Genomic DNA, 54,297 nt, shown 5'->3' with positions numbered 1-54,297 from the left:
ACGAAACAAACCAGACAATCCACGCCGCAAAACAATGCGGCACCGGCGCGGGATGGAGCAGCCCGGTAGCTCGTCAGGCTCATAACCTGAAGGTCGCAGGTTCAAATCCTGCTCCCGCAACCAGAATTAACAAACGCAATGACCCCGCCCAACCGGCGGGGTTTTGCGTTTGGGCCAAGCACGGGTGTGAACCGCCTCAGCCGCAAAGCGTTTCCAGCAGCGCGGCCAGCGTGGCCTGTTCGTCCTCCGTCAGCCGCACCAGCCGCGCGCCATAGCGGCGCAGCAGCGCGCCTCTGGCCTGGCCGAGCAGTTCGGCCCCGGCGGGCGTGAGGTCCAGACGGTGACGCCTCAGGTCGCGGGGGTCGATGCTCCGCCCCACCAACCCCCGCGCTTCCAGGTTCTTCAGATAGGCGGTCAGCGTCGGCTTCGGCATCGACAGATGCCGGGCCAGGTCCGCCGGGTGGGGGTGATCCTCGATCCCGTCGAGGACGAAGAAGGCCTTCGGCTCGAAGCCCAGGGCCTCGATCTCTGGTGCCGCCTCGGTCAGCGTCTCGGTCGAGAGTTTCAGGCTGAGCCGGAAGATCCGCTCGCCCTCCAGACCGGCCGATGTCGTTCCATTGTTTGACATGTTCTGTTTCGGAACTATAATGCTTCTGAACGATTATGGATCATGTCCAACGAAGGTTCAAACGCATGATGACAGGACGCACCATCTCGCGGCGAGGTCTTCTGATCCTCGCCGGTTCGGGCGCGCTGGCCGCAACCGCGCAGGAGTTGCCTGCCATCGACACCCCCGCCATCGACAGGAGCACAGGCATGAAGCGCGTCACCTTTCCCAGCCGGGCGGACGAGGTCGTCGGAAACCTGCATGTCCCGCCCGGTTTCGACGAGACCGGCCGCCATCCGGCCATTGTGATCGCGACGCCCGGCAGCAGCGTGAAGGAGCAGATCGGTGGGATCTATGCCTCGAAACTGGCCGAAGCCGGGTTCCTCGCGCTGACCTTCGATCCCTCGTATCAGGGCGAAAGCGGCGGAGAGCCGCGGGACCTGGAGGACCCGTCGGTCCGGGTCGAGGATATCCGATGTGCCGTCGACTTCCTGATGACCCTTCCCTTCGCGGACGAGGCGCGCGTCGGCCTGCTCGGCATCTGCGCCGGTGGCGGCTATGCGATCCATGCCGCGCTGACCGAACGCCGCTTCGGGGCCATCGGTACCGTGGTGGCGAATGACATGGGCAGCTACTTCCGGCAGGTCCAGCCCCGGGATGCGCTGATGGAGATGCTGGACGAGGTCGGCCGCCAGCGCACGCGCGCGGCGCGGGGCGCAGCGCCCCGCCGCGATCCCTGGATCCCGGACAGCATGGCCGAGGCCGTCGAAGCCGGCGTCTCCGATCCCGAACTGCTCGAGGCGGTGGCCTTCTACCGCGAGTCCGAATACCGCCACCCCAATTCCACCAACCGGCTGCTCTACACCAGCTACGGACCCATCCTCGCCTTCGACGCCTTCGGTCTGGTGCCCGAACTGCTGACGCAGCCCTTGCAGGTGATCGTCGGCGGCAAGCGCGGCACTACCGGCCAGTACGAGACCGGGCACCGCCTGTTCGAAATGTCGCCCGCCAGGGACAAGGACATCTTCGTCGTCGACGGCGCCGGGCATTACGACATGTACTACAAGCCCGAGGCCGTGACCCGGGCGATCCAGACGCTGGTGCCGTTCTTCCACCGGCATCTGGCCGCCTGAGGGGGAGCGCATCGGCGTCCCCCCGACCCTCGACGCTGCGGGGGCGCAGAACGTGAAGCGCCAGGACAGGAGTGGACGGGCGCCGGCAAGACTTCCCCGCCATCCCTCCGGTCATCGACCCGTTCAGCAGGCAGCCCGGTCCGCCGGCGCCCCGGCCGGCGGGCGACGCGGGGCGCGCCGGGTGATCCTGTAGACCGAGGCGGGCGGCAGGTTCATCACCGTCCCCCCGATCCGGCGCGCCTTCAGGCCCAGCCGGTCGAGGATCGGGCGCGGCACGGGGCAGCGCGGCCCATAGGTGAACTGGTAGAAACTCCCGCCCGCTCGCAGGCAGTCGATGGCATTGGCGAGGATGGCCATGACGGTGCGCGGCGGCATCGACAGCAGGCCGAGCCCGCTGACCACCGCGCCCGCATCCGCGGCGGGAAACAGCTCTTCCGGCCGTATCCGCGCCGCATCGCCGTGAACGATCCGCGCCTCGGGGAAGCGCTGTCGCAACAGCGCCGCGAATTCCGCGCCGAACTCGACGAGCGTCAGGTCCGCAGGGGCGACCCCGCGCGCGATCAGGGCGCGGGTGAAGACCCCGGTTCCGGGACCGAGCTCCAGCAGGGGGCCGCTGGTGCCGTCGATCTCGCTGGTGATGAGCCGCGCGAGCGACAGGCCGGACGGGGCGATGGCGGCCACCCGCAGGGGCTCGGCCGCCCAGCTTCGCAGGAACAGACGCAGGTCCGGTCGCCGCTGGTCGGCGCCGAGGATCGGGGCGGATGGGGGAGATTCGAGCATGGGCATGGCCTTTCAGGCATCCTCGGTGCGCAGGACCGATCGGGTGCGACGCTCTCCGACGGATTCGGTAATGGCCAGCGGCAGCGACCTGAGCCGGCGTCCGGTGGCAGCGAAGATGGCGTTGCCGAGCGCGGCGGCGACGGGGATCACGCCGGTTTCGCCCGCGCCTCCGGGCAGGGCATCGCTGGCGACGATCTCGACCGCGATCCGGGGCGCGTTGCGCAGGCGCTGGACCGGAAAGTCGTGGAAGTTCGTCTCGACGATGGCGCCGTTCTCGACGGTGTTCGCGCTCATCAGGGCGGTGGTCAGCCCCCAGAGGATGCTGCCCTCCATCTGGGCCACGACCTGGTTCGGGTTGACGACGGTGCCCACATCGACGGCGCAGAACACCCGGTCGACCGTGATCTCGCCGTCAGCAGCCACCGAGACCTCGACCACCTGCGCGACGACGCTGTAATAGGCCCCGCCGATGGCAATGCCGCGGCCCCGTCCGGGGGGCAGGGGGCGGTCCCATCCCGCCATCGCCGCGGCCCGGTCAAGCACCGCGCGCAGGCGCGGGCTGTCGGCCAGCAGCCTGCGCCGATAGTCCAGCGGGTCGGAGCCGGCGGCATGGGCGCATTCGTCGAAGAAGGATTCCGCGAAGAACACATTGTGCGAGAACCCGTTCGACCGCCACAGGCCGACGCGGATGTTGCTGGGCACATGGTAGGAGCCGACATACTGGCTGCGGATCGCGTAATGCGGGCTTTCCAACCCTTCCGAGGTAAGGAAATCGCCCTCGGGACTGCCGCCGCCGGTGATCGGCAGAAGCCGTCCCATCATCCCCTGCGCCACCGACTGCCCGGCCACCAGCGCCTCATAGGCCAGAGGCAGGCCGTCCTCTCCCAGTGCCGCGCGCAGGCGGGCGCGGGCATGGCTGCGATAGATGCCGCGGCCGATGTCCTCTTCCCGGGACCACAGCAGCTTGACAGGCCGGTCCGGGTGCCGCGCGGCGAGATAGGCGGCCTGCTGGACGACGTCGAGTTCCAGCCGGCGGCCGAAGGCGCCGCCATTCTGTGTCACGTTCACGATGACGTCGTCCGGACGGGTGCCGGCGGCTTCGGCGCCGCGAAACACGCCCCAGCGGGCGGAGGTCGGGGATTGGGTGGACACCCATGCCTCGGCGGTGCCGTCGCCGCGCACCAGGACCGTGGCGTTCATCGGCTCCATGCAGGCATGGGTGACGAGCGGCGCGGAATAGGCCGCCTCGACCAGCCGTCCGGGCGCGTCCGGGAACGGGTCGCCCTCGTCATGCACGACGTTGGGTTCGCCGCTGTCGAGCGCGGCCTCCATCCGGCGGGCCAGTTCGGCCCCCGACAGATCGTCCCATTCCGTCGGCGTCCAGGCGATGTCGGCCTGCCAGAGCGCCTGTTCCGCGGTCCACCAGCTGTCGGCGACCACCGCGACGCTGTGGCCGTCGACCACCACCACGTCGACGACGCCGGGCAGGTCGCGCAGTTCGGCCTCGTTCGCCACGCGGGCGACGGCGGCACCGGAAACGGGGGCCTGACGGATCGCGGCATGCAGCATCCGGGGCAGGACCACGTCCATGCCGAAGACCGGACGTCCGCGCACCTTGGCGGGAATGTCGACGCGCGGCTGCGGGCGGCCGATCAGGCGCCAGTCGGTGGCGGGTTTGAGCGCCGGGGCCGCGGGAGGCGGCACCGTCGCGGCAGCCAGCGCCAGAGAGCCATAGCTCAGACGGGTGCCGGTCGCCGCGTGGAACACGGTGCCGTCGCCGGGGGTCGTCAGTTCGGACACCGGCACCCCGAGCCGTTCGGCGGCGGCGCCCATCAGCATGTGCCGGGAAGCCGCCCCCGCCTGCCGCAGCTGGGTCCACAGCTCGTAGGTCGATGACGAGGCTCCGGTAGAGACGAGCGAGACCGCGCCAAGCGCGCGCCGCCCCAGCCAGTGCAGCGGGCCGCTGGCCTCTTCGGGGCGGATCCCGAGTTGCGAGGCCCATCCGCCATAGACCGGCAGGATCTCGGTCGGATGCTCGACCGAGATGTTGTCGTCGAAGGGGATGTCCAGTTCCTCGGCCACCAGCATGGCGATCCCGGTGTGGATGCCCTGGCCCATCTCGACCTTCGGAACCGAGACGGTGACGGTTCCGTCGGTGTAAATCGCGACGAAGGCATTCAGCACCCCGACTTCACCATCGACAAACCCGTCCGGCCCGTCGATGTCCACGGTGGCGAGGTAGCCGACCCCGGCCGTGGCGGCGACCGCGACCGTGCCGCTCAGCACGGCGCCCGTGATCAGGAAGCCGCGTCTGGAAAGCAGTCTTGGCATCTCGTCCTCCTCAGTTGCCGGCAAGCGTCGCGGCGGCCCGGTGGATCGCGCGACGGATGCGGGGATAGGTGCCGCAACGGCAGATGTTGGTGATGCTGTCGTCGATCTCGGCATCGGTGGGGGCGGGATTGGATTCCAGCAACGCGGTGGCCGCGATGATGAAGCCCGGCTGGCAGAACCCGCATTGCGGCACCTGCTCGTCGATCCAGGCCTGCTGCACGGCCGTCAGCGTGCCGTCGGGCGCGGCCAGCCCCTCGATCGTCACCACCTCGGCGCCTTCGACATCGGCGGCGAAGGTCATGCAGGAGGGAACGGATTCCCCGTTGAGCAAAACCCGGCAGGCCCCGCATTGGGCCACGCCGCAGCCGTATTTCGGCCCCAGCAGGCCGAGATCCTCGCGCAGGACCCACAGCAGCGGCTTGTCCTGGGGCACGTCCAGCGTGATCGGCGTGGTGTTGACGGTGAATCGGACCATGTCGGCTCCTGCGCTAGGGGGCGGCCCGGCGAGTGACGGTCTTCGTCGGGCGCTTCGGTGGCGTGGCGCGGCCGACAGACCTGCCGCCCAGCCCTTTCATGAGGCGACGCTACCCGGACCCTGTCGCCCGGCTGTGCCGGTTCGGTCGCGCTGTGTATCAATGTGTAACCGCGTCGGGGCGCAGGTCCCGCAAATGCCCGGCGGCGCTTACAAACGGATACAGTTCGACACGAGCCATGGCCCGGCGACGGCGCTATAAGAGGGGTGTTGTCCCGCTCCGGAAGGCTTGCCATGCCGCAGGTGCCCCATATCGCCGTCGTCGACGATCACCGCGAGATCCGCGATCTGGTGGCGAAGTATCTGCAACAGCAGGGCTATCGCGTCAGCACCGCCGAAAACGGCACCGGCCTGCGCCGGATCGTCGAAACCGGGGCGCCGGACCTCGTCGTGCTGGACATCATGATGCCGGGCGAGGACGGGTTGACGCTGTGCCGCGAGCTTCGGTCCCGGTCCGGCCCCGACATCCCGATCATCTTCGTCACCGCCCGCAGCGACGAGACCGACCGCGTGATCGGGCTCGAGCTCGGTGCCGACGACTATCTCGTGAAACCGTTCTCGTCGCGCGAACTTGTGGCCCGCATCAAGGCGGTGCTTCGGCGCGTCAACAGCCTGCCGCCGCAGCGGGCGGCCCGCCGGTCCGGCGTGGTGCGTTTCGACCGCTGGGTGCTGAACCTCTCGCGGCGCGAATTGCAGGGCGACGACGGGGTGGGGATCCCGTTGTCCACCGCCGAGTTCCGGCTGCTGAAGGTGCTGGTGGATCATCCCGGCATGGTGCTCAGCCGCGACCAGCTGCTGGACATGACCGTGGGACGGGAGGCCGACCCCTTCGACCGCTCCATCGACAACCAGATCAGCCGCCTGCGCCGCAAGGTGGAACGCGATCCGAAATCCCCGACGATCATCCAGACCCATCGCGGCGGCGGCTACAGCTTCATGCCGGAGGTCTTCGCGGATTGAACCGCATCGTGGGAATGTGGCAGAAAAGCCTGACGGTGCAGCTGCTGTCGTCGATGCTGGTCGCGCTCTTCGCGTCGCAGGCCATCGGCTTCGCGATCCTCTGGGACTATCTGCAAAGCGACCTGCGGGCGGCGGCGCGCGCGGAACTGGCCAGCCGGGCCGCGGCGGTGGCGCGTCTGACGCAGACGGTGCCGCCCGACCTGCTGGTCGAACTGCTCGCCATCTCCAGCACCGCCACCTCCCGGTTCTGGATCTCGGACAACCGGCAGGTGGCGCTGGACAGCTGGGTGCGGCAGGCCTTCGACCGTTTCGAGGTGCCGCTTCACGACATCCTCGGCGAAGAGGGTGGCCCCGAGGCCGGGTCCGGCCTGCCGGCCGGGGTCGATGTCGGCTACTTCCTGCAGGGCGCCGAATGGTCACTGTCGACGGCGGATCACGCCGAACTGCCGGTCCTGACCCGGTCCCTCGACTTCGCGCGGCAGTATGGTGCCGGCGTGATCGTTCCCTTGGGCGACGGCCGGGTCCTCAACGCGGCCTATCACAAGAACATCGCCCCTTCGCTGTGGCGGACGCATCTGCCCCTGTCGCTGACCCTGACGGCTATCCTCGTCTCGCTGGTCGGGGTGCTGACCGTCCGGCGCATCGCCAGCCCGCTCCGGCAGCTGACCCGCGCGGCCGAGTTGCTGGGCCGGGGCGAGCAGGTCTCGTCCCTGGACGTGCGCGGACCCGAGGACATCCGCCGCACGACCGTGGCCTTCAACAGCATGCAGGAACGGCTGCAGCGCTTCGTCGCCGACCGGACCCGCATGCTGGCCGCCATCGGCCACGACCTGCGCACCCCGCTGACAACCCTGCGCCTGCGCGCGGAACTGGTCGAGGACCCCGAACTGCAGGACCGGATGCTGGCGACCATCGACGAGATGCAGGCGATGACCGAGGCGACGCTGTCCCTTGTCGGCCAGGACAGCAGCGCCGAGCCGACCCGCACCATCGACCTGACGGCCCTCGTCGAAAGCGTCTGCGACGACCTGGCGGAGATCGGCTATCCCGTCCGCTTCGTGCCGGACGAGAGGCCCGAGGCAAGGCAGGACTACCGCTGCCGCCCCGAGGGGCTGAAGCGCGTCATCCGCAACCTGATCGAGAACGCGGTCCGCTATGCCGGCGGCGCCGATGTCCGGCTTGCATCCGACGACAGGGGGGTCACGGTCGTCGTCGAGGACGAGGGGCCGGGCATCCCGGCCGGCAATCTCGAAGACGTCTTCACCCCGTTCTTCCGGCTCGAGGAGTCGCGCTCTCCGGAAACGGGGGGGATCGGCCTCGGCCTGTCGATCGCCCGCGCGATCGCCCGCCAGCACGGCGGCGACATCGTCCTGTCTCGCCGCGACCCCGGCCTCAGGGCCACGCTCGTGCTGCCGCAGGCGGCCTGAGGCCGATCCTGCCGGACGTTGCCCTCACCCCCGCTCCGACAGCCCGCACAGATACACCTCGGGTTCGGGATGTTCGAGGATCCGGAACCCGGCAGAGCGCAGCATCGCCTCCATCCCCGCGCGGTTCGGGACGAACCAGTTGGTGGGGTCGCCGGCGAAGCGGTTCTCGATGAAATAGCACAGGGGCACGTCCTCGCCGGTGAAGGGGGCAGGGTCGTCGAAGGCGTGATCCTCGGCCAATGGCGCCACGCGGCGGGACCCGCGCTGCATCGACTGGAACAGCATCCGGTCGCCCGCCACATGTTCGCGGATCCGGTCCAGCGCCAGCAGCGGGTGGCGCAGGTGGTAGAAGACCCCCATGAAGATCACCAGATCGAACCGCTCGCCGACCTGCGCCACGTCATAGGCCGACAGCTCGCGGAACTCGATCCGCAGCCCCTCGGTCTCGGCGGCGAGCCGGGCCTGCGCCAGATAGCGCGGATCGCTGTCGATCCCCAGCACCCGGTCGGCGCCGCGGCGTGCCATCTCCATCGCGTAGAAGCCGGCGTTGCAGCCGATGTCGAGCACTGTCATCCCGCGCATGTCCTGAGGCAGGACATGGCGAAAGCCCTGCCACTTGAACTGCGGATAGTCGCCGAGGAAGTGGTCGGGCGCCGTCTCGATCCCGTTCAGGCGCAGGTTGTGGAACCACGGTCCCAGCTCGCGGATGCGCCGTTGCAGGTGGTCAGGCATCGGCACGGCTCCGGCCCTCGTCGGTCGTCCCGGTCGCCAGCCCCGCCGCGCCGCCGATTTCGGCGGTGAACCAGGCGACGGTCTGCGGCAGGCCTTCGGACAGGGTGACCGTGGGCTGCCAGCCCAGCAATTCCCGCGCCCGCGCGATGTCGGGGCGCCGGCGCTTGGGGTCGTCCTCGGGCAGCGGTCCGAAGACGAGGGGCGAGGTCGTGGGCACCATTGCCCGCACCATCTGCGCCAGTTCGCGGATTTCGAATTCTTCCGGATTGCCAAGGTTGACGGGCGTGGCGGGCGCGCGCCCTGCCTCCATCAGCGCGATCAGGCCGGCCACGAGATCCGAGACGAAGCAGAAGCTGCGGGTCTGGCTGCCATCGCCATAGACGGTCATCGGCTGTCCGCGCAGTGCCTGCACGATCATGTTCGACACGATCCGCCCGTCATCGGGCCGCATGCGGGGGCCATAGGTGTTGAAGATGCGCGCCACCCGCACATCCGCCCGTCCCGCGCGCACGAAATCGTAGCACAGCGCCTCGGCCGCGCGCTTGCCCTCGTCATAGCAGGCACGCGACCCGGTACAGTTGACATGGCCCACATAGTCTTCCTGCTGGGGATGGACCTCGGGGTCGCCATAGACCTCGCTGGTCGAGGTCTGCAGCATCCGCGCCCCGTCGCGCTCGGCCAGTTCCAGCATCCGCAGCGTGCCGTTGACATTGGTCATCATCGTGTGGATCGGGTCCGCCTGGTAATGCGGCGGCGAGGCAGGGCTGGCGAGGTTGTAGACCCGGTCCAGCCGTTCCGACAGCACCACCGGCTGCGCCACGTCATGCCGCAGCAGCCGGAAGTCGCGGAAGCCGCACAGCGGCAGGACATTCTCCTCGCGCCCGGTCAGGAAACTGTCGAGGCAGATCACCCGGTGCCCCTGCTGCAACAGGGTCTCGCACAGGTGCGAGCCGACGAAGCCGGCGCCACCGGCGACGAGGATGGTCATTGCGTCGTCTCTGTGCATCGCATGCTCCTTGCGTCATCTGCCATCTGCTGGGGAAAGGGGGGCCGGCGCCGCCTGCAGCGCCGCCGCCAGCTCGCGCGCCCGGGCACGGCCGGTATGGCCGGACAGCACCGTCTGCCGCGCGGCCTGCCCGATCCGGCGGGCATCGCCTGCGTCGGCGGCGGCAAGCCCGCGAACCACATCCTCGGTGTCGCGCGCGATCAGGATCGACCGGCCGTCCGCGAACAGCTCGTCCAGCCCCGGCCAGTCGTCGCTGATTACCGGAACCCCGCAGGCGCCTGCCTCGAACAGCCGCACGCTGGGCGACCAGCCCATCCGCCGCATGGCCTGCCGGGTGACGTTCAGCGTGAACCGTTGCGCGTTGTAGAAGCCTGCGTGCTCGTCGGGGGGCAGATGCTCGATCCGCTCCACATTCGCGGGCCAGTCGATGTCCGCGGGATATTGCGGCCCGGCCACGACGAAGCGCATCTCGGGCAGGCGGCGGGCGGGGTCCAGCAGCAGCGCCTGCAGCGTCGGCTGCCGGTCCGGCGAATAGGTGCCGAGATAGCCCAGATCCCACCGCTTCGGCACCTCGGGCAGGTGCGGATAGCGTGTCTCGTCTACCGAACAAAACAGCGCCTCGGCCCGCCGCGCGCCGCGCATGTCCTGCAGATGCGTCAGCACCGCACCGCCGGAAAAGCTGAAACAGATGTCGAAGCGCGGGATCTGCCGCGGCGCGAGATAGTCGCAGCGCCCCTCGTCCAGCGCCTGCAGCGTCACCGGCGTGTCGATGTCGTAGAAGCACAGCTGCCGCAGCCCCATGGCGTCCAGCCGGTCGATCAGCGCGATCCCCTCGGGCACATAGGACCCGACGATCACCGCATCGGCCTGCCGCAGCCGGTCGCCGAACCGGGCCAGCATCGGCTCGATCCCGTCATACAGGGCGAAGTCGCAGAAGTCGGGATCGGGCAGGTCGCGGTGCGGGGCGTACCAGGGCACGTCGCGTTCGAGGAACAGCACCCGGTGCCCTTCGGCGGCCAGCCCGCGGATCAGCGCACGGAAGGTGGTGGCATGGCCGTTGCCCCAGGCCGAGGACAGCGACAGGCCAAGGATGACGATGTCGAGCGGTCGCTGCGGGGCCCCGGCGTTCATGCGGCCGCCTCCCGCCGCGCGGCATGGGCGCGGAACAGCGCATCGGCCTGCGCGGCGCGATGGGCATAGGTATGTTCCTGCAGCACGCGGGCCAGGGCGGCGCTGCCGATGGCGGCCGCCCGGTCGGGGCCGACGGTGGCGAGGCACTCGGCCACGTCCCGCCCGTCGCGGGCGACGAGGATTTCCTCGCCCGGCTTCAGGAACAGCTCGATCCCCTCCCAGATGTCGGTGATCAGGCAGGCCCCGGCGCCCGCCGCCTCGAAGACGCGGGTGGCGGGGGAAAAGCCGTTGGCCGCCATGCTGTCGCGCGCCACGTTCAGCACCATCCGCGGCGTGCAGTTCAGCGCGTTGTGATCCGCCGTCCGCACATGGCCCAGCTTGCCGACATTTGCCGGCATCGCCACATCGCCCCAGCCCGAACCGCCGATCAGGAACCGGCTCTCGGGCAAGTCGCGGGCCGGGCGCAGGAAGAATTCGCCCACGCGGGCGTCGCGGTCCGGCAGGCGGTTGCCGAGAAAGGCAAGGTCGCCGGCGAAACGCGGGTCGGGGTCGACCGGGAAATGCGTCTCGGGATCGAGCGCGTTGTAGATGGGCACGCAGTCCCGCGCGCCAAGCGCCCGATAGGCCGCCACCACCGGATCGCCGCCGCCATAGGTCAGCACCATGTCGAGCGCGGGCAGCAGGTCGCGCAGCGGATGGTCCGCCGTCGCCCGCAGGTCCGCCAGCGTCGCCGGGGCGTCCACATCCCAGAACAGGCGCAGCGTGCCGGGCCGGGCGGCGGCCATCACCTCGACCAGAAGCCGGTCATCCTCGAACCCCACGCCCGAGGCCTTGACGACGATGTCATGGCGCACCGCCTCGGCCGCCGCCTGCTGCATGGCGGCACGGGTGCCCTCGTAGACGACCACGCGCGCCCAGTCGGGCGGATCGATGTCGCGGTTCGCCTGACGGTCATAGACGTCGGGTTCATAGAAGGTGATGTCATAGCCGAGCGGCGCCAGCGCCTTCAGCATGCCGCGATAATAGGTCGCCGCGCCGTTCCAGTAGGCCGACAGCAGGCTGGAGCCGTAGAAGCCGATCGTCTTCATGCCATGTTCCTTTCCGGGTTCGGTTCCGGGGCTGCCCGTCCGGGCGCCGCGCCGCGCCTGCCGCCGAGCCGGTCGAGAATCGACAGCAGTTCCTGCACCCGGTGCGCGCAGCTGTGGCGGGCGCGGATCGTCTGCAGCCCCCGCGCCGCCTGTTCGGCCCGGGCCGCCGGATCGTGCGTCAGCTCGTGCAGGTGCCGCCGCATGGCATCGCCATCCCCGGCCCAGCGGAAATCGCCGGGGCGGAACAGGTCCTCGCTGTCCGACCACGGGGCCGAGACGAGCGGGATGCCGCAGGCCAGCGCCTCGAAGGGTCGGATCGTCGGGATGCCCGGCAATTCGCGCACGTAGGGCCGGCGCGGCACATGCACCGTCACCCGGTGGCGGGCGAAGGCGGCCGGAACCTCGGCATTGGGGATCCAGCCCTCATGGCGGATGCCCGCCGCCCGCAGACGTTCCAGCGCCTCGTCCGGATAGCGCACCCCCCGCACCGTCGTCCGCAGCCCCAGGTCGCGGGCAGGCTCCATCAGGAATTCGGCCAGCTCCGCGCTGCGTTCGTCATCGCCCCAGTTGCCGATCCAGATCAGGTCGCCCTCGGCCTCGGCCTCGATCGGGCGGAACAGCGCGGTATCCGCCGCCTCGTGCCAGGTGAAGACCTGCCGCCCCCAGCCCGCCTTCAGATAGCGGTCGCGCAGCGTCTCGCCGAAGGCGAGGATGCCGTCATAGCCGGACAGGTCCAGCCCCGCGATCTCGCCTTCGCGGCTGACGGCGCGGTGGTGGGTATCGTGGAACAGCAGCGTGAAACGCCCCCCCGCCTGCCGCAGCGCGCCGATCCGCGCCACCAGCGCCGGGTCCGTCCATTCATGGACGATCACCACATCCGCCCCGTCCAGCGCGGCGGCATGGTCGAAGCCCTCGCCATAGACCTGCGACTCCAGCATCGGGAAATCGCGGTGAAAGGCGGCCACCGCCTGCGGCCCCTGATCGGCCAGCAGGTTCCGGCGGCTCCAGCTGTCTTCGGGTTCCAGCGCCGTGGCCCGATGGCCGAGCGCCAGCAATTCCCGCATCACGCCGCGCAGGAAATGCGCGTTGCCGTGGTTCCAGTCCGAGATCAGCGAATGGGTGTAGAAGAGAAAGCGCATGTCAGCTCGCGGCAGCCTGGGGTTGCGGCTGGATCAGCCGGGCATAGAGGTCGATCATCGCCCGGGCCTGTGCCTCGGGCAGGAAGCGCCGGGCGCGGTCGCGGGCGGCCTCGCCGAGCCGCCGCTGCAGCCCGGGATCGGCGGCGATCCGGTTCGCGGCATCGGTCAGCGCCTCTGCGTCGCCAGGCGGGAAGAACAGCGCCGCCTCGTCCCACAGCTCGCGGAAGGTCGGGATGTCGGCCAGCAGCAGCGGCAGGCCAAGCCGCGCCGCCTCGGCCACCGCCAGCCCGAAGGGTTCATAGCGCGAGGGCGACACGAACAGCCCCGCATCGCGCAGCGTCCGCAGGGTCGCGGCATGGGGCAGGGTGCCGGCGGTTCGGGCATGGGTCGCGCGGAAGGCCTGCCCGTCCGGCGCCGTCAGCGGCCCGATCATCTTCACCGGCCAGTGCGTTCCGGCCGCCGCGCGGTCCAGCGTTGCGCCGTCCTTGCCCTCGTCCCACCAGCGACCGGCGGCGACGATGCCCGCGCCCCCGGACCAGCCGCGTTCCGGCGCGGGCGTGGCATTCGGCACCACCGCCACCGGCAGCGGCCCGTAGACCTGCGCCATCAGCGCCGCATGGGCGCGCGACGGCGCCACCACCGCATCGGCCCGGTCCAGCCCCGCCGCGTTCATCGCGCGCTGCCAGGCCCAGTCCGGCGGCAGGTCCGTGCCCCGGACGGCGCGGAACCAGGTCGCCACGCAGGAATGATGCACCGCCAGCACCGGCAGGTCGGTGACCAGCCCCGCCGCCTGCGTCGGCAGGTTAAGGTGGATCAGGTCCGCGCCATGCCGCGCCGCCGCCTCGGCCACCGCCGCCGGCACCGGCGACAGCACGGCGGGATCGCCCACCATCCAGTCCAGCGGCAGGTCCGTCCAGTCGAGCGCGCCGATAGCCGCCGCCTCGGTCCGCTGGTCGGGCGAGGGCGGGGGTCCGAAGCCCAGGAACACCACATCCGCCCGCAGCGCCCGGGCAAGGTCCATCGCATAGCGCCAGACCCCGCCCGCCGCGTCGAGCGTCATCAGGATCCGCAGGCTCATGCCCGCGCCCTCATCGGCGCGCGCAGGTCGGGGAAGCTGCGGTTCTCGCGCAGCCAGCGGGCCAGATCGGCCACGCCCTCGCGCCAGCCGACCTGTGCCTGCCAGCCGGTTTCGGCGGTCAGCCGCGCGGTGTCGGCGACGAAGTAATATTGGTCGCCCTGCCGCCAGTCGCCATGGCTCAGCGGCACCGGATGGTTCACCACCCGCTCGATCTCGTGCAGCACCGCCTTCAGGCTGACGCAGTTCTGCGGTCCGCCGCCCAGGTTGAAGGCGCGCCCCGCCAGCCCGTCGATGCGGCCCAGCACCGCGCGATAGGCCGCCACCGCATCCGACACATGCAGGATGTCGCGCACCTGCTTGCCGTTGCCGTAGATCGAGATCGGCTCGCCCATCAGCGCGCGGATCAGGAAATGCGCGACCCAGCCCTGATCCTCGGTGCCGAACTGGCGTGGCCCATAGATGCAGGACATCCGCAGCACCGCCGTCGGCAGGCCGAAGCTCTTGGCGTAGTCGAGCACATACTGGTCGGCCACGCCCTTGGAACAGCCGTAGGGCGTGCAGAAATCCAGCGGCCGGTCCTCGCCGATGCCGTTCTGGCGGATCCGGGCGTCGGCCGGGACATAGCGGTCCTCGGTCTCGATCATCGCCAGATCGTCCAGCGCGCCATAGACCTTGTTGGTCGAAGCGAACAGCACCGGCACCCGCCGGCCGGTGGCGCGCACCGCCTCCAGCAGGTTCATCGTGCCGCGGGCATTGACCTCGAAATCGTCGATGGGCGCGGTCAGGCTGGTCGTCACCGCCGTCTGCGCCGCCAGATGGATCACCGCCTCGGCATCGCGGACGGCATCGCGCAGCGCAGCCTCGTCGCGCAGGTCGGCGGGCATCGGAAAGACGCGGTCGCCATGCCGTTCGATCAGCCAGCGCAGGTTCTGGTCCACGCCGGGGCGCGACAGGTTGTCGACCACGATCACGTCGCGGCCCTCGGCAAGGAAGCTGTCGGCGAGGTTCGACCCGATGAAGCCGCTGCCCCCGGTGATGACCACGGGCCGCGTCGCCCGGCCCAGCGACGGTGCGGCAAGCCGCGTCACCTCGCGCACCCGGGGCAGGCCGCCCGCGGTCAGCAGCCGGGCCAGCAGCTTGGGCGCGCCCTCGCCATCGACCGCGCCCATGTGATAGTGGCGCGGGTCGAACCACAGCCCCTCCTGCACCGCCACATCGGCCGGCAGGTCGCGCCAGGCATACCAGTACAGCCGGTCCGCCGGCGCCTCCATCGCGCGGGCAAAGCGGCGGGCCTGCTCCATCTGGTCGCCGCGCCAGGTGGAATAGCCGGTCTCGGTGATCCAGACCTCCGCCTGCGGGTTGTGGCGGTCGAGGATCGCGCGCATCTCGCCCAGATGCATGTCCCAGCCGCCCCAGGTGCCTTCCTCGCTGTCCCATGTCCCGGGAAAGCCGTGAAAGCCCACCGCCGCGCACTGCTCCAGCACCCCGCGCCGGCCCATCAGGTCCAGCCACAGCGGGTCGAAGGGGCAGGGTCCGCCCAGCACCGCCTGCCAGCCGCGCTGGCGCACCCAATAGGCGGCGCCGCCCACCATCTCGCAGAACTGCCGATAGTCGTGATCCGCCCGCCAGTCCCAGTCCAGCAGGTTGTTCGGCTCGTTCCACAGCTCGACATGGCTGAAATGCCGGCCATAGCGGGTCAGCACATGGTCGATGAAATCGGCATAGTCCTTCAGCACATGCGGCGCGCCGGTCGTCCGCCCGTTCCGCGACAGCGAGGGCGGCGTGTAATGGATGCAGGGCAACAGGTCGATCTGGCTGCCCAGACGGGGGATCAGCCAGTCGAACCAGGCCTCGCCCCCCGGCGCCAGGTACTCGGCCCAGCTCAGATGCGTGCGCAGATGCGACGCGCCCGAGGCCAGAAGACCCGGCAGCACCTCGTCCACCCGCTCATGTTCGTCCGGGCGGAACCATTCGGCAAAGCCGTAGCCCTTCATGAAACGAGCCTCCGCTGTTCCAGATGCCGCCGCATCTCGGCACCGCGGTCGATCACGACCTCGCCGCGCACCCAGTCGACGAATTCGCCGAGCGAGTCTTCCAGCCGCTCGCGCGGCTCGAAACCCAGCAGGCTGCGCGCCTTGCCGATATCGGCAAAGCAGTTGCGGATGTCGCCGGCGCGGTACTTGCCGGTGATCTCGGGCGACAGGTCCGACCCCATCGCCGCCGCCAGCAACTCGGCCACCTGCGTCACGGTATAGGCATTCCCGGACCCGATGTTGAACAGCTCGCCCGCCGCATCGGGCGTCTCGTAGGCCAGCCGGAAGGCGCGGGCCACGTCGCGCACATGCACGAAGTCGCGGCGCTGCTGCCCGTCCTCGAAGATCGTCGGCCGCTCGCCCGAGGCCAGCCGCGAGGCGAAGTTGGCCAGCACCCCGGTATAGGGGTTCGACAGCGCCTGTCCCGCGCCGAAGACGTTGAACAGCCGCAGCGCGACCGCCTCGACGTCATAGGCCTCGCCGAAGATCATCACCGCCCGTTCCTGCGCATATTTGGTCAGCGCATAGATCGAGGCGAGGTCCGGCCGCTTGCGCTCGTCGGTGGGCGCGGGCCGCAGCGGCGTGCCATCCGGGGCGACCGGGTTCCAGTTGCCGGACCGCACCTCGGCCGGGCGGCGGCGCACGCCTTCCAGCAGGGCACCGTCCGGCAGGGCATAATAGCCCTCGCCATAGACGCTCATCGACGAGGCGACCACGATCCGCCGCACCGGATGGGCCAGCAGCGCCTCCAGCAGCACCGCGGTGCCAAGGTCGTTCGCCCCGACATAGCGCGCGATCTCGTACATCGACTGGCCGACGCCGACCTCGGCCGCCAGATGGATCACGCCGTCGCAGCCATCCAGCGCCGCGCGCAGCCGGTCGGCATCCTGCATGTCGCCGCGCACCAGTTCCGCCCCGTCGGGCAGCTGCGGCGCCGCGCCGCCATGGACCTGGTCGATCAGCGCGTCGTACAGGCGCACCTCGTGACCCTTCTCCAGCATCTCGTCGGCGACGTGTCGTCCGATGAAGCCGCAGCCTCCGGTGATCAGCACCTTGCTCATGCGCCGCATCCTTCCAGTTGTCGTGATCGGGGGTTGCAACAGGAAGATGCCGCGCATGTTCCGAGAAATTCCGTTCCCGGCCCGGGCCTTGCCCGGCGACCTTCAGCAAGCCGGCATCTTCAGAGACATCTTCTTCAATAACATCAGTGACTTCTTCCCCCGCGGCCGAAGCGGCTGGAACAGGGCGGGAAACTGCCGGTTCTGTCACCGGCCGCGCCGCAGCGGACAGGCCGGCCCGACGACACCCGGCCCGACCCGGACCATCCACAAAGCAAGGGGAACCGATGAACCAGCAGTCCAGCGATTTCACCCCCGACACGACGCTGATGCGTGCCGTGCGCGTGACGGCCCCCGGCGCGATCCGGGTCGAGGATCTGCCCCTGCCGGAACCCGGACCGGGGCAGGTGCGGATCCGGGTCGAAGGCTGCGGCGTCTGCGCCTCGAACCTCGAACCCTGGGCCGGGCCGGACTGGATGCAGTTCCCGACCGAACCGGGCGGGCTGGGGCATGAAGGCTGGGGCCGGATCGACGCGGCGGGCGAGGGCGTCACCGGGCTCGCGCCCGGGCAGCGCGTCGTCTGGCTGGGGCAGGCGAGCTATGCCACGCATGAACTGGTGGATGCGGCGCTGGTCCTGCCGCTGCCCGACAGCATCGCCGGCCCCTTCCCCGGTGAGCCCTTCGGCTGCGCGATGAACGTCTTCCTGCGCTCGGGCATCGGGCCGGGGGACCGGGTGGCGATCATCGGCATCGGCTTCATCGGGGCGGTGGTCACGCGGCTGGCGGCGAATGTCGGGGCAGAGGTCATCGCCATCTCGCGCCGCGACAGCTCGCTGGCACTGGCCCGGCAGATGGGCGCGGCGCGCACCGTCCGCATGGACGATCATCACCGCATCATCGCCGAGGTCGCGGAACTGACCGCCCACCGCTTCTGCGATGTCGTGGTCGAGGCGGTGGGGCGCCAGTGGCCGCTGGATCTGGCGGGAGAGATTGTGGCCGAGGGCGGGCGGCTGGTCATCGCCGGCTATCACCAGGACGGGCCGCGGCAGGTGAACATGCAGAACTGGAACTGGCGCGGCATCGACGTGATCAACGCGCATGAACGCAACCCGCAGACCTGCCTGCGCGGCATCGCCGAAGCGATCCGCGCCATCGAGGCCGGGCGGCTGGACCCGGCGCCCTTGCTGACGCACCGCTTTTCGCTCGACGCGCTGGACCGGGCGCTGGACGCCACCCGCGACAAGCCCGACGGTCTGGTCAAGGCCTGGGTGGCCTGCGGATGAGCGGCGACCTGAAGCCCCGCGTCGCCTTCGTCGGGCTCGGCTGGATCGGCCGGCACCGGATGGAGGGCATTGTCGATCTGGTCGAACCCGTGGCCATCGCCGATCCCTCGGCCGAAACGCTGGCCGCCGCCGCCGGGCTGGCCCCGGGTGCCGCGCAGGGGCGGACGCTGGAGGAGGCGTTGCAGACCCGTCCCGACGCGGTCGTCATCGCCTCGCCCTCGGCGCTGCATGCCGGGCAGGCGATCGCCGCGCTGAAGGCGGGCTGCGCCGTCTTCTGCCAGAAACCGCTGGGCCGCAGCGCCGCCGAGGTGCGCCGCGTGGTCGAGACGGCGCGCGACGCCGACCGGCTGCTGCGGGTCGACCTGTCCTATCGCGGCACGGCGGCTTTGCAGGCGATGCGCGACACCATCCGCAGCGGCGGCATCGGCCGGGTCTTCGCGGCGGAACTGGTGTTCCACAACGCCTATGGCCCGGACAAGCCGTGGTTCTATGACAAGGCGCAGTCGGGGGGCGGCCCGCTGATGGACCTCGGGGTTCATCTGGTCGATTCGGCGCTGTGGTGTCTCGACTTCCCCCGCACCTCGGTCGTTGCGGCGGAGCTGTATCGCGAGGGTGCCTGCCACGCGGATGCGGCGCTGACCGAGGACTATGCCGGCGCCACCCTGCGCACCGAAGATGGCGCCACCCTGCGCATCGCCTGTTCCTGGCGGCTGCACGCCGGCCGCGACGCGCGGATCGAGATGCAGTTCCACGGCACCGAAGGCGGGCTGTCGCTGACCAATCCGGGCGGCGATTTCTACGATTTCGAGGCCTGGCTGCATCGCGGCACCGCCAGCGAACGGCTGGCCGCGCCGCCCGACCCCTGGGGGATCGCGATGATCCGGGCCTGGGCGCGCGACCTCGCCCGCGATCGGGGGTTCGACCCGCGGGCCGCGGACTACGAAACCCTCGCAGGCCTCATCGACGCGATCTACGCCACCGCCGCCGGCCCCGCGCAATCCGCGGCAGTGGCCTGACACGCCGCCGCCGGTGCGGCGGTCAGGCCCGTCCGGCCAGAACCGCCTGCCGGTGGCGCTGCTTGGAGGCGGGCAGGTTCAGCTGGGTACGGTATTTGGCGACCGTCCGCCGGGCGACATCGACGCCCTCCGCCCGCATCAGTCCCACCAGCTGATCGTCGCTCAGCGGCGCATCGACGGGCTCGTCGCGGATCAGCCGGCCGATGCGGTGGCGCACCGCGCCCGCCGATCCCGGCGCCGTATCCCGCGCGGGCAGGGCCGCGGTGAAGAACCGGCGCAGCGGCAGGCAGCCCTGCGGCGTCGCCACGAGGATGCCGGCGGCGATACGGCTGACCGTGCTTTCATGCACGTCCGAGGCAAGCGCGACCTCCTTCATCGTCATCGGGCGCAGGTGATCCGGCCCGAGGCGCAGGAAGTCGTCCTGCAGGCGGGCCAGCGTCTCGCCGATCGTCCGCAGCGTCCGGTTGCGATGGTCCACCGCCCGCGCCAGCCATCGCGCATGGGCCAGCCGGTCCGACAGATAGGCGCCGTGGCCGGTCTTGCCCAGGACGGGCGCCATGCGGCGCGCCTCGTCGCGCCGGACGACCACGCCGGGCAGGGTCGAACGGTTCAGTTCCACCAGCCAGCCGCCCCCCGCGGCGTCCGAGATCACGAGGTCCGGGGGCCGCACGGGGTCGCGCACCGTGTCGAAGGCGGCGCCCGGTTTCGGGTCGAGTTCGCGCAGCCGCCGCAGGGCGGGGCGCAACTCGTCGATCCCGCAGTCGCAGGCGCGCGCCAGCGCCCGCAGGTCCGCCGCCGCCACAAGGGGCAGGTTGCGCAGCATCGCGGGAAAGGGCGCCGACAGCTCGCCCGCGGCCTTCAGCTGCAGGGCCAGGCATTCGGCCAGATCGCGGGCGAAGATGCCGGCCGGCTCCAGCCCCTGCAGCCGGTCGAGCATCGCCAGCGCCTCGCCCCCGGTTGCGCCGGCGGCGGCGGCGATCTCGGCCAGCGGCGCGTCGATCCAGCCCGAGGGCGCCAGCGCGTCGAGAAAGGCCGAGGCGAGCGTCAGGTCGTCCGGCGACAGGCCCAGGGCCGCGATCTGCTGCGCGACGTGACCCCACAGCGAAGCCGCAGCCCCGGGCAGCGCGGCGATCCGGTCCCAGTCCTCCTCGCCGCGCGAGGCGGCGGCGGGCCCCGTGGCCGGGGCGGCGGACGCGCCCGGTTGCGGGGCGGGGCGCAGGTCGAGGAAGGGGTTCTCCTCGACCTGGGATTCGATGAAGGACTCGAGTTCGGCGTTGCACATCTGCAGGATGACAATGGCCTGCCGCAACTGCTGCGACACGACGATCGACTGGCGGTGACTGACGGTCTGCTGGAACGAAAGCTGCATTCTGCACCTTGGACTGCGCGGCGGGACGTTGCGGGTGCCTTTCGTTTTAGCCATGCCCGCCGGTTGCGGGAGTCAGACGTTTGACACCCGGCCCGTCCGGTTTCCGACGGGCCGGGCATTGCGGCGCGGCGGGCGCAAAAAGGCCCGCCGCAATCGCGACGGGCCTGGCCCCTATCAGGGCATGCGCCAGCGGACGGATCAGCCGCGCAGCAGGCTCATCACGTTCTGCTTCGAGGCGTTCGCCTGTGCCAGCATCGCGGTCGCGGCCTGGCTCAGGATCTGGCCGCGGGCGAGGTTCGTCGATTCCGCGGCGAAATCGGCATCCATCACCTGCGACTTCGCGGCCTGCACCGAGGTCGAGATGTTCGTCAGGTTCGAGATGGTCGAGTCCAGCCGGTTCGACACGGCACCCAGGTCCGACCGCGACTGGCTGATCTTCGACAGGGCGCTGTCGATCACGTCGATGGCCTTGGCCGCACCCTCGGCGGTGGACAGGTCGATCTCGGCCAGCTGTTCCAGCGCGGCGCCCGAGTTGGAGTCCTCGAAGAAGGCCTCGTCGGCGGTGTTGTCCGAGGTATGGACCGAGAAGGACATGGTCGAGGACAGCGTCACCTGCCCCGTCACCGTCGCGTCGTCGCCGTCGGTGATCGTGGTCGTGGTGGTGAAGCCGGTGGCCGCGGCGCTGCCGTCCGCGTTCAGCCCGTCCACGTCCATCGACAGGTCGCCGCCCGCGCCGTCATCGGAATCGAACCCCGTGACCGCGATGTTCGCGCCGGTCGAATCCTCGAGGATGATCTCGCCGTCGGTTTCGCCCATCTTCGCCGCGACGCCGGTTTCCGAGGTCTTGGCGTTGATCGCGTCGCGCAGCGAGCGCAGGTCGCTGGCGTCCGAGATGGCGACCGGACCCACGTCATTGCCGTTGATCTGGAAGCTCAGCGTGCCCGCGCCGGTCAGGCCCGACAGTTTGGCCGTGGTCGCCGCATCCGCCTTGACGCCGGTCTGCGAGGTCTTGTCGTTGATCGCCGCCGCCATGTCCTTGGCCGACATGCCGGCAGTCTGGTCCACCTCGGCCGATCCGGCAAAGCCAGAGATCACCAGCGTGGTGCCGCCCGCGATGGCCGAGGCGCCCGCCGCCACGTTCACGTCGGATTTCAGCTGATAGGCGCCGATATCGGTGGCGCGGGTGCTGCCGACATTGACCGACACCGTCTGGTTGGCATCGGCGCCGATCTGGAACTGCTTGTCCTGATAGCTGCCGTCCATCACCTTCATGCCGTTGAAGGTGGTCGTTTCGGACACGCGGTTGATCTCGGCGATCAGCTGACGGGTTTCCGACACGATGCTGCCCCGGTCGGACGAGGTATTGGTGTCGTTGGCCGAGGTCACGGCCAGTTCGCGCAGGCGCTGCAGCATCGACGAGACTTCGACATGGGCGGATTCGGTGGTGTCGATCAGGTTCTTGCCGTCGGTCGCGTTGCGCACCGCCTGGTTCAGGCCCTGGATCTGCGCCGTCATCTTCTCGCCGATGGCCATGCCGGCCGCGTCGTCCTTGGCGGCGTTGATCCGCAGGCCGGTGGACAGGCGGGTCATCGCGGTGTTCAGGTCGTCGTTCACCCGGGTCATGTTCGCCTGTGCGGACAGGGCGCCGATATTCGTGTTGATGCTGGTCATGTCGCTTCCTCGTCAGGTCTCGTTGAAGGCCGCCGCTTCGGCGCCTGCAATCCAAACGGCCGCGGGCGGAAAGTTTTAGCCCCCATCCCGGTCGCGGCCGCGGCGGGGCCGTGGCGGGTTCGGGCCGGGCGCTAAAGATTTGCCGCGGCGGGCCGTTGTGGCTGCGACGAACTTCCCCGGGGGCGGGGGTACTGGCGGAGCCGGGCATGAGCACCTCGACAGATCTTCTGAAAAGTCTGAACGGCAACGGTTCCGGCCTCGACCTGTCCGGCCTTGCCGGCACGCTGGCCACGGCGGAAACCGCGCCCCGGCTGACGGCGCTGCAGACATCGCTCGCCACCGACAGCATCCGGCTGTCGGCGCTGTCCGGGATGCGCGCCCAGCTCGACAGCCTCGGATCGGCGCTGGTCGCCGCGGCCTCGAACCCGGTGCTGTCGGTGACCACCGGATCGTCGCAGATCATGCCGACGGTGACGGACCGCGCGAAACTGCTGGAAGGCGCCACGGCCATCGCGGTGCAGTCGCTGGCCAGCGGACAGGTGCTGGAATTCGGCGGCTTTGCCTCGACCGGCGACAGGATCGCGCCCGGTCGCCTGACCATCGACTTCGGCAGCTGGGACGCGGCGGCCACCGGCTTCACCGCCGACGGTGCCCGCGGGGCGGCGACCATCGAGGTGACGGAGGGCATGACCCTCGCCGATCTCGCCACGGCGCTGTCGGGCGTGCCGGGATTGAGCGCCCGCGCGCTGGACAAGGGCAATGGCAGCTGGTCGCTGGGCATCACCGGCGCGACGGGCGCGGCCAGCGCCATCCGGCTGACCGCCGCCGCCAGCGGCACCGGGGCGGGCGAGGTGGCGCTGTCGGCCTTCGACACCACCGCGACCAATGCCACCCGTCAGGTGCAGGCTGCCGCCGATGCCCATCTGACCGTGGACGGGCTGTCGGTCCGGCGCGCATCGAACACCGTGTCCGACATCGTTCCGGGCATGACCCTGACGCTGGCGGCGGCGACCTCGGCCACGATCACGGTGGAACGCGACGGCGCGGTTGCCGAAGACAATCTCCGCTCGCTGGTCACGGCGCTGAACGGGACGCTGGGGCTGTTGCGGACGCTGACCGCCCGGTCGCCGGATCAGGGCGAGGAGGAGGCGCTGTCCGGCGTCCTGTCCGGCGACCGCAAGCTGGGGACGCTGGAACAGGCCATCCGCGGCGCGCTGGCGGCGCCACTGGCGGGCTTCGGCGACCGGCCGGTGTTCCTCGCACAGCTGGGTGTGGCCACCGCCCGCGACGGCAGCCTGTCCGTCGATGCGGCCCGGCTGGAGTCCGCCTTCGCCGCCGATCCCGCCGCCTTCGATGCGGTCTTCGGCGATCTGCTGGACAGCCTCACCCCCGGGCTGGCGGTCTCGGGCACACCCGGCGCCGCCTTCACCCCGGGCGAGCACCGGTTCCGCGTCGATGCCTCGGGCCGTGCCACGCTGGATGGCCATGCCGCCACCGGCACGCTGCTGAAGGACGGATCGACCCGCTGGACGGTGACGGGCGGGCCGGGCGAGGGGCTGACGCTGACGACCGGCGCGGGCGTGACCTCGGGCACCATCCGCTTCGGCCGCAGCCTCGTCGCGTCGCTCGCCGCCGTGCTCGACGGCGCGACCTCCGGTGACGGCACGCTGGCGCGGCGCGAGGACGAAATCGCGGCCGCGACCGCCGAGGCGCAGGCGCGGATCGAGGCGCTGGAGGCGCGGGCGGCGCTGATCGAAAAACGCTACCTGACCCGCTTTGCTGCGATGGAACAGGCGATCACCCGGATGAACAGCACCGGCAGCTATCTGCAGAACCTCGTCGACCTGTGGTCGAAATCCGACTGAGACGGTGCGCGGGCCGGACCGGCCCTCAGCCGCGGCCGATGCCCAGCTTGCGCATCTTCTCGATCAGGGTGGTGCGCTGCAGGCCGAGCATCGCCGCCGCGCCGGTCACCGATCCGCCCGATTGCACCAACCCCGCCCGGATCGCGGCGATCTCGACCGCCTGCAATTCGCGCCGCAGGTCGATGGGCGCGCCGGCGGCGATCCGCGCGGCGACGCTGCCCGGCTCGGGCGCGGCGAGAAGGGTGGCCTCTCCGCAGGTGTCGGCCGTCTCGGGCTGCCGCATCCGGAAGGTCAGCAGGTTGTCGCGCACCTCCCGCGCGCCGACAGTCCGGCCTGCGAACAGCACCGCCGCCCGCATCACCACCGAGCGCAATTCCCGGATATTGCCCGGCCAGTCATGGGCGGCCAGTGCCGCCAGCGCCGCCTCGGTGAAACTCGGCGGGGCGGCCATGCCCGCCCTCGGTCCGTCGTCGCGCAGGAACAGCGCCACCAGCCCGGGCAGATCCTCGATCCGGTCCTTCAGCGCCGGCACCGCGACCGGGAACACCGCGATCCGGTGATAGATGTCCTCGCGAAAGCCGCCCTCGGCCACCAATGCCGGCAGGTCTCGATGGGTGGCCGCAACCAGCCGGAAATCGACGGCCAGCGACTGGCCCGATCCCAGCCGGCGGATCGTGCGGGATTCCAGCACGCGCAGCAGCTTGGCCTGCAGGGCCAGCGGCATGTCGCCGATCTCGTCCAGAAACAGCGTGCCGCCCTCGGCCTGGGCGATCAGCCCGGGACGCGCCCGGTCGGCCCCGGTATAGGCGCCCTTCTCGGCCCCGAACAGCTCGGCCTCCAGCAGGTCGGCGGGAATGGCGGCGCAGTTCACCGCGACGAAGGCGCCGCCGCGCCCGGACAGGCGGTGGATCTCGGCGGCGGCGACCTCCTTCCCGGCACCGCTCGGTCCCTGCAGCAGGATCGGTGCGGGACAGGGCGCGATGGCCGCGAGTAACCCGGCGAGGTGTCGTGCCGCCCCGGAACGGGTGCAGGCATCGGCCGCCGGGCTGCGGTCGGCCGGAAGGGTCGGCGCGGGTATCCAGTGTCGTGTCATCGCGGGGGCTCGGCCTTCTGGTCACGCCCCCGTGTTAACCGTGATCCATGCCGTCGCCCTACCACGACGATGGCATGGACGGGCTGGCGCAGGGATGGCCCCCCATACTTTGGCGACGGCCGCCGCCGGAAAGACGGTCAGTCCAGCAGGTCGAGCCCGTCCCGCATCAGCGCCTCGGCGATCCGGCCGGGATCGAGCGGATAGGTCCCCGCCGCGATCCGCGCGCTGATCCGGTCGACCAGCGCCTGATCGACGGGCGGGCCCTCGGCCATCGCGAGCAGCCGCCCGCTATCCGCAAGGTCCAGCCGCTCGCCCGTGGCGGGCTCCGCCGCGCCCCGGGGCGGATGCGGGCGCTCCGTCTGCGCCACCGGATCGACCGGGCGGCTGGGGGATGTGCTGGCCGGGACGACCCGGGAGTTGATGCTGCTGACCATGACCTGACCTCCGGCAGATGCGGTAACGGCAGTCTTTCCGCGAAGTTTAGGGCAGGGCGCCCACGGCCACGATCCGGTCGCCGGCGACCCGTCCTTCGGCGATCCGGCCCGGCGCCGTCTCGACCCGCACCAGATCGCCCGCCGCACCCGTGTCGAGCGCGATGCCGCGCGTCGCCACCTCGATTCCCGCGCCGCGGAACAGGACCGTCACCCCATGCCCCGCCATCACGTCCTGCCGCGGGGCGAGGTGACGTTCCAGCAGCGGCTGACCGGCGGCGACGGCCACCCGCAGCCGGCGGCCCGTCGCCAGCGCGGGATCGGCCAGCACCTGCGCCGGGTCGATGGCGGCGACGGGCGCAAGGCGCAGGTCGGCCGGGGTGACGATCGCGCCGCGCCGCAATCCCCGCGCCGCCGTCAGGGCCGCCATCGCCGGCTGGTGCCGGTCCGGCGCGGCCGCCGTGGCGGGCGGGGGGGCCGCTACGGCGCCGGTGCGGATCACCCGCCGCCACGGCAGCGGGCGGTCGCAGCTCAGTTCCGCCGCACTCCAGCGGCCCTGGAAGGGCCGCACCTCCGGAGGATGGTCACAGGGGGGCAGCGGGCGCAGCGGCGCCGCCACGGCGGCCGGGCCTTCGCCCGGCAGCCGGGCCCGGGCCAGCGCCGCCCCGACCAGGGCGGCGGCGCGCGCGCCCGGGATCGGCTCGCCCGCCGTCCAGTCCTGCTCCGCCCCGCCCGGCGCAGGCGCGATTGGCGGCAGATCGGGAACCGCGGCCCCTTGCCCCGCCGCCAGCATCAGCCCGGCCAGCCCGAGGCAGAACCCGGCCCGTCGCCCGAGGACCGTCATCGCAACGGTTCCGCCACGCCGACGAAGCGCACCAGCCGGCCGGCGTGGTCCGCCGCGCGGGCCGCGGGATCGAGGGGGCGCAGCTCGCAGCTGTCGGGGCCAAGCCGGGTCACCTCGAGGATTCCGGGAAAGCCCGCGCCGCCGTCGGTCACGGCGAGGCTCGCCGGCCCGATGCCGTGCCGGGCACCGGCGGCGGCGACCAGCCGTCCCCCGGTCCAGCGCAGCACCGCCAGTGCCGGCCGGCAGCCGGCCCGGGCGAACAGGTCCGACAGCGCCGGTCCCGCCCCCCGTGTCAGCCGCTGCGCCATCTGCGCGCGGTCGGGCGCGATCACCGCCGCGGCATCGCCGAGGATCGACGGGCGCGGCGCGGGGATCGCGGCGGCGAAACGCGTCGCCATCCGTTCGCCGCCCGGCCCGCGCAGCTCGGCCTGCACCTCCAGCCGCAGGTCGCGGCTGACGATCTCCAGCCGCAGGGCCAGCATCAGCAGGTGATCGCCCGGCCCTCCAACGGCGGCGGTCCCGGTGGCCGCGCGGTAGAGCGCGCTGCCGCGCGGTTCGGGCCGCGCCGGATCGCGCGGCAGACGGGTCAGGCCCGCGACCTCGGGCGCGGCCTCGGCCAGCGCCACCAGCCGCAGCGCCAGATCGTCGGCCAGCGCCGCCGCCCAGGCCGGTGCGGCGGTCGACACCCGGATGTCGGGCGGCGGGACCGCCAGCAGCAGGTGCCGCCGTGCCGGGCAGGCCCCCGTCGCGGCCGGGGCGACGTGGGCGCGCAGCCGCACGCGGCAGCCGGCCGCGTCGCAGGACCGCGCCAGAACCTCGTAGGCCAGAACCTGCCCCATCGGGCGGACCATCACGATGTCCGAGGTGACGCGCGTCCCGGCCATGACCGTGCGGCCCCGCACCTCGGCCCCGCCGGCCAGCGCGGCGGCCAGCAGCGCATCGGCCAGCGCCAGCCGCATCGCGCCTGCCTGAGCGCCTGCGCCGGGGAGAGGAGCGAAGCCCTCGACCTCGACCGCCGCGCCCGCCGCCTGCCGCGCCGCCTGCCGCGCTTCGCCGGGCCCCGGCGACAGCGCCGCCCCTGCCGCCGCCGCCGCCAGCGCGAGGAACCGCCGGCGTCCGGCGATCCCGGTGTCCTTCGATTCAGGCCCCGTCATGTCAGGCCCCCGCCCGCAGCGCGCGCAGCATGTAGGCCAGCGTGTCGGGCTGCAGCTCCATCACCACCTCATAGCCGTCATCGCCCCGGGGCGTGATCGCGACGGTGCGCGCGCCGCGCATCATCCCTTCCACCCGCGCCGTGACCGCGTCCTGCACGACCGCCCCATGGCCCAGCGTCGTCGTGCCCTGCAGGGCCAGACCGTGCACCTGTTCGGTCAGGTCGCGCAGCGCCTCGACCCGCGCGGCGCGGATCGCCAGCAGCCGCCGTTCGCCCAGCGTGCCGCCGGGCTGGCCTGCCACCTGCGAAAACCCGCGCCCTCGCAGCGCGGCGATGGCGGGGGCCGGAAAGCCGGTCGCGCCGCCCGTGCCCGCCATCCCCTCTGTCGCCATTCCCTCTGCCGCCAGCCCGTCGAGATCGGCCAGCAGATCGCGGCTGGCGGCCAGCGCCGCGGTGCGGCCGGTCGCATCTGCCGGCAGGCTGTCCACTGCCCCTGGCGGGTCGGCGCAGGCGGCGAGCGCCAGCGCCAGCGCGATCAGGGGGAAACGGGCCGGGGCGGCGCGGCGAGGGGTCATGACGTGCTCCTGTGTTTGCGGGCGGCCTGCAACTGCCGTGCCAGCGGCGAGGCCAACCCCGGGGACGCGCCGTGCCCGTTTCCCCCCGCTGGCACGGCGCTTGCAGCCCCCGCCCCGACCCAGTGCCGGAGCCGCCATGACCCGTCCTTCCCCCGCCATCCCGTCCCCGCCGCCCTGCCGGTGGCGCAGATGACGGGCGCCGCCACCGCCACCGGCGGCCGCGGCCTGCGGGTGGGCGGCATGGTGCTGCCGCTCGGCATCCTCGCCATCATGGCAATGATGATCGTGCCGCTGCCGACGCCGCTGCTGGACCTGTTCTTCGTCGGCAACATCCTGTTGTCGCTGCTGGTGCTGATGGTGGCGGTCCATGCCCGGCGGCCGATGGACTTTTCCAGCTTTCCCTCGCTGCTGCTGATCGCGACGACGCTGCGGCTGGCGCTGAACGTGGCCTCGACCCGGATCGTGCTGTCGGCGGGCCATGCGGGCGAGGATGCGGCCGGACAGGTCATCGCGGCCTTCGCCGATTTCGTGGTCGGCGGCAATTTCGTCGTGGGGCTTCTGGTCTTCGCGATCCTCGTCGTCATCAACATGCTGGTCATCGCCAAGGGCGCCGGCCGGGTCTCCGAAGTCTCGGCGCGCTTCACGCTCGACGCGATGCCGGGCAAGCAGATGGCGATCGACGCGGACCTGAACGCGGGCCTGCTGACGCCCGAGACGGCCCGCCAGCGCCGGGCCGAGGTCGCGGCCGAGGCGGATTTCTACGGCGCCATGGACGGTGCGTCGAAATTCGTGAAGGGCGACGCGGTCGCGGGCATCCTGATCCTCGCCATCAACGTGATCGGCGGCATCGTCATCGGCACGATGCAGCACGGCATGCCCTTCGGCGCCGCGGCGGACAGCTATGTCCGGCTGTCGGTGGGCGACGGGCTGGTGGCGCAGGTGCCGTCGCTGCTGCTGTCCATCGCGGCGGCGATCATCATCACCCGCTCGTCCTCGGCCTCGGACATGGGCGGGCTGATCGGGCGGCAGGTGCATGTGGCGGGCGCCTGGTGGCCGACGGCCGCCGTGCTGCTGGTGCTGAGCATCGTGCCGGGCATGCCGAACCTGATCTTCCTGCTGGCCGGTGCGGCGGCGGCCGGGGCGGCGGTGATGGCCGGCCGCGCCGGGCCCGCCGGTGCGGACACAGCGAGGCCGATGGCCGCGCCGGGCGGCCTGGCCGGCCCGGATGGCGCGGGCGGGACGGGGCGGCAGGCCGATCCGCGCGCCCCCGCCGGTGCGGACCCCGCCCCGATCACGCCCGAGGACGTGTCCGACATCGCGCCGGTGTCGCTGCAGATCGGCTATGGCCTGATCGGACTGGCCAGCGGCCGCGACGGCGGCACACTGGTGCCGCGCATCACCGCAATGCGTCAGGAACTGTCGCGGTCGCTGGGGATCGTCATTCCCGGTGTCCGCATCCGCGACGACCTGTCGCTTGCGCCCAACAGCTATCGCATCCGCATCGGCCAGACGATCGTCGCCGAGGATTCGGTGCAGCCCGACCGCAAGCTGGCGATCCCCGGCCACGGCTCGGTGCGCCGGCTGGCGGGCGTCGCCGTGCGCGACCCCTCCTTCGGCATCGACGCGATCTGGATCCAGCCGCACCAGCTGGCCGAGGCCGAGGCCGACGACCATGCCGTCATCGACCCTGAGGCGGTCATCGCCACCCATCTGGGGCAGGTGCTGCAACGCCATGCGGGTGACCTCATCGGCCCGGACGAGGTGCAGGCCCTGCTCGACGCGCTGGCGCAAGCCGCGCCGATGCTGGTGGAATCGGTGGTGCCGAAGCTGGTGCCCCTGCATCTGCTGACCGCCGTCATCCGCCAGTTGCTGACCGACCGGGTGCCCGTGTCCGACCTGCGCCGCATCCTGGGCGGGCTGGCCGCGCTTGCCCCGGCCAGCGCCCCGCCCGCCGCGCTGGCCGAGGGCCTGCGCCCGGCGCTGGTGCCGCTGCTGCTGCAACAGCTGGCCCCGATTGGCGCGGTGCTGCCGCTGGCGACGCTGGCGCCGGAACTGGAACAGCTGCTGCTGCGGGCCCGCCGGCCGCAGGACGAGGGCCTGACGCTCGATCCCGCGCTGGCCGCGACGGTCCTGCGGGAACTGGCGGCGGCGCAGGCGGCGGTGCCGCCGGCGGACGGAGCGCTGATCCTCGTCACCGGCCCGGCGCTGCGCCGGGCGCTGGCGGCCTTCCTGCGGCCGCACCATCCCGACCTGCCGGTGCTCGCGCTGGCCGAGATCCCGGCCACCCGGCAGGTCGAGATCCGGCAGATGATTGGCCTGCCGGCGCTGACGCCGGCCGCCGCCGGGACCGGAGGCTGAGATGGCCGAGGTCAGGCTGAACGCCGCCACGACGGGCGATGCGCTGGACCGGATGCTGCACAGCCTCGGACCCGACGCGGTGATCCTCGGGCTGCGGCGCACGGAGGCCGGGGTGGAAATCCGGGCCGCGGCGCAGCACGACGCACGCGCGGCCCGGGCGGCGCGACCCGTTCCGCCGGCCGCGCCGGAGGGCATCCCGCAAGGCACGCCGGACCTGCCCGACCTGCCGCCCCGGCTGGCGCTGTTCGGGCCGCCCGGGGCGGGGATCACGCGGCTGGCCCTGCGACTGGCGGCGCTGGCGCGGACCCGGGGCCTGCAGCCGCGGGTCACCGCCGCACATCGCGAGGCCGCCAAGACGCGGGCGCAGTTCGGCGACCGGGCCACGGCGCTCGGCCTGCAGGGGGTGGTGCCGCTATGGCTGCCGCGGCGCCGGGCAGATGCCGCCGACCCGGATACCGCCGACACGGATACCGCCGCCCCGCAGTCCGCGCCCGCGGTCGAGATCCTCGATCTGTCCGGCGTCGATGCGCCGCCCCTGTCGCGGCTGCCGAAGCTGGTGTCGGACCGGTCCGCCGCGCTGTGGCTGGTGGTTCCCGCGGGCCTGCACCCCGCGCTGCTGGACCGGCTGTGCGTCGAGACGGGGCATGTGGCGTCGGGGGTGGTGCAGACGCGCTGCGACCTCTTCGCGCCCGGACCGGACGAGGCGGCCGTGCTCGCGCGCCACCGTCTGCCCGTGCTGATGCGCAGCCTGGGGCCGGAACTGGAGGGGGCGCTGGCATCCGGCAAGGACGCCGCCCCGCCGCCCCCCGATCCGCCTGCCGTCCCGTCGCCCGCCGCACCCGCTGCCGGCGGCAGCTATCCCTTCCGGCGCCCGTCGCGCCTTCTGTCCGCAACGCGGGGGTTCCCATGATGATGCGCGGCTATCCCCCGGCGGGGGACGATCCCGCCGCCCTTGTCGAGCGGCACATGGACCTGACACGGCGCATCGCCTGGCATGTCCACGGCCGCACCGGCCAGCGCTCCGACATCCGCGACCTGCTGCAGGTCGCCCATATCGCGCTGGTCGAGGCGGCGCGGCGCCACGTCCCGCAGCCCGGCGTCCCCTTCGCCTCTTACGCGGCGATCCGCATCCGCGGCGCGCTGATCGACCATCTGCGCGCCCAGTCGGGGCAAAGCCGCAGCAGCCTGCGCATGCGGCGCCGGCTGGCCGAGGGCATCAGCACGCTGCAGCAGCGCCTGATGCGCAGCCCCAGCGATGCGGAACTGGCCGATCATCTGGACCTCGACCCGGCGGAACTGGCGCGCTGGCAGGCCGAGGGCGACATCCGGGTCGACTCGCTCGACGAGGTCTACAGCGACCACTCCGACTGCTTCCGCGACATATCCCCGGGGGCCGAGGCACTGATCCTGCAGAAAGAGCGGCTGGCCAGCCTGCGCGACGCGATCGCCCGCCTGCCGGAACGCGAGGCGCTGGTGCTGCAACTCTACTTCGTCGAGGAGATGAACGTCTACGAGGTGGCAGAGGTCCTGAAGGTCACCACCGGCCGGGTGTCGCAGATCAAGACGGCGGCGGTCGGCCGGCTGCGCGCGCTGATGGCGGAGACCGGGGACGCGGCCTGACGTCCCCGCCCGCAGGAGACAAAAAAGACCCCGCCCGAAGGCGGGGTCAGTCAGCGGTTCAGAACTGAACAGCCTGGAGACGGTTCACGCCACCCGGGGCAGGCAGGGCAGGACCTCGGCGGACAGGGCCATGCGTTCGGCCCATTCGGCGGCGATGGGTTCGATCACGCGCCGGTAGTCGGGGCATGCCACCCGCAGCGCCGCGATTGACCGTTCGCGTTGCGGCAGGTCGGCGGCTGCCGGAACGGGCAGCCACGGCGCGGCGGGTTCGGCCGCATCGCCCTCTGCCGGTTCCGCCATCGCCTCGACCCCCGTCTCGCTGAGGCGCAACCGCCAGCAGAGCCCGTCGAGCGCGTAGATCTCGAACAGTTCGTCGACCGGGACGTCGCGCCGGCGCAGCGTGTGCATCCGGGCATAGGCGTCGACTAGGTCGCGGGTCCGGCCCAGGACCTCGGCGCCCAGCCGGGTCCAGCCGTCATCGAGCCCGGACAGCAGGGGCTGCCATGCCGCGCCGCCCTGCGGGCGGAACCAGATCCGCCCGTCCGGCGTCTCGCCGATCTCGAAGCTGTCGCCCAGCAGGCGCAGCCGGGCAAAGGGCGCCTCGATGCCGGCACCGGCGTCGTCGGAGAATGCGGCCTCGTCAGTGGCCGCGTCGAAGGTTTCGGGGGCGGGTCCGGAAGCGGCTTCGGGGGCGGCGAGCGGCGCGCCCGCCCGGTCGCCATCGAGGCCCGCCGCCGCCACCAGATCCCGTCCCGTCCGGCTCAGCCGCGTCTCGCGCGCCGCCGGTTGCAGGCTGGCCGCGTCGACCAGCCCGGCGATCTGCAGGGCGGTCACCTCCACCTGGCTGGGCGCCTGTCCCGACAGGATGCGCAACAGGCCGGTCAGCGCGTGCGAGGCGGCGCCATCGTCGAATTCCGCCACCATCCGCGCCAGCCGCAGCATCTGCGCGGCGGCGGGCGCGGGCCAGGTCTGCAGCAGGGCGACACGCCGCGCCGCGATCCGGCCGAGCGTCTGCAGGATGTCGCGCCTGCGCGGGTCCAGCGCGGCGGGCGAGGCCTGGCGCAGCTCGATCCGGGCCAGCACCGCAGGCCCCGGTCCCGGCAGGTCGAGCGCGAGCGTCAGCCGCCCCTCGCCATCCGCCGGCTGGATCTGCCGCAGCGTGACGTCCCCGGACAGAGCCGCCCCGTCCGGCCCGCCGTCTGCCGGCAGCAGGACCACGCCCGCCCCGAGGTCGCAGCCGGCCGCCGCCAGCTGGTCCCGCACATGGGCCAGATCGGGCGCCAGATGCAGCAGCGGCGCCGCGGACCCGGCGATCCCGCGCGCGGCCTGGCACAGGTCCAGCAGGTCGCGGGCCAGCCCGTGGCGAAAGTCGGCGGTGCTATCCGTCATGTGCGGTCCCCGTGGTCAGAAGAAGAAGTAGCGGATGGCCAGCAGATGCAGCGTGCCGCCCGCGATCATGAAGGGCAGCAGCCACCACGACCGGCGGCCCGCCACCCGCGCGCGCTGCGCGAAGCTGCCCGATACGATGTCCTGGCCGATGCTCATGTCCTGCTCCGACGGTGCTGTGCCTGCTTGCGGGGCCACGGGCTTCCGGGACCCGTGCAGGCGGGGTTCTGAGCCCGAGATGACCCGGCGGCCGGCGTCCGGGCAATCGGGCGAAGGTCTGCGCGCGGCTGGCAAAGGTCTGGGTGCCAAGGCTTTCGGATGGGCCGGTTCCGGGCCGGGCACTGGCACCCGGCTTGCAGGGATGCGCCATGACCGACGCATCCGCCTGTTTCCCCTGCGCGCGCCCGCGCCGAACCGCCGCCGCGGCCGGCATCCGCGGTCGCCGCATCCTCGGCCCGGCACTGGCGGCTGTACTGGCCGTCATGTCGTTGGCCGTCCCGCCGGCCGCATCGCCGGTTCCGGCCGATCCGCAGCCCGATTGCGAGGCGCTGGCCGAGCGCGAGGCGCGGGCACTCGGCATTCCCCCGGGCCTGCTGACGGCGATCGCGCGGGTGGAGTCGGGGCGCGGCACCGGCAACGGGCAGGTGCGGGCCTGGCCCTGGACGTTCAACCAGGGCGGCGACGGCGGACATGCCCCCACGCGCGAGGCGGCGCTGGCCCGCATCGACGCGCTGGTCGCCTCGGGCGTCACCAATGTCGATATCGGCTGCATGCAACTCAACTGGCGCTGGCACGGCGCGGCCTTCGGTGGCACCCGCGCGATGATCGCGCCCGACGCCAATGTCCGCTATGCCGCCCGCTTCCTGCGGGAGCTGAAGGATCGCCACGGCACATGGGACGCGGCGGTCGCGGCCTATCATTCGGCCGATACGGTCCGCGGCCCGGCCTATGCCGCCAAGGTCGTCGCGGCGATGCAGGCCGCGGGGGCGGTCCCGCCGGGCGCGGCGCGGGATGACCGGGCGGCCCCGCTGGCGCCCGCCCCAGGTGCGCGCCCGCCCGCGACGCGCGGCCTGCTGGTGCTGTCGGGCGGGGCGATCCTGTCCCGCGGTGCCGGGCCGTCGCCGCTGGCCGGCGGGGTCTTTCCGGGTCAGAGATAGTCGAACAGCGACGATCCGGCGATCCGCACGAAGGTCTGCTGCGCCGCCTCCTGCGACAGCAGCAGGCTTTGCAGCCGTGTCGCCGCCTCGGCCACATCGAGGTCGCCAAGCCGCGACATCGACAGGTCGAGCTCCAGCCGCCGGGCCGCGATCATGTCCGTCCGCCGGTCGACGGTCGCGCCGAGCGCGCCCACCTCGGCCAGGGTCTGCGTCACGCGGTCGAGTGCGGCCGCCGCGTCGCCCACAAGCTCGGTCGCCGCCAGTCGCGCGGGGCGCAGGCCGGTGACCGTGGCGGTGCCGCCATCGCCGCCGAAGGCGGTCAGCGTCGCACGCGGGCGGTCGCGGTCGCTGCCCGTCGCCGGCGGGGCGAGCGTCAGCGCGAGGTCCGACAGCGCGATCCGCCCCGCCGCCGACAGCAGCAGCCCCGATCCGTCCTCGGCCATCGTCGCGGCGATCCCGGTCCGGGCCGCGACGGCATTGATCGCCTCCGCCGCCGCGCCCGGGGCATCGGCGCGCAGGTCCAGCACCACCTCGGCCGACCCGGCCGGCCCGGTCAGGGTCAGTGTCAGGCTGTCGGCGGGACGGCCGCGCAGCAGATCCAGCCGCGCGCTGCCCTCGGCGCTGGCCATGGCGCGGGCCGTCAGCATCGGCGGGGTCAGCGCCGCCACCAGATCGTTGGCAAGGCCGAACAGCCCCGCCCCGGCCGTGCCGAAGACCGCCGGACCCGCAAGGCCCGTCGCCACCTCCTGCCCGTCGCCCAGCCGGACCAGCGGCCGCGCGCCGTTGCCGCGATAGGCCAGCGTCTCGCCCGATCCGGAAAAGGCGGCGCCGGCGGCGGTTCCGCCGAACAGCGCCCGCCCCTCGCTGTCGGTGGCGTTGGCATGACCCTGCATCTCGTCGCGCAGGGCGGTCGCCTCGATCCGCAGCGCGGCCTGCGCCTCGGGCGTCAGCGTGTCGTTCGCGGCCTGCTGCGCGATCTGCTGCATCCGCATCACCCCGGCCGACACGGCCTGAAGCGTCCGGTCCACCAGCGCCAGCCGGTCGCCGGCGCGGGCGGCGAGGTCGGTCTGCCCCTCCATCCGCGCGCGCAGGTCGCGCAGCGCCGACAGCTGCGTCGCCCGGGCGGGGTCGGCGCTGATCCGGGGGTCGTTGGTCCCCGCGGCGATGCGGGACTGGATATCGCCGATCCGCGCCGACAGGCGGTCGAAATCGCGGATCGTGATGCGGGTGAACAGCGCGTCGCCAAGGGTCATGTCGGTCCTGTCCGTCAGATCATGTCGAGCAGCGTCTGGAACATGTCCCGCGCGATGCTCAGGGCCTGTGCCGAGGCCTGATAGGCCTGCTGCAATTCCACCAGCCGGGCGGCTTCGGTATCCAGATCGACCGCCCCGATCGCCGCGACCGCGCGTTCCGCCGCATCGGCGGCGGCGGTGGCGGTCGCGCTGGCCCGTCCGGCGGCGGCGGCGCGGACGCCTGCATCCGATTGCAGCAGCCCGAAGCGCGCGGCAAGCCCGGCCGCGCCCGTGGCGGGGTCGGCCTCGGCCAGTGCGGCCAGCGCCCGTGCCGTGGTCGCGTCGGCCGAACCCGCGGCGGTGGGCTGAAGGGTGAAGCGGTCGCCGGTTGCCGGAGCGCCGTCGATCCGCAGGGCATGGCCGCCGAGGGTCACCGTGCCGCCGGCATCGAGCCACCCGGTCGCGATCCGGTCGCCGCTGAGCCCGTCGAACAGCGCCACCGTCCCCAGACCCGCGTCAAGGATCTGCACGGTCAGCGGACCCTGCGCCGCGCCCCCGCCCTCCACGACCGAGCCGGCCAGCCGCAAGGTGCCGCTGCCGGTCAGGGCGACGATCAGTTCCTCGTCCGGCAGGCCGGTCAGCTGCAGGCCCTGGGCGGCGCTGCCCGCCACCCGGGCGGTGAGGCCCAGCACCTGCGATCCGTCCAGCGCCAGTGCCGCGCCCTCGACCCGCACCGCCGCCGGGGGGCCGCCGAAGCCCGCCGCGGCGGACAGGGCAACGACTGCCACGGCCGGCGCGGGCAGGTCCAGCACCAGCCGACCCTCGGGGTCGCGCGATGCGAGAAGGCCGAGCGCCGCAAGTTCCGGCGTCACCTCCACGGCGCCCGCCGACAGGGTGACGGTGCCCGTGGTTCCGGCCAGCGTCACCGACAGCGCGGCGGGCAGGGCGGCCGCATCCACCGGCCCCCCGGCCAGCACCTGCCGCGCCCCCGCACCGGCGGACAGGCCGAAGGCGGCCGCGGCCGCGACCTCGATCCCCGCGCCTCCGGTCACCCCTTTTGCCGTCAGCACCAGCCGGTTGCCGGCGTCGAAGGCCGCGGCGATGCGCCCGGGCTCCGGTCCCTCGATCACCGGCCGGCCGCCCAGCATCGTCAGCCGATAGTCCGCACCCTCCAGGCGCAGGGCCAGCGTCGTGCCATCGGCGGGCAGGGCGGCCAGCGCCGCGCCCGTCACCGTCGCGGCCGGCGCGGTGGCGCGCAGGGCGGCCGCCATGGTCGCGGCCACCTCGGCCCCGGTCGCCCCGGCGGGCAGCGCGGCGGCGACGGACAGCCCGCCGACCTCCAGCGCATAGGCCAGCCCGCCCTCGACCCCCGTGCCGACCGGCGCGAAGGTCACCTGCGCGCTGGCCCCCGCCCGCGACGTGTCGATGGACCAAAGTCCGCTGTCCCCGGGAGCGGAGGCGATGACGGCCGCCCCTTCCGCCAGCGCGAAACCCTCGACCCCCGTCAGCCGCAGCTGCCCGGACTGGCGCAGGCTCTGGCCTGCAACCAGCCCGGTCGCCGTGCCTGCCGCCGTTCCGTCCGGCGCGGCGGGGGTCACCTGAACCGCCCCCGCGCCGAGGGTCAGCGCGATGTCATGCCCCTCCTCCTGCACCAGCAGCAGCCGGCTGCCGTCGGGCGACAGTTCCGCCCGGATGCCGGTCACGGCCGTCTCGCGGTTGAAGGCCGCCGCCAGCGGATCGAGCCGCCCGCCGCCGATCGCGGCCTCGATTTCCAGCGGCGCCACGTTGCGGCCGGCGACCGACAGGCGCAGCGTGCCGTCGGCCACGTCCGACAGCGTCAGCGCCGTCACCGCCTCGGCCGCCAGCCCCGGCAGCGCGTCGCGCAGCAGCGATGCCGCCAGCGCCGCGCTGGCGCCTTCGGGCAGCGCCACCGCCGCCGAACTGCCGCTGGCGCCGGTCAGCACCAGATCGCGTGCGGCCGTGGCGGGCAGGGGCGCGGGTCCGGTCGCGGCGGCGCCGGGCAGCGTCACCGTCGGACCGCCCGGCAGGCGGGTGGCGGCGACCCCGATCCCGCGATAGCCGGTGCCGCCGGCAGTCAGCGGCGCCGGGTCGTAGACCGCGCCGGGCAGGAATCCGTTCGCCGGCGTCAGCAGCGCCGCCGCCTCGGCCGCCGACAGGGGCGCTCCGGCGACATGCCGGCCGGACCGGGTGATGACCTGCACCGTGCCGCCCGCCGGAACCGCCGCCTGCAGCGTCCCCGTCACCACCCCGCCGGGTCCGGTGGCGGTGGCCGCCGCCGCGTCGGCGGCGCCCGGCCGCCACAGGTTCAGCTCGCCCGCCGCATCCGCCTCGGCCACGAGGCCGAGACTGGCGAGCGAACGGCCCGTGCTGCTGACGATCCCGCCCGCACCGGCGGAACGCAGCGCGGTGGCGATGGCTTCGGCCCCGGCGATCCCGGTCAGGTCGAACAGATGCGCCGCGCCGTCGATCGTCACCGCAAGCTGCGTCTCGTCCCCCGTCAGCGGCAGACGGGTCCGTGCCGTCTGGCCGAGGCTCAGCAGCTCTGCGCTGGCGGTGCCGGCGGGCAGCACGCCGATCACGCCGCCCAGCAGATCGGCCGGCCCCGCGTCCAGCAGCGCCGCCACCGTGGCGAGCCCGCTGGGGGAAGGCGCCGCGACCGCCGCCGCCAGCGTCGCGGTGCCGGTGTTCGCCGGGTCGGAGGCCAGTTCGAAGGCCGCCGCCGCCGCCAGCGCGCGGGGATCGCGGATCACCAGCGTCAGGTCGCGGGCATGACCCTCGACCGGGGCGAGGGCGATGCGGTCGCCGTCGCGGGCCGCGCCCGCCAGATCGACCGTCACGCCGTCCAGCACCAGCCGCCCCATGCCTGCGGCGACCTCGGTCCCCGCGGCGTCGAAGGCGCGCCATGTGCCCCCGCTGCCGGTGCCCCCGGTGCCGCCCGCGGCGTCGAAGACCAGCTCGTAGCCGCCGGTCGCCGTTCCCGTGGCTGTCGCCGTGGCCGTCAGCGTCACCTGCGTCAGGCCGCCATTCGCGGCGGCGGGCCGCGCCTGCCAGCCGGACAGCGCATAGACCGCGCCGCCCGGCGCGCCGGTCAGGTCGACGCCGCCGGCATGCACCGCGTTGACCGCCGCGGCGAGGTCGCGGGCAAAGCCGTCGAGTTCTGTCACCGCCATGTCCACCGCGCCGATCCCGCGCGACAGGCCGGCGATGGCCCCGCCGGCAAGGGCGCGCGTCTCGGCCGATGTCCCGTCCGCCGCGACCGAGACCAGCGTCAGCGGGTCCGTCCCGGCGACCGACAGCCGCGCCGCGCCGTGACCATCCAGCAGAACGGGTCCGGCGGCGCTGCCAAGGCGGATATCGGGGCGCCCCGTCGCGTCGAGCGACACCGCTACCGGCAGCAGGTCCGACAGCTGCCCCAGCATCGCGTCGCGCTGGTCATAAAGCGGTGCCGCCGCCGCCGAGTGCAGCGAACTGCCCCCGAGGTTGCCGATCTGGCGCGACAGGGTCGCGAGATTGGCCAGCAGCGCCGTCGCCGTGTCGGCCACGGCGCCCGCCTCGGCGACCAGATCGCCGCGCAGGCCGTCGAGCCCGGCCGCAAGCCCGCGCAGCGCCCCGGCCGACGCGTCCGCGGCGTTGAGCGCCAGTTGCCGCGTCACGATATCGGTGGGCGCGCCTGCCAGATCGCCGAAGGCGGCGAACATGTCCCGCAGCACCCCGTCGATCCCGTCCTCGCCGGGGATCATCAGGGCCTCGACCGCCTCTGCCGCGCTCAGGTGGATTTCCGCTGCCGTCCGCGCGGCGGAACTGCCCCGCAGCCGCTCGGCCGCCAGCGCGTCGAAGGCCCGGCGCACCTCGAGCACGGAGACGCCCTGCCCGCCGCTGGCCCGCGTCGTCGCGGTCGCCTGCGCGCCGGCGGCGCTGACCGTGGCGACCTCGCGCCGCTGATAGCCTTCGGTCTCGACATTGGCGATGTTCTCCGCCGTGACCGCCAGCGCCGTCCGATAGGCGGACAGACCGCTGCGGGCGATGTCCAGCATGCCGGTCATCCGATCGCTCCTGTGGTGGGCGCCGCGGGGGAGGAGGCGGGAGAGAACTGGCGCGCGACCGCCTCGGCGATGCCGAGGCCCGCGCCCCGCGCGACCGACCGCGCCAGTTCGGCATCCAGCATCGAGGCGGCGGCGGTGACGCCCGCGCCGCCGGTCAGGTCGCAGCCGGGCAGGCCCGCGCGCCCCGCCTCCAGGATCTGGCGCAGGAACAGCGCCTCGAACCCCTCGGCGGCCTGCCGGATCGCGGCGGGATCGGCCGGTCCCGCACCGGGCACGGCCGGGGTCGCGGTGGCCAAACCGGCGAGCGTCTGCACAGCCTCCGCCCGCATCAGATCACCACCAGTTCGGCCCGCAGCGCGCCGACCTCGCGCAGCGCCTCGAGGATCGCCACCAGATCGGCCGGGGTCGCCCCCACGGCGTTGATGGCATCGACGAGCGAAGACAGCGACACCCCGGCATCGAAGACGAAGGCGCGTGCCGGTTCCTGCGCGGCGTCGATCTGGCTGTCCGGGGTCACGACCGGGGCTCCTCCGGGGGCGATGACCGCCCCGTCCCCGGCCACAACGGTCGTGCCGCGCGAAACGTTAGCGTCCTCGGACACGCGCACCGTCAGCGATCCGTGGGTGACGGCGGCCGGGCTGACCCGCACCTCGCCGCCGATGACCACGGTGCCGGTGCGTGCGTTCACCACTACCCGCGCCGGCGGGGCATCGGGTTCGACCTCGATCGCGTCCATCATCCCCGCGAAGGCGACGCGCTGGCCCGGATCGGCCGGCGCCCGCACCCGGATCGAGGCGGCGTCGATCGGCGCCGCGGTCCCGGCGCCGAAGGTCCGGTCGATGGCGCGGGCCACGGCGGCGGCGGTGGCGAAATCCGGACGGTGCAGGTTCAGCACCAGCTCCGGCATGTCCTGAAACGGGCTCGGCACGGTCCGTTCCACCGATCCGCCGCCCGGCACGCGGCCGACGGTGGGCACGTTCACCGTCAGCGAACTGCCGTCGCGCCCCTCGATCCCCATGCCGCCGACGACGAGGTTGCCCTGCGCCACCACATAGATCTCGCCATCCGCGCCCATCAGCGGCGTCATCAGCAGCGTGCCGCCCTTCAGCGACTTTGCCTGCCCGATGGTGGACACGGTCACGTCGGTCGTCTGGCCTTCCTTGAGGAAGGGGCCAAGCTCTGCCGTCACCATCACCGCCGCGGCGTTCTTGGCGTTCATGTCCTGCGCGCTGACCTGCAGCCCCAGCCGCGAGATCAGCGATTCCAGCGACTGCAGCGTCAGCGTGCTGCCGCCATCGCCGGTCCCCGGCAGGCCCACGACGATGCCGTAACCCACCAGCGGATTGCTGCGCACCCCCGCGAGGGTGGCGATGTCCTTCAGCCTGTCCGCCGCCGCCGGCGCGGTCAGCCCCGGCGCCGCCAAGGACGCGAGGCCGAGCGCCACGGCCCGGGCAAGGCCCAGCACCGGCCGGGTCCACGGGGTCCGAGTCACAGCGGGCTGACCGTGGTGACGGCGCGGTGCAGCCAGCCCGTGCGGCCGGTATCGGCGACATCGCCCGCGCCGATATACCGGATGTCGGCATGGGCGATGCGCTCCGACAGCACCACGTTGTCAGAACCGATATCCTCGGGCCGGACGATCCCCGACAGCCGGACATATTCGTTGCCGTTGTTCAGGGTCAGCCGCTTCTGTCCCATGATCTCCAGATCGCCGTTGGGCAGGACACGGGTGACGCTCACGCTCAGCCGCCCGGTCAGCGAGTTCGACTGCGCGGCGGCGCCCCGCCCGGCGAAGGACTGGTCGCCCTCGCTGGCCAGCAGATCGCCGTCGAGGTTGAAGGGAAGCTGCGCCTCGTAGGCGGATTCGCGGCTGCCGCTGGCGGATTGCGATTTGGTCGCCTGGAAGCGTTCGGTGAACTGCACCGTCAGCACATCGCCCACCGCGGCGGCACGGCGGTCGTTGACGAAGAGACCGCGCGCGCCGTCATGCCAGATGCCGCCGGTCGCGGGGGGCGGCAGGAAGCGTTCGGCCTCGGCATGGACGGGCGCATAGGCCATGCCGGCGCGGTCCTCGACATAGGTCGAACAGGCCGCGAGCGGCGCAAGCGCGAGACAGGCGGCGAGCGGCGGGAGGATGGAGCGGGGCAGGACGGAATGGAGCTTGGAGGTCATGGCTGGTTTCACAGCTTGTTCGAGAGTTGGCGCATCATCTCGTCCGAGGCGCTGATCGACTTGGAACTGATCTCGTAGGCGCGCTGCGTCTCGATCATGTCGACCAGTTCCTGGACCACGTTCACGTTCGAGGCCTCGAGCGCGCCCTGCACCAGCGTGCCCATGCCGTCCGCCTGCGGCGCGGCCACGACGGCCTCGCCCGAGGCGACGGTCTCGACCATCAGGTTCTCGCCCCGCGGTTGCAGGCCGCGCGGGTTGGCGAAGCTCGCCAGCGTCAGCTGTCCGGCCTCCTGCGGCTCGACCTCGCCCGGCAGGGTGACAGAGACGATGCCGTCGCCGGAGATGGCGATGGACAGCGCGCCGGGCGGGATGCGGATTTCGGGCTGGATCACATAGCCGCTGTCGGTGGTCAGCACGCCGTCGGCATTCTGCGACAGGCTGCCGTCGCGGCTGTAGCCGATGCGCCCGTCGGGCATCAGCACCTGCAGGAAGCCCTGCCCGTCGATGGCCAGGTCGAGGCTGTTGCCGGTGGTGCTGAGCCCGCCCTGCGCGAAGATCTTCTCGGTCGCGACGACGCGGACGCCGGTGCCCACGGCCAGCGGGCTGGACAGGGTGCTGCTGTCCGAGGTCTGGGCGCCGCCGGGGCGTTCGACCTGATAAAGCAGGGTTTCGAAACTGGCGCGGTCGCGCTTGAAGCCGGTCGTGTTGACGTTGGCGAGGTTGTTGGCGATCACCTGCATCCGCGTCTGCTGGGCGTCCAGCCCGGTGCGGGCCACATGCATGGCATTGGTGGACATCGGTCGCTCCTGTCGGCGGGTTGTGGTGACGGAAGGGATGCAAGCCGCGTGCCACGCCCGGGGGCCGTCAGCCCCCCGGCATCCTCAGCAGCGCGGCGCCGGCCTCGTCGATCTCGCGCGCCGTCTGGATCATCCGCAGGTTCACCTCGAAGCTGCGCTGCAGTTCCAGTGTCTCGACCAGTTCGTCGGTGGCGGTGACGTTGCTGCCCTCGCGCTGGCCCTGCATCACCTGCGCGATCTGGTCCGGCGGCGGCAGGTCGCCGCCGTCGGCCCTGCGGATCTGTCCGTCGGGTCCCTTGGCCAGGGCCAGCGCGGCGGGCGGGCTGACCGTGGCAATGACGCCGGCCAGCACCCGTTCCCCCGGGGCACCGTCCCGCGGCTCGACCAGCACCTGCCCCACCTCGTCGATGGCGATGCTGCGGAAGGGCGGCAGGCGGATCGGCCCCAGATCGCTGCCGAGCAGCCGGTCGCCGGCGCCGTTGGTCAGGCTGCCGTCATCGGCCACGCGCAGGTCGCCGCGCCGGGACAGCGCGGGGGCGCCGCCGGCCGCGGGGGCGATGATCAGGAACCCGCCCTGGCTCAGGCTGATGTCCATCGGATCGCCGGTCCGCTCTACCCGGCCCTCGGCGCGGGAAAAGCCGTTCTGTCCGCTGTCCAGCCGGAAGGCGCGACTGGTTCCGCCGTCCTCCTGCCCGGGCCCGCCCGGCACGAGGAAGGCCGCCCCCGCCGATTGCGTCATGTCGCGCCGGAACCCGGGCACCCCCATGTTCGCCAGGTTCTGCGCCGACAGCGCGGTGCGTTCCGTGACCGCATCCAGGGCATTCAGCGAGGTGTAGATCAGCCGGTCCATTCCCGCCCCGTCAGTTGCGCATGTTGAGGATCGTCTGCATCATCGTCGACGAGGTCTCCATCGCCTTGGCGCTGGCCTGATAGTTGCGCTGCGCGGTGATCAGGCTCACCAGCTCTTCGGTCAGGTCGACATTGGCCTGTTCCAGCGCGCCCGCCCGCAACAGCCCGAACCCTTCGGTCCCCGGCAGGCCCGAGATCGGGTCGCCGCTGTCGGCGGTCGCGGCGAAGCTGGCGTTGCCGGTGATCATCAGGCCGCCGGGATTGGGGAAGGTCACCAGCATCAGCTTGCCGACGGCAAGGCTGTCCTCGCCGCCATAGGTGGCCCAGATCGTGCCGTCGTCGTCGATGGACAGCTTGGTCAGCGGCGTGGCCACGGCACCGTCCTGCGACACGCTGGCCACCTCGAAGGCGCCGTCCTCCAGCGCGCTGTCGCCAAGCGCCAGCGTGATCGTGCCCGCGCCGGCGCCCGCGCCCGTGAAGGCCAGGTCTGTGGCGCCGGTGGGCAGGCCATCGGCACCGAAGGTCAGGGTGTTGCCCGTGGCGGGCGTGTATTCCATGCCGCCCTGGAAGTAATGCAGCGCGTAGGTCGTGTCCTCGGACAGCAGGTCCGGTTCCGCCACCCGGACGAAATAGACCTCCGCCTCGACCGCGTTTCCGTCGGCGTCGAAGGCGGGAACCGGCGTGCGGTGCGCCCAGGTCGTGGCATCGGCCGGATCGAAGCCGAGGCTGGGCGGCACCGCATCCTGCGCGCCGGCCATCGCCCCGTCCGTGGGCAGCGCCACGTCCAGCGTGACGGTTGCCGTGGCGACCGGCTCGCCCATGCTCAGCGGCACGGCCATCGGCATCGCGTTCGGCATCGCCTGGTTCAGCACCTCGCCATCCCGGGCCACCGGCCAGCCCAGCAGGGCCTGTCCCGAGGCGTTGACGATGGTGCCGTCCGACGACATCGAGAAGGCACCCGCGCGGGAATAGAGGATCTCGGTCTCGGCGCTGGTGCCGGTGCCGGTCTGCTGCAGCGCGAAGAACCCCGTCCCCTCGATCGCGAGGTCCAGCTGGTTTCCGGTGCTGACGATGCTGCCCTGCGAGAAGTCCTGCGCGACGCGGGTGACCTGGGTGCCCGATCCGGTGGTGGTGGCCGAAACGCTGTAGGGCGAGGTGTTGAAGATGTCGGCGAATTCGGTGCGGCTGCCACGGAAGCCGACGGTGCTGACATTGGCGATGTTGTTCGACGTGGCCGAAATGTCGGTCTGGGCGGCGTTCAGCCCCGACAGGGCGGTGTTCATGGACATGGGCTCTGGCTCCGGTCTTGGGGCGGTCAGCGGAAGGTTTCGATCTCGAGCGCGCTTGCCACGCCGAGATCCTCGATCTCGAACAGGATCGCGCCGGTGGCGGGGTCCGAGCTTGCGGCGGTCACCCGGGCGAAGACGCGCGGATCGACGGCCGTGGTCGCGCCCGCGGCGGTGGCCGTCACCGTCACCGCCACGGGATCGCGGGCGGCGACGGTCGCGGGGGGCAGGTCGGTCCAGGCGAAGGCCAGGTCGCCGGCGGGCTGCGGGCCCAGCGTCTGGCTGTGCAGGATCTGCCCCGTCACCGCGTCGCTGTAGGTGACGACGACATTGTCGGCCGGTTCGGTCAGGTCGACGCTGCCCCGGATCGCGCCCCCGGCATCGGGGCGCGTCACCGATCCCGGCACCAGCGCCGATTGCCCGACGAGCCCGGCGGCACCCGCCAGGCCCAGATCGCGCAGGCCGCCGTTCATCGTCAGCAGCGTGTCGTTGACCTGGTCGATGCCGCCGACCATCGAGAATTGCGACATCTGGGTCATGAATTCCGCATTGTCGAGCGGGTTCAGCGGGTCCTGGTTCTGCAGCTGCGCGGTCAGCAGCGTCAGGAAATCCTCCTGCCCCAGCAGCGTGCCGCCGGTCCCGGAGCTTGCCGTGGCGGCCGGGCCCGGACTGCTGGCCGAAATGCTGTCGATCGTGGTCATCGCTGGTCCTTTCATCCGCCGATGCGGAGCGTGCGGGCCATCAGACCGCGCAGGGTCGAGACGGCTTCGAGCGTGTTCTGATACTGGCGCCCGGCCTCGAGCATCTCGACCATCTCTTCCTCGACCGAGACCGGCGCCTCGAAGATGAAGCCTTCGGCATTGGCCTGGGGATGGTCGGGGGCAAAGCGGGGGATCGGCGCGCGGTCCAGCGCGACGATGCGGTCGGCGCGGGGTGCGGCGATGCCCGATCCCGGCGCCGCCTCGTCCACCGTGAAGACCGGCCGCAGCGGGCGAAACGCCGTCTCGGGGCTGGATCCGTAGGTGCCGGCATTGGCGAGGTTCGAGGCAGAGCTGTTCAGCCGCTGCATCTGCGCCGACAGCGCGCGCTGCGCGAGGTCGAAGACGGTCATCGGTCCGGTCATGTCATTCCCCCCGGATCGCCTTGCGCAGGCCGCCGATGCGGCGGTCCAGCAGTTCGAGGCTCGCGGTCTGGCGCAGGACGGCTTCCGAGAAGGCGACCTGTTCCACCGCCAGTTCGACGGTATTGCCGTCCAGCGCGGGCGAGACCGGCTGGCGATAGGCGGCACCGCCGCCGCCGGTCCCCGCCGCCGCGGCGAAATGTGCGGGGGAGGTGACGGCCATCGGGCCGGTGCCCGTCGCCTGCCGCAGCGCCTCGGCGAAGTCGATGTCGCGGGCCTTGTAGCCCGGCGTCGCGGCATTCGCGATATTGGCGGCGAGGATCGCGCCGCGCCTTTCGTGCAGGCTCAGCGCCTCGGCGTGCAGGCCGAGATGGCTGCGCAAGTCCAGTGTCATGAAACCTCCTGCGGGGGCCGGGATCTGGCCCGAGGCTTGCAAGCCCCGTGCCATGACCTCGACGGAAAGGACGGCGGGATGACGATCGGCGGCGGAACGGACGGGACGGGCCGGCAGGGCGGCAGGCGTGGGTTGACCGCGGCGGTGGCCGCGGGGCTGCCGGATCTTGGGCCGGCGGGGGGGGCGCGGCTGCTCGGCCGCCTCGCGGGGCAGCCGGCGCCCTGCCCGGGGGACCGGCGCGCGATGCTGGCATTGCGGATCGCGGTGCTGCAGGCCGCCGGCACCCTAGCGATCGACCCGATCCGGAAGGACCGGCCCGTGCCGGCGATGGCCGGGCCTGTCGCCGCGACGGAGGCGCTATCGGCCCCCGTCGAACCTGCGACCGAGGAGCGTTCTGCCCCGCCGCGTCGCGCCCCCCGCCGGGCGGGCCGCGCGACCGGGCTTGGCCTCGACGAGGCGGCATCGCTGCTGGCGGGGCTGGGCGGGGCGGCAGAGGCGGACCCTGCGGCGCCCGATCCCGAGCCGGCAGATGCTCAGGCGTCCGCGGTCCCGATGACGTCGCGCGAAGCCGACCCCGGCGCCGCCCCGGATAAAGCCGGCCCCGGACCCGGGGCGCGTGGGCGCCGGGGCCGGGGGCTGGTCATTGCGGACCCCGGCGTGGCGCTGTCCCAGATGGGGGCATTGCTGGCGGCCGAGGCCGACGAGGCCGGCGAGACGGGCGAGGCATCGGGGGTGCCCCCGGCAGTCCCCGGCGAAGAGGGGGTCACCCCCCGTCCCCGGAATAGTTGATCTCGATCTCGATCCGCCGGTTGCGGCGGCGGCCCGCCTCGGTCGCATTGTCGGCGACCGGGCGGTATTCGCCCTGGCTCACGGCCGAGAGCTGCGCCGGATCGGCCCCTGCCGCGACGAGTTCGCGGGCCACGGCCGCCGCCCGGGCTGCGGCAAGGCCGATATTGTCGCGATAGGGTCCGCCCGCCAGCGGCACGTCATCGGTATGGCCGGTGACGGTGATCCGGCGTCCCGGCCGGTCGGTCGTCGTGGCGATCCGGGCCATGACGTCGCGCGCCTCGGTCGACAGGTCCGCCGATCCCGAGGCGAAGCCGCCGCCCGCGCCCAGCGTCACCGTCACCGTTCCGTCGCGCTGCTGCACCGCCAGGCTGCCGTCGCCGATCTCGTCGCGCAGGATCCGTTCCAGCCCCAGCGCCGCCAGTTCGGCGCGGGCGCGGGGCGAGCCCTGCATCTCCTGCGCCGCCCCGTCTGCTGCCTCGTCCCCCGCCGCGTCTGCTGCCTCCTCTGCCGCCCCGTCCGCGGAGCCGCCTGCCAGATCGGGGGGCGCCGGAATCGGCTGGACCTGCCCCCCGGCCACGCCGGCGATGGCATCGGCCAGCGCCAGCACGCCCGCCTGATCCGTCCCGCCCGGCAGGCGCAGCGTCACCGTCCCGCCCGGCCCGTCGACCTCGAGGCTGCCCGCCGCCAGTGCTTCGGCCAGCGCGCGGGCCACCTCCTCGGCCGGACCTTCCGCCGCGCCTTCCTCCGCCGTGCCCGCCCCCTCCGCCGTGCCCGCCTCGCCCGGGGCGCCCTCGCCGTCGCGCGATATCCCGTCCGCGCCGCCGCCCGCGTCCTGTTCGGCGCCGCTGCCCCGGTCGGGCTGCACCGTCTGGTCCGCCGCGCCATCGCGCCCCGGCTCCTCGCGATCCTCGGCGCCGGTCGCCCCCTGCGGCGCGAGTTCGATGACGGTGTCGCCCCGCGGGCCGCCGTCCATCACGTGAAACCCGAACTGCTGACGCATCGAGCCGGCGAATTTCTCGAAACTCGGTTCGTCGAATTGCGCGAAGCCGAGGATCAGCACGAAGAAGGCCATCAGGTTGGTGGCGATGTCGGCAAAGGTCGCCAGCCATGCCGGCGCGCCGGGGGGCGGGCATTTCGGGCAGTCGTCGCCCTCGTCATCCTCGGCGACGGGGGGCTGGAAGGGGATGACCTTCGCCTTGGCCATGGCGTCAGGCCGCCCGCCGCCGGGCCTGGCTGCGCATGTCCAGCGCGCAGAGAAGCTGGTCCTCGATGATCCGGGCGCTTTCCCCGCGGGCGATGCCGCGCAGTCCCTCGATCACCAGTTCGCGATAGACCACCTCGTCCTCGGAATAGCCTTCCAGCTTGTTCAGGATCGGGCCGAAGATCACGTTGGCCACCAGCGCGCCGTAGAGGGTGGTCAGCAGCGCCACCGCCATGGCCGGGCCGATGGACTTGGGGTCGGACATGTTGCCCAGCATTAGCACCAGGCCGATCAGCGTGCCGACCATCCCCATCGCCGGCCCGATATCCACCCAGGCCTTGATCGCGCCCTGATAGGCGCCGTGCCGGGCCTTCATCGCCTTGATCTCGTATTTCATCTGCTTGCTCATCCGCGCCTCGTCGGCGCCGTCGATCAGCAGTTGCAGCCCCTTCTCCAGGAACGGCTCGCCCGACACCTTGCCCTCCAGCGCCATGATCCCGTCCTTGCGGGCGATGTTGGACAGGTCGACCATGCGGGTGATCAGCGCGTCGGTGTCGAAGACGGCGGGTTTGAACGCCTTGGCCATCGCCTTGAAATGCCCGAGGAACACCGGCATCGGCTTCATCGCCATCACGACGAACAGCGTGCCGCCCAGCACGATCAGCACCGAGGGGATGTCGACGAAGGGCGACACGCCCCCGGCATAGATCATCGACCCCAGCACCATGCCCACGGCGCCGATCAGTCCAATGAGGGTGGCGATGTCCATCTGTCGGCTTCCGCTGCAACCAAGGGTCCGCCGCGGCGCTGCAAGCCGCGTGCCACCGCGCGGGATCCGGCGCCGGCCCGGTTACGGCGCGGCAGGCGTTGCCGCAGCGGGGCCGGTCAGCTGCGGGGCCACCGGGGCGGGGGGCGCATCCGCCAGCGAGGCCCTGCGCTGTTCCATCTGCGACCAGGCCGCCCGGATCTGGTCGACGAAGCCCGCCGCCTTCGCCAGCCGCCGCGCCGTCTCGCCGTCCGGGTCGGGGTGGAAGGCGTCGAGCGTCGCCTGCCGGCAGTATTCATAGACCTTGAACAGCGCCGGGGCGATGTCGCCGCCCCGGTCGAAGTCGAGGCTCGATTGCAGCAGGTAGATGGCGGACAGCGTGCGCGTCATCGGGCCGGACGGAACCGGCAGCTGCGCCGCGCAGGCCTCGGACAGGGCGCCGAGCGCCCGGTGCAGTTCCGCCAGCGCCAGGCCGATCAGCGCATGCGGATCGTCCGGGATGCGGTTGTCGCTGCGGGCGGTGCGAAGATAGCAGTTGCGGGCAAGGGAAAGGTTCATCTGGCGGCTCCGGCTGCGGGTGAAGGTGCCGGATACCGATGCCCGGGGCGCCTTCCGCCCCTGTCAACGGCAGGGCGGGCCGCCGCTTTAGCCTCAGACCAGTCCCATGTTGCGCGCGACGACCACGGCCTGTGTGCGGTTCTGGGCGCTGAGCTTCTTGCAGATGGCGGTGACGTGCATCTTCACCGTGGGCTCGGCCAGCCCCACCGCCGTCGCGATCGACTTGTTCGGCTTGCCTTCGGCCAGGTGCTGAAGGACCAGCATCTCTTTCTCGGACAGGACGCCATCCGACTGGCGCTGCGCTTCGGCCTGGCTGCGCATCAGTTCGAGCGGCAGGTACCGTTCGCCCGACTGCATGAAGCGGATCGCATTGGCGAGGCTGCGCACCGGGGTCGTCTTCAGCACGATGCCCGCCGCGCCCGCGTTCAGCAGTTCCTCTGCCATGCGGGGGGTGGGGTTGGCGGTGATGATGCCGACGGGATGGTTGCCATTGGCCCGCATCATGCGCCGCAGCCCGGTGACGCCGTTCATGCCGGGCATGTTGAGGTCCAGCAGCACCACGTCGAAATGGCCATGCGCGCGCACCAGCTCCAGCGCACCGTCGAGGTCGGTGGCGGTCTGGACCGACATTCCCGCCGTCGCGGTCAGGAACATCGAGAAGATGTCGAGCACCATCCGGTGATCGTCGGCGATCAGGACGCTGGGGGCGGCAGGCGGGCGCGGCGCGGCTTCTTCGGTCATCGTCTACCTTCGCGGGACATCGCTGACATGCGGATGGGTCACAATCATACGGTCGGGGCTGCTAACGTGACGATAGTGGCAAAAAAATAGATCGATCCAAATTTCAGACGTTCCGTCTCAGGCTCGCGATTTCTTTGACGAAAGTATGGCGTTCTGCCGATTGTCTGGCTTGAGGTGCAATACAGCTGTGTTATCGCGCGACATCCTGTTCTCAAGAGGCAAGCGATGCGCAAGATTCTCTGCTGCTGCGTGGCAATGTTGTCCCTGCTGTCGCCTGCCCTGTCCCGGGCCGGCGAGGCCCTTCTGGAAATCTCCGCCCCAGGCGGCCCGGCGAAGAGCTATGACCTTCAGGCGCTGCAGGCCTTCGCGCCCGTCGAGTTCTCGACCACCACGATCTGGACCGAAGGCGCGCATGTGTTCACCGGCGTGCCGCTGACAGTGCTGCTGGCCGATGCCGGCATTACCGAGGGCGAGGTGAAGGCCGTCGCGCTGAACGACTATGCGGTGACGATCTCTCTGGACGACCTCGAGGACGAGGTGCCGATCGTCGCCTATTTCGTCGATGGCAAACCCTTCCCGGTCCGGGAAAAGGGTCCGCTGTGGATCGTCTACCCCTACGATGCGAGCCCCGCCTATCGCAGCGAAACCGCCTACAGCCGCAGCGTCTGGCAGCTGACCCGGCTGGTCGCGGACTAGGAGGCGACCGATGACGCTGCTGGCCGTCAACCCCTATGCCGAAGCCGCCGTCACGGCGCGCCGGCAGCAGCGGATGACGGTCATCTCGATCGCGGTGCTTGCGGTCTTCACCGCGCTGATCACGGCCTATATCTTCGTGATCCTGCAGACGCAGCTGTCGCGCAGCGAAGAGGCGGCCTCGGACAACCGCACCTGGGTGCTGGCGCAGATCGAGGTCGATCTGCTGAAATACGAACTGGCGCTGACGGCCGCGGCCCGACAGCCCGACCAGCCCGACCGGCTGGAGGCGGTGCGCAGGCAGTTCGACATCCTCTACAGCCGTCTGTCGATCGCCGCGGCGCCGCGGGTGTCGCCGCAGGCGCGGCTGCCGGACAGCGCGGCCTGGGCCAGGCTGAAGGGGCCGGGCGGACTGATCGAATCGCACCTGCCGCTGCTCGATGCCGGGGACGCGGCGCTGGGGGCGGCGGCGGCGCGGATGGCCGAGGACGTGGCGGCGCTGCGCGATCCGCTGCGCCAGGCCGTTCTGGACGCGGTGACCGCGCAGATCGCCTTTGGCGAGGTCACCCGTTCGGAACTGCGCGGCGCGCTGGGCCGGTTCATCGCGGCGGTGATGTGGCTGACCTTCGGCATGGCGGTGCTGATGCTGTCCATCTATCGCCAGGGCCGCCGGCAGGCGCATCACGCGCAGCTGCTGGCGATCGCGGTGCAGAACCTTCGCTCGACGCTCAATGCCTCGCTCGACGGGGTGGTGATCCTGGGTCCCTCGGGGCGCATCGTCAGCAGCAACGACGCCTTCCGCGACATGCTGGGAGGGGTCGAACTGACGGGCGCCCCGCCGATGGCGCAGTTCATCTCCCGGTCCGATGTTCCCGTCGACCAGCTGCTGGCCGGCTTTGAGCCCGGCCGCCGCTATCGGGTGGAGCTGAACTGCGGCTGCGAGCGGACCTGCACCGCCGAGCTGAGCCTCGCCTCGGTGCGGACCGAGACGGAACGCAACATGGTCGTGGCCTTCGTCCATGACATTTCCGACCAGATCGCGCGCGAAAGCTACCTCTCTGCCGCCCGTTCGGCCGCCGAGGCCGCCGGCGCCGCGAAGGCGCGGTTCCTCGCCGTCATGTCGCACGAGATGCGGACGCCCCTGAACGGGCTCTTGTCCGCGGCCGAGCTGTTGCACGATACCGCGCTGGATGCCGACCAGCGCTGGTATGCCGGCATCATCCGCTCTTGCGGCAACACCGCGCTGGAACAGGTGAACAACGTGCTGCACCTGACGCGGCTCGCCGCGGCCGAGACCGAGGAGTTTCCCGCGACGGTGTTCTCGCTGCCGCAAGAGCTCGACGCGCTGGTCAACCAGTTTTCGGCCGACGCGGCGCGCAACCGGACCAGCCTGACGCTGGCGGGCGACATCGGCCCCGACTTCGCGATCCGGGCGTCGCTGCCCTCGCTGCGTCGCGCGCTGTCGAACCTGCTGTCGAACGCGGTCAAGTTCACCGAGGACGGCTCGATCGTGCTGCGCCTGACGCGCAGCCCGGCCGAGGCCGCGGGGCATGTGCGCCTGACCGTCGCGGTCGAGGATACCGGCATCGGCATCGCGGCCGAGGACATCGACCGGATCTTCCAGAACTTCGAGACGCTCGACACTTCCTATTCCCGGCTGCGCGAAGGCAGCGGTCTGGGGCTGGGCATCGCGAAACTGTCGACCGAGGCCCTGGGCGGGCGGATCGAGGCGCGCAGCACCCTGGGCGCGGGAAGCGCGTTCACCCTGATCTTCGACGCGCCGCTGGCGGCCCTGCCCCTGCCCGTCCTCGAACCGATGGCCGACCCGGCGGAAGGTCTGCTCGACGCGCGGCTGCTGCTGGTCGAGGACAATGCCGTGAACCGGATGCTGCTGCGCCGGCAGCTGGAAGGCCTGGGCGTGACCGTGACCGAGGCGGTCGACGGCGTCGAGGCGCTGGAACAGGTCGCCCGCGCGCCGTTCGACCTGGTGCTGATGGACGTGTCGATGCCGCGGATGGACGGGCTCGAGGCGACGCGGCGGATCCGGTCCGGCATGGCGCAGCCGGGGGTGCCGGTGGTGGCGCTGACGGCGCAGGCGGCGCCGGAACGGGTGCGGGAGTTCCTCGATGCCGGCGTGGACGAGGTCATCACCAAACCCGCCACCATCGATGCGCTGGCACGGCTGATCCGGCGCGTCCTCGCCGAGAGCTCGCAGGCCGCCGGGGCCGGAGAGGGCGGGGAAGAGGCCGGAGCGGACGTCGGAGCGGATGCCGCAGAGGACGCCGGGGACGCGGTCTTCGCCCAGCTTGCCGCCGATCTCGGCCCCGACTTCCTGTCGGGCATGGTGGCCCGTTTCGGCGCCGACGGGGAGGATGCGCTGGCCCGGATCGCCGCGGCGCTGGCGGCGCGCGACCTCGCCGCCGCGGCCGACCTCGCCCACCGGCTTGCCGGCAGCGCGGCGGCGCTCGGCCGGACCGGGCTGCACCGCCTGCTGTGCCGGCAGGAAGATGCGGCCCGCGCCGGGGATCATCGCACCGCCGCCGCGCTGCAGCCCGACCTGCGCCGGCACCTTGATGCGGCGCTGCCGCGGATGCGGCGATTGCTGCAGGCGGCGTGAGGGCGGTCGACCGGCCCGCGTAGGCGGGCGAAGGCCGCACCGGGCGGGCGGGTCAGGGAAAGCTGTAGGGGTTGGGGGTCGGCCTTGGGGCGGGCGCTGCGCCACCCGTCGCGCCGCCGGCCCGCGCGGCCGCGGATCGCCCGGGCGAGGTGCCGGGCGCCG

Annotated in this window: 49 protein-coding genes and 1 tRNA gene; 14 read left to right on the top strand and 36 right to left on the bottom strand. The window is 72.2% G+C overall.

The genetic code is table 11. The features are described from left to right. The first annotated feature begins 46 nt into the window (after nt 1-46). Nucleotides 47-123: transfer RNA gene (locus EEY80_RS18825), tRNA-Met, on the top strand. 73 nt (nt 124-196) lie between these two features. Here EEY80_RS18825 and EEY80_RS18820 read toward each other — a convergent pair. Beyond that, on the bottom strand, nt 197-628 hold the full coding sequence (locus EEY80_RS18820; RefSeq protein ID WP_126979272.1) for a MarR family winged helix-turn-helix transcriptional regulator: 432 nt from the start codon (nt 626-628) through the stop codon (nt 197-199). Nucleotides 629-693: 65 nt separating this feature from the next. Here EEY80_RS18820 and EEY80_RS18815 point away from each other — a divergent pair, with 65 nt between their 5' ends. Then, nucleotides 694-1,740 carry an alpha/beta hydrolase gene (locus EEY80_RS18815; RefSeq protein WP_205749159.1) on the top strand — a complete coding sequence of 349 codons (1,047 nt, stop codon included), beginning with the start codon at nt 694-696 and terminating at the stop codon, nt 1,738-1,740. 123 nt (nt 1,741-1,863) lie between these two features. On the opposite strand, the gene EEY80_RS18810 is transcribed toward EEY80_RS18815, so the two are convergent. The 3 genes from EEY80_RS18810 to EEY80_RS18800 are packed head-to-tail and all read right to left on the bottom strand — an operon-like array spanning nt 1,864 to nt 5,326. Next, entirely contained in the window at nt 1,864-2,520 is a 657-nt protein-coding gene (locus tag EEY80_RS18810) for a class I SAM-dependent methyltransferase (RefSeq protein ID WP_126979270.1), read from the bottom strand. A gap of 12 nt (nt 2,521-2,532) precedes the next feature. Further along, complete coding sequence (locus tag EEY80_RS18805) at nt 2,533-4,851, bottom strand: xanthine dehydrogenase family protein molybdopterin-binding subunit (protein WP_126979268.1); 2,319 nt, start codon at nt 4,849-4,851, stop codon at nt 2,533-2,535. 10 nt (nt 4,852-4,861) lie between these two features. Beyond that, nucleotides 4,862-5,326: a (2Fe-2S)-binding protein gene (locus EEY80_RS18800; protein ID WP_126979266.1), complete on the bottom strand. Its 465-nt coding sequence runs from the start codon at nt 5,324-5,326 to the stop codon at nt 4,862-4,864. Between the two features lie 291 nt (nt 5,327-5,617). On the opposite strand from EEY80_RS18800, the gene EEY80_RS18795 reads away from it, so the two are divergent. After that, nucleotides 5,618-6,343, top strand: coding sequence for a response regulator (locus EEY80_RS18795; protein WP_126979264.1), 726 nt, complete (start codon nt 5,618-5,620; stop codon nt 6,341-6,343). Next, on the top strand, nt 6,340-7,770 hold the full coding sequence (locus EEY80_RS18790) for a sensor histidine kinase (protein ID WP_235829912.1): 1,431 nt from the start codon (nt 6,340-6,342) through the stop codon (nt 7,768-7,770). Before EEY80_RS18795 ends, EEY80_RS18790 begins: the two co-directional genes overlap by 4 nt. Before the next feature lie 24 nt (nt 7,771-7,794). Here the strand turns inward: EEY80_RS18790 and EEY80_RS18785 are convergent, their stop codons facing one another. Genes EEY80_RS18785 through EEY80_RS18750 form a run of 8 tightly spaced genes read right to left on the bottom strand, consistent with a single transcriptional unit; the run spans nt 7,795 to nt 17,038 of the window. Then, a complete protein-coding gene (locus EEY80_RS18785; protein WP_126979262.1) occupies nt 7,795-8,502 on the bottom strand; it encodes a TIGR04290 family methyltransferase in 708 nt (235 codons plus the stop codon). Beyond that, entirely contained in the window at nt 8,495-9,508 is a 1,014-nt protein-coding gene (locus EEY80_RS18780) for a UDP-glucuronic acid decarboxylase family protein (protein WP_126979260.1), read from the bottom strand. Before EEY80_RS18780 ends, EEY80_RS18785 begins: the two co-directional genes overlap by 8 nt. Nucleotides 9,509-9,523: 15 nt before the next feature. After that, entirely contained in the window at nt 9,524-10,639 is a 1,116-nt protein-coding gene (locus EEY80_RS18775; protein WP_126979258.1) for a CgeB family protein, read from the bottom strand. Continuing rightward, nucleotides 10,636-11,727 carry a CgeB family protein gene (locus EEY80_RS18770; protein WP_126979256.1) on the bottom strand — a complete coding sequence of 364 codons (1,092 nt, stop codon included), beginning with the start codon at nt 11,725-11,727 and terminating at the stop codon, nt 10,636-10,638. Before EEY80_RS18770 ends, EEY80_RS18775 begins: the two co-directional genes overlap by 4 nt. After that, nucleotides 11,724-12,866 (bottom strand): CgeB family protein, encoded by a 1,143-nt coding sequence (locus EEY80_RS18765; RefSeq protein ID WP_126979254.1) that lies wholly within the window; start codon nt 12,864-12,866, stop codon nt 11,724-11,726. The genes EEY80_RS18770 and EEY80_RS18765 overlap by 4 nt, the downstream gene beginning before the upstream one ends. Before the next feature lies 1 nt (nt 12,867). Further along, on the bottom strand, nt 12,868-13,944 hold the full coding sequence (locus EEY80_RS18760; protein WP_126979252.1) for a glycosyltransferase family 4 protein: 1,077 nt from the start codon (nt 13,942-13,944) through the stop codon (nt 12,868-12,870). Beyond that, nucleotides 13,941-15,938 carry an SDR family NAD(P)-dependent oxidoreductase gene (locus EEY80_RS18755; RefSeq protein WP_126979250.1) on the bottom strand — a complete coding sequence of 666 codons (1,998 nt, stop codon included), beginning with the start codon at nt 15,936-15,938 and terminating at the stop codon, nt 13,941-13,943. Before EEY80_RS18755 ends, EEY80_RS18760 begins: the two co-directional genes overlap by 4 nt. After that, the gene (locus tag EEY80_RS18750; RefSeq protein WP_126979248.1) at nt 15,935-17,038 is read right to left on the bottom strand and encodes an NAD-dependent epimerase/dehydratase family protein; all 1,104 of its coding nucleotides are present in this window, start codon (nt 17,036-17,038) and stop codon (nt 15,935-15,937) included. Before EEY80_RS18750 ends, EEY80_RS18755 begins: the two co-directional genes overlap by 4 nt. A 284-nt stretch (nt 17,039-17,322) precedes the next feature. Between EEY80_RS18750 and EEY80_RS18745 the strand changes: the two genes are divergently transcribed. Together EEY80_RS18745 and EEY80_RS18740 are read left to right on the top strand one after the other, a co-directional pair. After that, on the top strand, nt 17,323-18,318 hold the full coding sequence (locus EEY80_RS18745; protein WP_235829911.1) for an MDR/zinc-dependent alcohol dehydrogenase-like family protein: 996 nt from the start codon (nt 17,323-17,325) through the stop codon (nt 18,316-18,318). Continuing rightward, a complete protein-coding gene (locus tag EEY80_RS18740; RefSeq protein WP_126979246.1) occupies nt 18,315-19,334 on the top strand; it encodes a Gfo/Idh/MocA family protein in 1,020 nt (339 codons plus the stop codon). Before EEY80_RS18745 ends, EEY80_RS18740 begins: the two co-directional genes overlap by 4 nt. A 22-nt stretch (nt 19,335-19,356) precedes the next feature. Here EEY80_RS18740 and rpoN read toward each other — a convergent pair whose 3' ends face one another. Both rpoN and EEY80_RS18730 read right to left on the bottom strand, forming a co-directional pair. Next, nucleotides 19,357-20,703 (bottom strand): RNA polymerase factor sigma-54, encoded by a 1,347-nt coding sequence (gene rpoN, locus EEY80_RS18735; RefSeq protein WP_126979244.1) that lies wholly within the window; start codon nt 20,701-20,703, stop codon nt 19,357-19,359. Nucleotides 20,704-20,901: 198 nt separating this feature from the next. Continuing rightward, complete coding sequence (locus EEY80_RS18730) at nt 20,902-22,374, bottom strand: flagellin N-terminal helical domain-containing protein (RefSeq protein ID WP_126979242.1); 1,473 nt, start codon at nt 22,372-22,374, stop codon at nt 20,902-20,904. 206 nt (nt 22,375-22,580) lie between these two features. Between EEY80_RS18730 and fliD the strand changes: the two genes are divergently transcribed. Next, nucleotides 22,581-24,239, top strand: a complete 1,659-nt coding sequence (gene fliD / locus EEY80_RS18725) for a flagellar filament capping protein FliD (protein WP_126979240.1) — start codon at nt 22,581-22,583, stop codon at nt 24,237-24,239. A 25-nt stretch (nt 24,240-24,264) separates the two neighbouring features. Here the strand turns inward: fliD and EEY80_RS18720 are convergent, their stop codons facing one another. The 5 genes from EEY80_RS18720 to EEY80_RS18700 form a co-directional block, all read right to left on the bottom strand. Next, nucleotides 24,265-25,332, bottom strand: a complete 1,068-nt coding sequence (locus EEY80_RS18720; RefSeq protein WP_126979238.1) for a sigma 54-interacting transcriptional regulator — start codon at nt 25,330-25,332, stop codon at nt 24,265-24,267. A 137-nt stretch (nt 25,333-25,469) separates the two neighbouring features. After that, entirely contained in the window at nt 25,470-25,766 is a 297-nt protein-coding gene (gene flgM, locus EEY80_RS18715) for a flagellar biosynthesis anti-sigma factor FlgM (protein ID WP_126979236.1), read from the bottom strand. A gap of 46 nt (nt 25,767-25,812) precedes the next feature. Further along, a complete protein-coding gene (flgA, locus tag EEY80_RS18710; protein ID WP_126979234.1) occupies nt 25,813-26,607 on the bottom strand; it encodes a flagellar basal body P-ring formation chaperone FlgA in 795 nt (264 codons plus the stop codon). After that, nucleotides 26,604-27,761 (bottom strand): hypothetical protein, encoded by a 1,158-nt coding sequence (locus EEY80_RS18705; RefSeq protein ID WP_126979232.1) that lies wholly within the window; start codon nt 27,759-27,761, stop codon nt 26,604-26,606. Before EEY80_RS18705 ends, flgA begins: the two co-directional genes overlap by 4 nt. 1 nt (nt 27,762) lies before the next feature. Continuing rightward, nucleotides 27,763-28,335: an LPP20 family lipoprotein gene (locus EEY80_RS18700; RefSeq protein ID WP_126979230.1), complete on the bottom strand. Its 573-nt coding sequence runs from the start codon at nt 28,333-28,335 to the stop codon at nt 27,763-27,765. Between the two features lie 189 nt (nt 28,336-28,524). Here EEY80_RS18700 and EEY80_RS18695 point away from each other — a divergent pair, with 189 nt between their 5' ends. From EEY80_RS18695 to EEY80_RS20225, 3 genes are read left to right on the top strand one after another with little or no spacing between them, the layout of a single operon-like run. After that, nucleotides 28,525-30,693 carry a flagellar biosynthesis protein FlhA gene (locus tag EEY80_RS18695; protein ID WP_126979228.1) on the top strand — a complete coding sequence of 723 codons (2,169 nt, stop codon included), beginning with the start codon at nt 28,525-28,527 and terminating at the stop codon, nt 30,691-30,693. A 1-nt stretch (nt 30,694) separates the two neighbouring features. Continuing rightward, nucleotides 30,695-31,603, top strand: a complete 909-nt coding sequence (locus EEY80_RS20230) for a hypothetical protein (RefSeq protein ID WP_164738322.1) — start codon at nt 30,695-30,697, stop codon at nt 31,601-31,603. Beyond that, nucleotides 31,600-32,313, top strand: coding sequence for a sigma-70 family RNA polymerase sigma factor (locus EEY80_RS20225; protein ID WP_164738321.1), 714 nt, complete (start codon nt 31,600-31,602; stop codon nt 32,311-32,313). Before EEY80_RS20230 ends, EEY80_RS20225 begins: the two co-directional genes overlap by 4 nt. An 84-nt stretch (nt 32,314-32,397) precedes the next feature. Here the strand turns inward: EEY80_RS20225 and EEY80_RS18685 are convergent, their stop codons facing one another. Together EEY80_RS18685 and EEY80_RS20220 are read right to left on the bottom strand one after the other, a co-directional pair. Continuing rightward, nucleotides 32,398-33,702 (bottom strand): hypothetical protein, encoded by a 1,305-nt coding sequence (locus EEY80_RS18685; RefSeq protein WP_126979224.1) that lies wholly within the window; start codon nt 33,700-33,702, stop codon nt 32,398-32,400. Between the two features lie 15 nt (nt 33,703-33,717). Beyond that, nucleotides 33,718-33,858, bottom strand: a complete 141-nt coding sequence (locus EEY80_RS20220) for a hypothetical protein (protein WP_164738320.1) — start codon at nt 33,856-33,858, stop codon at nt 33,718-33,720. A 209-nt stretch (nt 33,859-34,067) separates the two neighbouring features. Here EEY80_RS20220 and EEY80_RS18680 point away from each other — a divergent pair, with 209 nt between their 5' ends. Further along, the gene (locus EEY80_RS18680; protein ID WP_126979222.1) at nt 34,068-34,856 is read left to right on the top strand and encodes a lytic transglycosylase domain-containing protein; all 789 of its coding nucleotides are present in this window, start codon (nt 34,068-34,070) and stop codon (nt 34,854-34,856) included. On the opposite strand, the gene EEY80_RS18675 is transcribed toward EEY80_RS18680, so the two are convergent. The 11 genes from EEY80_RS18675 to flgB all read right to left on the bottom strand — a co-directional run bounded on the left by EEY80_RS18675 (nt 34,847) and on the right by flgB (nt 46,770). After that, a complete protein-coding gene (locus tag EEY80_RS18675; RefSeq protein ID WP_126979220.1) occupies nt 34,847-36,109 on the bottom strand; it encodes a flagellin N-terminal helical domain-containing protein in 1,263 nt (420 codons plus the stop codon). The genes EEY80_RS18680 and EEY80_RS18675 overlap by 10 nt on opposite strands. 14 nt (nt 36,110-36,123) lie before the next feature. Beyond that, nucleotides 36,124-40,152, bottom strand: a complete 4,029-nt coding sequence (locus EEY80_RS18670; protein WP_126979218.1) for a FlgK family flagellar hook-associated protein — start codon at nt 40,150-40,152, stop codon at nt 36,124-36,126. After that, nucleotides 40,149-40,481: a rod-binding protein gene (locus EEY80_RS18665; RefSeq protein ID WP_126979216.1), complete on the bottom strand. Its 333-nt coding sequence runs from the start codon at nt 40,479-40,481 to the stop codon at nt 40,149-40,151. Before EEY80_RS18665 ends, EEY80_RS18670 begins: the two co-directional genes overlap by 4 nt. Next, complete coding sequence (locus EEY80_RS18660) at nt 40,481-41,644, bottom strand: flagellar basal body P-ring protein FlgI (RefSeq protein ID WP_407920746.1); 1,164 nt, start codon at nt 41,642-41,644, stop codon at nt 40,481-40,483. The genes EEY80_RS18665 and EEY80_RS18660 overlap by 1 nt, the downstream gene beginning before the upstream one ends. Further along, the gene (locus EEY80_RS18655; RefSeq protein WP_126979214.1) at nt 41,641-42,324 is read right to left on the bottom strand and encodes a flagellar basal body L-ring protein FlgH; all 684 of its coding nucleotides are present in this window, start codon (nt 42,322-42,324) and stop codon (nt 41,641-41,643) included. Before EEY80_RS18655 ends, EEY80_RS18660 begins: the two co-directional genes overlap by 4 nt. An 8-nt stretch (nt 42,325-42,332) precedes the next feature. Next, nucleotides 42,333-43,121 (bottom strand): flagellar basal-body rod protein FlgG, encoded by a 789-nt coding sequence (flgG, locus tag EEY80_RS18650; RefSeq protein ID WP_126979212.1) that lies wholly within the window; start codon nt 43,119-43,121, stop codon nt 42,333-42,335. Between the two features lie 67 nt (nt 43,122-43,188). Further along, nucleotides 43,189-43,971: a flagellar basal body rod C-terminal domain-containing protein gene (locus EEY80_RS18645; protein ID WP_126979210.1), complete on the bottom strand. Its 783-nt coding sequence runs from the start codon at nt 43,969-43,971 to the stop codon at nt 43,189-43,191. A 10-nt stretch (nt 43,972-43,981) separates the two neighbouring features. Then, nucleotides 43,982-45,259, bottom strand: coding sequence for a flagellar hook protein FlgE (locus tag EEY80_RS18640; protein WP_126979208.1), 1,278 nt, complete (start codon nt 45,257-45,259; stop codon nt 43,982-43,984). A gap of 26 nt (nt 45,260-45,285) precedes the next feature. Next, nucleotides 45,286-45,957: a flagellar hook assembly protein FlgD gene (locus EEY80_RS18635; RefSeq protein WP_164738319.1), complete on the bottom strand. Its 672-nt coding sequence runs from the start codon at nt 45,955-45,957 to the stop codon at nt 45,286-45,288. Between the two features lie 11 nt (nt 45,958-45,968). Next, on the bottom strand, nt 45,969-46,379 hold the full coding sequence (flgC, locus tag EEY80_RS18630) for a flagellar basal body rod protein FlgC (protein ID WP_126979204.1): 411 nt from the start codon (nt 46,377-46,379) through the stop codon (nt 45,969-45,971). Between the two features lies 1 nt (nt 46,380). Then, nucleotides 46,381-46,770 carry a flagellar basal body rod protein FlgB gene (flgB, locus tag EEY80_RS18625; protein ID WP_126979202.1) on the bottom strand — a complete coding sequence of 130 codons (390 nt, stop codon included), beginning with the start codon at nt 46,768-46,770 and terminating at the stop codon, nt 46,381-46,383. A gap of 78 nt (nt 46,771-46,848) precedes the next feature. On the opposite strand from flgB, the gene EEY80_RS18620 reads away from it, so the two are divergent. Then, nucleotides 46,849-47,559: a hypothetical protein gene (locus EEY80_RS18620; RefSeq protein WP_126979200.1), complete on the top strand. Its 711-nt coding sequence runs from the start codon at nt 46,849-46,851 to the stop codon at nt 47,557-47,559. Here EEY80_RS18620 and EEY80_RS20640 read toward each other — a convergent pair. The 4 genes from EEY80_RS20640 to EEY80_RS18600 all read right to left on the bottom strand — a co-directional run bounded on the left by EEY80_RS20640 (nt 47,534) and on the right by EEY80_RS18600 (nt 50,825). Next, nucleotides 47,534-48,763, bottom strand: a complete 1,230-nt coding sequence (locus EEY80_RS20640; protein ID WP_126979198.1) for an OmpA family protein — start codon at nt 48,761-48,763, stop codon at nt 47,534-47,536. The genes EEY80_RS18620 and EEY80_RS20640 overlap by 26 nt on opposite strands. A gap of 4 nt (nt 48,764-48,767) precedes the next feature. Further along, nucleotides 48,768-49,529 (bottom strand): motility protein A, encoded by a 762-nt coding sequence (locus tag EEY80_RS18610; protein WP_126979196.1) that lies wholly within the window; start codon nt 49,527-49,529, stop codon nt 48,768-48,770. 81 nt (nt 49,530-49,610) lie between these two features. Continuing rightward, nucleotides 49,611-50,084: a flagellar export chaperone FliS gene (locus tag EEY80_RS18605; protein ID WP_126979194.1), complete on the bottom strand. Its 474-nt coding sequence runs from the start codon at nt 50,082-50,084 to the stop codon at nt 49,611-49,613. Between the two features lie 93 nt (nt 50,085-50,177). Then, complete coding sequence (locus tag EEY80_RS18600) at nt 50,178-50,825, bottom strand: response regulator transcription factor (RefSeq protein WP_126979192.1); 648 nt, start codon at nt 50,823-50,825, stop codon at nt 50,178-50,180. Nucleotides 50,826-51,050: 225 nt separating this feature from the next. On the opposite strand from EEY80_RS18600, the gene EEY80_RS18595 reads away from it, so the two are divergent. After that, nucleotides 51,051-51,521 (top strand): molybdopterin-dependent oxidoreductase, encoded by a 471-nt coding sequence (locus EEY80_RS18595; protein ID WP_126979190.1) that lies wholly within the window; start codon nt 51,051-51,053, stop codon nt 51,519-51,521. 10 nt (nt 51,522-51,531) lie between these two features. Further along, entirely contained in the window at nt 51,532-54,135 is a 2,604-nt protein-coding gene (locus tag EEY80_RS18590; RefSeq protein ID WP_126979188.1) for a hybrid sensor histidine kinase/response regulator, read from the top strand. Nucleotides 54,136-54,297 lie beyond the last annotated feature (162 nt).

It is taken from the genome of Frigidibacter oleivorans (assembly GCF_003993775.1).
GTDB lineage: Bacteria > Pseudomonadota > Alphaproteobacteria > Rhodobacterales > Rhodobacteraceae > Frigidibacter > Frigidibacter oleivorans.
Note: the sequence above shows the minus strand (reverse complement) of the source record. Positions and strands in the feature narration are given on the sequence as shown.

Coding starts and splice junctions, on each gene's coding strand:
- EEY80_RS18820 (WP_126979272.1), bottom strand. CDS start 628: ATGTCAAACAATGGAACGACATCGGCCGGTCTGGAGGGCGAGCGGATC.
- EEY80_RS18815 (WP_205749159.1), top strand. CDS start 694: ATGATGACAGGACGCACCATCTCGCGGCGAGGTCTTCTGATCCTCGCC.
- EEY80_RS18810 (WP_126979270.1), bottom strand. CDS start 2,520: ATGCTCGAATCTCCCCCATCCGCCCCGATCCTCGGCGCCGACCAGCGG.
- EEY80_RS18805 (WP_126979268.1), bottom strand. CDS start 4,851: ATGCCAAGACTGCTTTCCAGACGCGGCTTCCTGATCACGGGCGCCGTG.
- EEY80_RS18800 (WP_126979266.1), bottom strand. CDS start 5,326: ATGGTCCGATTCACCGTCAACACCACGCCGATCACGCTGGACGTGCCC.
- EEY80_RS18795 (WP_126979264.1), top strand. CDS start 5,618: ATGCCGCAGGTGCCCCATATCGCCGTCGTCGACGATCACCGCGAGATC.
- EEY80_RS18785 (WP_126979262.1), bottom strand. CDS start 8,502: ATGCCTGACCACCTGCAACGGCGCATCCGCGAGCTGGGACCGTGGTTC.
- EEY80_RS18780 (WP_126979260.1), bottom strand. CDS start 9,508: ATGCACAGAGACGACGCAATGACCATCCTCGTCGCCGGTGGCGCCGGC.
- EEY80_RS18775 (WP_126979258.1), bottom strand. CDS start 10,639: ATGAACGCCGGGGCCCCGCAGCGACCGCTCGACATCGTCATCCTTGGC.
- EEY80_RS18770 (WP_126979256.1), bottom strand. CDS start 11,727: ATGAAGACGATCGGCTTCTACGGCTCCAGCCTGCTGTCGGCCTACTGG.
- EEY80_RS18765 (WP_126979254.1), bottom strand. CDS start 12,866: ATGCGCTTTCTCTTCTACACCCATTCGCTGATCTCGGACTGGAACCAC.
- EEY80_RS18760 (WP_126979252.1), bottom strand. CDS start 13,944: ATGAGCCTGCGGATCCTGATGACGCTCGACGCGGCGGGCGGGGTCTGG.
- EEY80_RS18755 (WP_126979250.1), bottom strand. CDS start 15,938: ATGAAGGGCTACGGCTTTGCCGAATGGTTCCGCCCGGACGAACATGAG.
- EEY80_RS18750 (WP_126979248.1), bottom strand. CDS start 17,038: ATGAGCAAGGTGCTGATCACCGGAGGCTGCGGCTTCATCGGACGACAC.
- EEY80_RS18745 (WP_235829911.1), top strand. CDS start 17,323: ATGAACCAGCAGTCCAGCGATTTCACCCCCGACACGACGCTGATGCGT.
- EEY80_RS18740 (WP_126979246.1), top strand. CDS start 18,315: ATGAGCGGCGACCTGAAGCCCCGCGTCGCCTTCGTCGGGCTCGGCTGG.
- rpoN (WP_126979244.1), bottom strand. CDS start 20,703: ATGCAGCTTTCGTTCCAGCAGACCGTCAGTCACCGCCAGTCGATCGTC.
- EEY80_RS18730 (WP_126979242.1), bottom strand. CDS start 22,374: ATGACCAGCATCAACACGAATATCGGCGCCCTGTCCGCACAGGCGAAC.
- fliD (WP_126979240.1), top strand. CDS start 22,581: ATGAGCACCTCGACAGATCTTCTGAAAAGTCTGAACGGCAACGGTTCC.
- EEY80_RS18720 (WP_126979238.1), bottom strand. CDS start 25,332: ATGACACGACACTGGATACCCGCGCCGACCCTTCCGGCCGACCGCAGC.
- flgM (WP_126979236.1), bottom strand. CDS start 25,766: ATGGTCAGCAGCATCAACTCCCGGGTCGTCCCGGCCAGCACATCCCCC.
- flgA (WP_126979234.1), bottom strand. CDS start 26,607: ATGACGGTCCTCGGGCGACGGGCCGGGTTCTGCCTCGGGCTGGCCGGG.
- EEY80_RS18705 (WP_126979232.1), bottom strand. CDS start 27,761: ATGACGGGGCCTGAATCGAAGGACACCGGGATCGCCGGACGCCGGCGG.
- EEY80_RS18700 (WP_126979230.1), bottom strand. CDS start 28,335: ATGACCCCTCGCCGCGCCGCCCCGGCCCGTTTCCCCCTGATCGCGCTG.
- EEY80_RS18695 (WP_126979228.1), top strand. CDS start 28,525: ATGACGGGCGCCGCCACCGCCACCGGCGGCCGCGGCCTGCGGGTGGGC.
- EEY80_RS20230 (WP_164738322.1), top strand. CDS start 30,695: ATGGCCGAGGTCAGGCTGAACGCCGCCACGACGGGCGATGCGCTGGAC.
- EEY80_RS20225 (WP_164738321.1), top strand. CDS start 31,600: ATGATGATGCGCGGCTATCCCCCGGCGGGGGACGATCCCGCCGCCCTT.
- EEY80_RS18685 (WP_126979224.1), bottom strand. CDS start 33,702: ATGACGGATAGCACCGCCGACTTTCGCCACGGGCTGGCCCGCGACCTG.
- EEY80_RS20220 (WP_164738320.1), bottom strand. CDS start 33,858: ATGAGCATCGGCCAGGACATCGTATCGGGCAGCTTCGCGCAGCGCGCG.
- EEY80_RS18680 (WP_126979222.1), top strand. CDS start 34,068: ATGACCGACGCATCCGCCTGTTTCCCCTGCGCGCGCCCGCGCCGAACC.
- EEY80_RS18675 (WP_126979220.1), bottom strand. CDS start 36,109: ATGACCCTTGGCGACGCGCTGTTCACCCGCATCACGATCCGCGATTTC.
- EEY80_RS18670 (WP_126979218.1), bottom strand. CDS start 40,152: ATGACCGGCATGCTGGACATCGCCCGCAGCGGTCTGTCCGCCTATCGG.
- EEY80_RS18665 (WP_126979216.1), bottom strand. CDS start 40,481: ATGCGGGCGGAGGCTGTGCAGACGCTCGCCGGTTTGGCCACCGCGACC.
- EEY80_RS18655 (WP_126979214.1), bottom strand. CDS start 42,324: ATGACCTCCAAGCTCCATTCCGTCCTGCCCCGCTCCATCCTCCCGCCG.
- flgG (WP_126979212.1), bottom strand. CDS start 43,121: ATGTCCACCAATGCCATGCATGTGGCCCGCACCGGGCTGGACGCCCAG.
- EEY80_RS18645 (WP_126979210.1), bottom strand. CDS start 43,971: ATGGACCGGCTGATCTACACCTCGCTGAATGCCCTGGATGCGGTCACG.
- EEY80_RS18640 (WP_126979208.1), bottom strand. CDS start 45,259: ATGTCCATGAACACCGCCCTGTCGGGGCTGAACGCCGCCCAGACCGAC.
- EEY80_RS18635 (WP_164738319.1), bottom strand. CDS start 45,957: ATGACCACGATCGACAGCATTTCGGCCAGCAGTCCGGGCCCGGCCGCC.
- flgC (WP_126979204.1), bottom strand. CDS start 46,379: ATGACCGGACCGATGACCGTCTTCGACCTCGCGCAGCGCGCGCTGTCG.
- flgB (WP_126979202.1), bottom strand. CDS start 46,770: ATGACACTGGACTTGCGCAGCCATCTCGGCCTGCACGCCGAGGCGCTG.
- EEY80_RS18620 (WP_126979200.1), top strand. CDS start 46,849: ATGACGATCGGCGGCGGAACGGACGGGACGGGCCGGCAGGGCGGCAGG.
- EEY80_RS20640 (WP_126979198.1), bottom strand. CDS start 48,763: ATGGCCAAGGCGAAGGTCATCCCCTTCCAGCCCCCCGTCGCCGAGGAT.
- EEY80_RS18610 (WP_126979196.1), bottom strand. CDS start 49,529: ATGGACATCGCCACCCTCATTGGACTGATCGGCGCCGTGGGCATGGTG.
- EEY80_RS18605 (WP_126979194.1), bottom strand. CDS start 50,084: ATGAACCTTTCCCTTGCCCGCAACTGCTATCTTCGCACCGCCCGCAGC.
- EEY80_RS18600 (WP_126979192.1), bottom strand. CDS start 50,825: ATGACCGAAGAAGCCGCGCCGCGCCCGCCTGCCGCCCCCAGCGTCCTG.
- EEY80_RS18595 (WP_126979190.1), top strand. CDS start 51,051: ATGCGCAAGATTCTCTGCTGCTGCGTGGCAATGTTGTCCCTGCTGTCG.
- EEY80_RS18590 (WP_126979188.1), top strand. CDS start 51,532: ATGACGCTGCTGGCCGTCAACCCCTATGCCGAAGCCGCCGTCACGGCG.